This window comes from Trichococcus flocculiformis, from assembly GCF_963662535.1.
In the GTDB taxonomy this organism is placed as follows: domain Bacteria; phylum Bacillota; class Bacilli; order Lactobacillales; family Aerococcaceae; genus Trichococcus; species Trichococcus flocculiformis.
Genome location: NZ_OY759718.1, coordinates 2,845,390 through 2,903,060 on the forward strand (window position 1 = coordinate 2,845,390; position 57,671 = coordinate 2,903,060).

General features: G+C 50.3%; 53 protein-coding genes and 1 tRNA gene (1 of these 54 running past the window's edge). 18 read left to right on the forward strand and 36 right to left on the reverse strand.

Translation table 11 applies throughout. The features are described 5' to 3' along the window. Positions 1-1,740 carry the 3' portion of an ABC transporter ATP-binding protein gene (locus ACKPCD_RS13520; RefSeq protein WP_321433508.1) on the forward strand. The gene continues 147 nt to the left of window position 1, outside the view, so 1,740 of the gene's 1,887 nt are visible here — the last part of the coding sequence; its start codon lies off the left edge, out of view; it ends in the stop codon at positions 1,738-1,740. Positions 1,741-2,193: 453 nt separating this feature from the next. Further along, entirely contained in the window at positions 2,194-2,757 is a 564-nt protein-coding gene (locus tag ACKPCD_RS13525) for a DUF6512 family protein (protein WP_321433509.1), read from the forward strand. 118 nt (positions 2,758-2,875) lie between these two features. On the opposite strand, the gene ACKPCD_RS13530 is transcribed toward ACKPCD_RS13525, so the two are convergent. The 3 genes from ACKPCD_RS13530 to recQ form a co-directional block, all read right to left on the reverse strand. Beyond that, entirely contained in the window at positions 2,876-3,874 is a 999-nt protein-coding gene (locus tag ACKPCD_RS13530) for an asparaginase (protein WP_245734424.1), read from the reverse strand. 51 nt (positions 3,875-3,925) lie between these two features. Continuing rightward, positions 3,926-5,497 (reverse strand): L,D-transpeptidase family protein, encoded by a 1,572-nt coding sequence (locus ACKPCD_RS13535; protein WP_407702675.1) that lies wholly within the window; start codon positions 5,495-5,497, stop codon positions 3,926-3,928. Between the two features lie 274 nt (positions 5,498-5,771). After that, positions 5,772-7,958 (reverse strand): DNA helicase RecQ, encoded by a 2,187-nt coding sequence (gene recQ, locus ACKPCD_RS13540; RefSeq protein WP_321433511.1) that lies wholly within the window; start codon positions 7,956-7,958, stop codon positions 5,772-5,774. Positions 7,959-8,228: 270 nt separating this feature from the next. Between recQ and selD the strand changes: the two genes are divergently transcribed. From selD to ACKPCD_RS13560, 4 genes are read left to right on the forward strand one after another with little or no spacing between them, the layout of a single operon-like run. Then, a complete protein-coding gene (gene selD / locus ACKPCD_RS13545) occupies positions 8,229-9,260 on the forward strand; it encodes a selenide, water dikinase SelD (protein ID WP_321433512.1) in 1,032 nt (343 codons plus the stop codon). A gap of 43 nt (positions 9,261-9,303) precedes the next feature. Beyond that, positions 9,304-9,927 carry a sulfurtransferase-like selenium metabolism protein YedF gene (yedF, locus tag ACKPCD_RS13550; RefSeq protein ID WP_321433513.1) on the forward strand — a complete coding sequence of 208 codons (624 nt, stop codon included), beginning with the start codon at positions 9,304-9,306 and terminating at the stop codon, positions 9,925-9,927. Beyond that, positions 9,924-10,196, forward strand: a complete 273-nt coding sequence (locus ACKPCD_RS13555; protein WP_321433514.1) for a putative Se/S carrier protein — start codon at positions 9,924-9,926, stop codon at positions 10,194-10,196. Before yedF ends, ACKPCD_RS13555 begins: the two co-directional genes overlap by 4 nt. Then, positions 10,189-11,349 (forward strand): aminotransferase class V-fold PLP-dependent enzyme, encoded by a 1,161-nt coding sequence (locus ACKPCD_RS13560; RefSeq protein ID WP_321433515.1) that lies wholly within the window; start codon positions 10,189-10,191, stop codon positions 11,347-11,349. The genes ACKPCD_RS13555 and ACKPCD_RS13560 overlap by 8 nt, the downstream gene beginning before the upstream one ends. Positions 11,350-11,655: 306 nt before the next feature. On the opposite strand, the gene mnmH is transcribed toward ACKPCD_RS13560, so the two are convergent. From mnmH to ACKPCD_RS13575, 3 genes are all read right to left on the reverse strand, one after another. Then, on the reverse strand, positions 11,656-12,789 hold the full coding sequence (gene mnmH / locus ACKPCD_RS13565) for a tRNA 2-selenouridine(34) synthase MnmH (protein ID WP_321433516.1): 1,134 nt from the start codon (positions 12,787-12,789) through the stop codon (positions 11,656-11,658). Between the two features lie 61 nt (positions 12,790-12,850). Further along, positions 12,851-14,299 carry a DEAD/DEAH box helicase gene (locus tag ACKPCD_RS13570; RefSeq protein ID WP_321433517.1) on the reverse strand — a complete coding sequence of 483 codons (1,449 nt, stop codon included), beginning with the start codon at positions 14,297-14,299 and terminating at the stop codon, positions 12,851-12,853. A 166-nt stretch (positions 14,300-14,465) separates the two neighbouring features. Beyond that, entirely contained in the window at positions 14,466-14,942 is a 477-nt protein-coding gene (locus tag ACKPCD_RS13575; RefSeq protein ID WP_321433518.1) for an SRPBCC family protein, read from the reverse strand. A gap of 434 nt (positions 14,943-15,376) precedes the next feature. Between ACKPCD_RS13575 and ACKPCD_RS13580 the strand changes: the two genes are divergently transcribed. The 4 genes from ACKPCD_RS13580 to queC all read left to right on the forward strand — a co-directional run bounded on the left by ACKPCD_RS13580 (position 15,377) and on the right by queC (position 18,314). Continuing rightward, positions 15,377-16,474 (forward strand): RNA-guided endonuclease InsQ/TnpB family protein, encoded by a 1,098-nt coding sequence (locus tag ACKPCD_RS13580; RefSeq protein ID WP_321433519.1) that lies wholly within the window; start codon positions 15,377-15,379, stop codon positions 16,472-16,474. 154 nt (positions 16,475-16,628) lie between these two features. Beyond that, positions 16,629-17,126 (forward strand): QueT transporter family protein, encoded by a 498-nt coding sequence (locus ACKPCD_RS13585; protein ID WP_321433520.1) that lies wholly within the window; start codon positions 16,629-16,631, stop codon positions 17,124-17,126. Positions 17,127-17,144: 18 nt separating this feature from the next. Beyond that, complete coding sequence (gene queF, locus ACKPCD_RS13590) at positions 17,145-17,645, forward strand: preQ(1) synthase (RefSeq protein WP_321433521.1); 501 nt, start codon at positions 17,145-17,147, stop codon at positions 17,643-17,645. Positions 17,646-17,654: 9 nt separating this feature from the next. Next, positions 17,655-18,314 (forward strand): 7-cyano-7-deazaguanine synthase QueC, encoded by a 660-nt coding sequence (queC, locus tag ACKPCD_RS13595; protein WP_321433522.1) that lies wholly within the window; start codon positions 17,655-17,657, stop codon positions 18,312-18,314. A 133-nt stretch (positions 18,315-18,447) separates the two neighbouring features. On the opposite strand, the gene ACKPCD_RS13600 is transcribed toward queC, so the two are convergent. Then, complete coding sequence (locus ACKPCD_RS13600) at positions 18,448-19,455, reverse strand: methionine adenosyltransferase (protein WP_321433523.1); 1,008 nt, start codon at positions 19,453-19,455, stop codon at positions 18,448-18,450. A gap of 65 nt (positions 19,456-19,520) precedes the next feature. Further along, positions 19,521-20,009 (reverse strand): AmmeMemoRadiSam system protein B, encoded by a 489-nt coding sequence (gene amrB, locus ACKPCD_RS13605; protein ID WP_321433524.1) that lies wholly within the window; start codon positions 20,007-20,009, stop codon positions 19,521-19,523. Between the two features lie 169 nt (positions 20,010-20,178). On the opposite strand from amrB, the gene ACKPCD_RS13610 reads away from it, so the two are divergent. After that, on the forward strand, positions 20,179-20,748 hold the full coding sequence (locus ACKPCD_RS13610; protein ID WP_086989249.1) for a sugar O-acetyltransferase: 570 nt from the start codon (positions 20,179-20,181) through the stop codon (positions 20,746-20,748). A 72-nt stretch (positions 20,749-20,820) separates the two neighbouring features. Here the strand turns inward: ACKPCD_RS13610 and ACKPCD_RS13615 are convergent, their stop codons facing one another. Next, entirely contained in the window at positions 20,821-21,954 is a 1,134-nt protein-coding gene (locus ACKPCD_RS13615) for a Maf family nucleotide pyrophosphatase (RefSeq protein ID WP_321433525.1), read from the reverse strand. A 244-nt stretch (positions 21,955-22,198) separates the two neighbouring features. Here ACKPCD_RS13615 and ACKPCD_RS13620 point away from each other — a divergent pair, with 244 nt between their 5' ends. Next, complete coding sequence (locus tag ACKPCD_RS13620) at positions 22,199-23,437, forward strand: OFA family MFS transporter (protein ID WP_198143342.1); 1,239 nt, start codon at positions 22,199-22,201, stop codon at positions 23,435-23,437. Between the two features lie 57 nt (positions 23,438-23,494). Here ACKPCD_RS13620 and ACKPCD_RS13625 read toward each other — a convergent pair whose 3' ends face one another. The 16 genes from ACKPCD_RS13625 to ACKPCD_RS13700 form a co-directional block, all read right to left on the reverse strand. Beyond that, positions 23,495-25,876, reverse strand: coding sequence for a homocysteine S-methyltransferase family protein (locus tag ACKPCD_RS13625; protein WP_321433526.1), 2,382 nt, complete (start codon positions 25,874-25,876; stop codon positions 23,495-23,497). Between the two features lie 20 nt (positions 25,877-25,896). Then, positions 25,897-26,562: a vitamin B12 dependent-methionine synthase activation domain-containing protein gene (locus ACKPCD_RS13630; RefSeq protein WP_321433527.1), complete on the reverse strand. Its 666-nt coding sequence runs from the start codon at positions 26,560-26,562 to the stop codon at positions 25,897-25,899. Continuing rightward, positions 26,559-27,458 (reverse strand): methylenetetrahydrofolate reductase [NAD(P)H], encoded by a 900-nt coding sequence (gene metF / locus ACKPCD_RS13635; RefSeq protein WP_321433528.1) that lies wholly within the window; start codon positions 27,456-27,458, stop codon positions 26,559-26,561. Before metF ends, ACKPCD_RS13630 begins: the two co-directional genes overlap by 4 nt. Before the next feature lie 201 nt (positions 27,459-27,659). Continuing rightward, positions 27,660-28,571 carry a LysR family transcriptional regulator gene (locus ACKPCD_RS13640; protein WP_068561898.1) on the reverse strand — a complete coding sequence of 304 codons (912 nt, stop codon included), beginning with the start codon at positions 28,569-28,571 and terminating at the stop codon, positions 27,660-27,662. A 202-nt stretch (positions 28,572-28,773) separates the two neighbouring features. Next, positions 28,774-29,028, reverse strand: coding sequence for a DUF6718 family protein (locus ACKPCD_RS13645; RefSeq protein WP_068561902.1), 255 nt, complete (start codon positions 29,026-29,028; stop codon positions 28,774-28,776). A 100-nt stretch (positions 29,029-29,128) separates the two neighbouring features. Continuing rightward, a complete protein-coding gene (locus ACKPCD_RS13650) occupies positions 29,129-30,325 on the reverse strand; it encodes a bactofilin family protein (RefSeq protein WP_321433529.1) in 1,197 nt (398 codons plus the stop codon). Between the two features lie 41 nt (positions 30,326-30,366). Further along, complete coding sequence (locus ACKPCD_RS13655) at positions 30,367-31,251, reverse strand: VOC family protein (protein WP_321433530.1); 885 nt, start codon at positions 31,249-31,251, stop codon at positions 30,367-30,369. A 172-nt stretch (positions 31,252-31,423) separates the two neighbouring features. Next, positions 31,424-31,984, reverse strand: a complete 561-nt coding sequence (locus ACKPCD_RS13660; RefSeq protein ID WP_276645217.1) for an NUDIX hydrolase — start codon at positions 31,982-31,984, stop codon at positions 31,424-31,426. 30 nt (positions 31,985-32,014) lie between these two features. Continuing rightward, positions 32,015-32,479, reverse strand: a complete 465-nt coding sequence (locus ACKPCD_RS13665) for a hypothetical protein (RefSeq protein WP_276645215.1) — start codon at positions 32,477-32,479, stop codon at positions 32,015-32,017. Positions 32,480-32,525: 46 nt separating this feature from the next. After that, positions 32,526-33,389 carry a tRNA 2-thiocytidine biosynthesis TtcA family protein gene (locus tag ACKPCD_RS13670; protein WP_321433531.1) on the reverse strand — a complete coding sequence of 288 codons (864 nt, stop codon included), beginning with the start codon at positions 33,387-33,389 and terminating at the stop codon, positions 32,526-32,528. A 63-nt stretch (positions 33,390-33,452) separates the two neighbouring features. Next, positions 33,453-34,265, reverse strand: coding sequence for an aminotransferase class IV (locus ACKPCD_RS13675; protein WP_321433532.1), 813 nt, complete (start codon positions 34,263-34,265; stop codon positions 33,453-33,455). Between the two features lie 2 nt (positions 34,266-34,267). Then, complete coding sequence (pabB, locus tag ACKPCD_RS13680) at positions 34,268-35,641, reverse strand: aminodeoxychorismate synthase component I (protein WP_321433533.1); 1,374 nt, start codon at positions 35,639-35,641, stop codon at positions 34,268-34,270. Next, a complete protein-coding gene (locus tag ACKPCD_RS13685) occupies positions 35,622-36,233 on the reverse strand; it encodes an anthranilate synthase component II (protein ID WP_321433534.1) in 612 nt (203 codons plus the stop codon). Before ACKPCD_RS13685 ends, pabB begins: the two co-directional genes overlap by 20 nt. A gap of 219 nt (positions 36,234-36,452) precedes the next feature. Next, complete coding sequence (locus tag ACKPCD_RS13690; RefSeq protein WP_276645205.1) at positions 36,453-37,154, reverse strand: molybdopterin-dependent oxidoreductase; 702 nt, start codon at positions 37,152-37,154, stop codon at positions 36,453-36,455. 30 nt (positions 37,155-37,184) lie between these two features. Continuing rightward, complete coding sequence (locus tag ACKPCD_RS13695; RefSeq protein WP_218142783.1) at positions 37,185-37,856, reverse strand: DUF3159 domain-containing protein; 672 nt, start codon at positions 37,854-37,856, stop codon at positions 37,185-37,187. A gap of 662 nt (positions 37,857-38,518) precedes the next feature. Continuing rightward, a complete protein-coding gene (locus tag ACKPCD_RS13700) occupies positions 38,519-39,934 on the reverse strand; it encodes an aspartate ammonia-lyase (RefSeq protein ID WP_321433535.1) in 1,416 nt (471 codons plus the stop codon). 261 nt (positions 39,935-40,195) lie between these two features. On the opposite strand from ACKPCD_RS13700, the gene ACKPCD_RS13705 reads away from it, so the two are divergent. After that, positions 40,196-40,636, forward strand: coding sequence for an Lrp/AsnC family transcriptional regulator (locus ACKPCD_RS13705; RefSeq protein ID WP_086989234.1), 441 nt, complete (start codon positions 40,196-40,198; stop codon positions 40,634-40,636). 218 nt (positions 40,637-40,854) lie between these two features. On the opposite strand, the gene ACKPCD_RS13710 is transcribed toward ACKPCD_RS13705, so the two are convergent. From ACKPCD_RS13710 to ACKPCD_RS13735, 6 genes are all read right to left on the reverse strand, one after another. Then, on the reverse strand, positions 40,855-42,363 hold the full coding sequence (locus ACKPCD_RS13710; RefSeq protein WP_086989233.1) for a DUF1846 domain-containing protein: 1,509 nt from the start codon (positions 42,361-42,363) through the stop codon (positions 40,855-40,857). A gap of 153 nt (positions 42,364-42,516) precedes the next feature. Further along, the gene (locus tag ACKPCD_RS13715) at positions 42,517-43,278 is read right to left on the reverse strand and encodes a YibE/F family protein (protein WP_321433536.1); all 762 of its coding nucleotides are present in this window, start codon (positions 43,276-43,278) and stop codon (positions 42,517-42,519) included. After that, positions 43,275-44,396, reverse strand: coding sequence for a YibE/F family protein (locus tag ACKPCD_RS13720; protein WP_321433537.1), 1,122 nt, complete (start codon positions 44,394-44,396; stop codon positions 43,275-43,277). Before ACKPCD_RS13720 ends, ACKPCD_RS13715 begins: the two co-directional genes overlap by 4 nt. Before the next feature lie 40 nt (positions 44,397-44,436). Further along, the gene (locus tag ACKPCD_RS13725; protein ID WP_321433538.1) at positions 44,437-44,970 is read right to left on the reverse strand and encodes a GNAT family N-acetyltransferase; all 534 of its coding nucleotides are present in this window, start codon (positions 44,968-44,970) and stop codon (positions 44,437-44,439) included. Between the two features lie 102 nt (positions 44,971-45,072). After that, entirely contained in the window at positions 45,073-45,573 is a 501-nt protein-coding gene (locus ACKPCD_RS13730; protein WP_321433539.1) for a GNAT family N-acetyltransferase, read from the reverse strand. A gap of 104 nt (positions 45,574-45,677) precedes the next feature. Next, positions 45,678-46,178 carry a hypothetical protein gene (locus ACKPCD_RS13735; protein WP_068561933.1) on the reverse strand — a complete coding sequence of 167 codons (501 nt, stop codon included), beginning with the start codon at positions 46,176-46,178 and terminating at the stop codon, positions 45,678-45,680. 319 nt (positions 46,179-46,497) lie between these two features. Here ACKPCD_RS13735 and ACKPCD_RS13740 point away from each other — a divergent pair, with 319 nt between their 5' ends. After that, complete coding sequence (locus ACKPCD_RS13740) at positions 46,498-47,604, forward strand: YncE family protein (protein ID WP_321433540.1); 1,107 nt, start codon at positions 46,498-46,500, stop codon at positions 47,602-47,604. Positions 47,605-47,739: 135 nt separating this feature from the next. Here ACKPCD_RS13740 and ACKPCD_RS13745 read toward each other — a convergent pair whose 3' ends face one another. Continuing rightward, positions 47,740-48,672, reverse strand: a complete 933-nt coding sequence (locus ACKPCD_RS13745) for a LysR family transcriptional regulator (RefSeq protein WP_086989226.1) — start codon at positions 48,670-48,672, stop codon at positions 47,740-47,742. A 340-nt stretch (positions 48,673-49,012) separates the two neighbouring features. Continuing rightward, the gene (locus ACKPCD_RS13750; protein ID WP_321433541.1) at positions 49,013-51,466 is read right to left on the reverse strand and encodes an ATP-binding cassette domain-containing protein; all 2,454 of its coding nucleotides are present in this window, start codon (positions 51,464-51,466) and stop codon (positions 49,013-49,015) included. A 163-nt stretch (positions 51,467-51,629) separates the two neighbouring features. Here ACKPCD_RS13750 and ACKPCD_RS13755 point away from each other — a divergent pair, with 163 nt between their 5' ends. Beyond that, entirely contained in the window at positions 51,630-52,589 is a 960-nt protein-coding gene (locus ACKPCD_RS13755; protein ID WP_276642174.1) for an RluA family pseudouridine synthase, read from the forward strand. A 240-nt stretch (positions 52,590-52,829) separates the two neighbouring features. Here the strand turns inward: ACKPCD_RS13755 and ACKPCD_RS13760 are convergent, their stop codons facing one another. Then, the gene (locus ACKPCD_RS13760; RefSeq protein ID WP_086990262.1) at positions 52,830-53,354 is read right to left on the reverse strand and encodes a YehS family protein; all 525 of its coding nucleotides are present in this window, start codon (positions 53,352-53,354) and stop codon (positions 52,830-52,832) included. Between the two features lie 163 nt (positions 53,355-53,517). On the opposite strand from ACKPCD_RS13760, the gene ACKPCD_RS13765 reads away from it, so the two are divergent. Continuing rightward, positions 53,518-53,589: transfer RNA gene (locus ACKPCD_RS13765), tRNA-Val, on the forward strand. A gap of 88 nt (positions 53,590-53,677) precedes the next feature. Here ACKPCD_RS13765 and ACKPCD_RS13770 read toward each other — a convergent pair. Both ACKPCD_RS13770 and ACKPCD_RS13775 read right to left on the reverse strand, forming a co-directional pair. After that, entirely contained in the window at positions 53,678-54,889 is a 1,212-nt protein-coding gene (locus ACKPCD_RS13770) for a hypothetical protein (RefSeq protein ID WP_321433542.1), read from the reverse strand. 17 nt (positions 54,890-54,906) lie between these two features. Then, entirely contained in the window at positions 54,907-55,620 is a 714-nt protein-coding gene (locus ACKPCD_RS13775) for a TraX family protein (RefSeq protein WP_321433543.1), read from the reverse strand. A gap of 304 nt (positions 55,621-55,924) precedes the next feature. Between ACKPCD_RS13775 and ACKPCD_RS13780 the strand changes: the two genes are divergently transcribed. Together ACKPCD_RS13780 and ACKPCD_RS13785 are read left to right on the forward strand one after the other, a co-directional pair. Continuing rightward, the gene (locus ACKPCD_RS13780) at positions 55,925-57,076 is read left to right on the forward strand and encodes a pyridoxal-phosphate-dependent aminotransferase family protein (protein WP_321433544.1); all 1,152 of its coding nucleotides are present in this window, start codon (positions 55,925-55,927) and stop codon (positions 57,074-57,076) included. An 11-nt stretch (positions 57,077-57,087) separates the two neighbouring features. Beyond that, positions 57,088-57,624 (forward strand): ECF transporter S component, encoded by a 537-nt coding sequence (locus ACKPCD_RS13785; RefSeq protein ID WP_321433545.1) that lies wholly within the window; start codon positions 57,088-57,090, stop codon positions 57,622-57,624. The last annotated feature ends 47 nt before the right edge of the window (positions 57,625-57,671 follow it).

Consider the following 57,671-nt stretch of genomic DNA (forward strand, 5'->3'; position numbering starts at 1 on the left):
GGCTCGCTTTTCCTTGAGACGCTGATCGATGATTATATAACGCCATTATTGGGCGTATCCAATCCAGTCTTCACTAGTATGTACCGTTCAATCGCGCTGATGGCTGGAATATATCTGATTGGTGTTGTGGCAACCTATGTCTACAATATCTTGATGGTTTCCATTTCACAAGGTATCCAGAAAAAAATCCGCGATGAGCTCTTCGCGCACATGCAGACCTTGCCTATCAAATATTTTGATACGCATGCGCACGGGGATGTCATGAGCCGCTATACCAACGATATCGATACTTTACGCCAGATGCTTTCACAAAGTATCCCAATGGCCTTTTCTTCTCTGGTTACGATCGTCAGCGTATTCGCTGCGATGCTCGCAGTCAGTCTTCCGTTGACGCTCATCGTCATCGTGATGGTCGCCTTATCGATCACCGTCACGAAGACAATCGGCGGCAAAAGCTCCGTCAACTTCGTGAAGCAGCAACAGACACTCGGTAAAGTGAACGGCTATATCGAGGAAATGATGCATGGGCAAAAAGAAGTAAAAGTTTTTGGACGCGAAACGGAATCCAAGGAACGTTTCGATAACCTCAACGACGAGTTGCGCGAGAGTGCGACGAATGCAAATATCTATGCGAATATTCTGATGCCTATCCTGGGAAATCTAGGATACTTGCAATATGCTCTGATCGCCATGTTCGGAGGCGCCATGGCTGTCTCGGGCATCGGCGGCCTGACATTGGGTGCGATCGCTTCCTTCCTGCAGTTGAGCCGTTCCTTCACGATGCCGGTCAATCAGATTTCCCAACAAGTTTCATCCATCGTGATGGCATTGGCAGGGGCTGAGCGGATCTTTGAATTGATGGATGAAAAGCCTGAATTAGATGAAGGCACCGTAACCTTAGTAAATGTGACCATGGTCGGTAATGAACTGATGGAAGTCGAAAATCATACCGGACTTTGGGCATGGAAAGTGCCTGAGTCCGACGGGTCGGTCCGCTATACCCAGCTGACCGGGGATGTCCGATTCTTTGACGTCGACTTCTCCTACAATCCCGACAAGCAGATTCTGCACGACATCAGCCTTTATGCCCATCCCGGCGAGAAAGTCGCTTTTGTGGGATCGACGGGAGCCGGCAAAACGACCATCACGAACCTGATCAACCGTTTCTATGACATCCAGGACGGAAAAATTGTTTATGATGGCATCGACATCGCCGACATCAAGAAAAATGACCTGCGCCGTTCCCTTGGTATCGTGTTACAGGACACCAACCTCTTTACCGGAACGATTCTGGAAAATATCCGTTACGGCAATCTGCACGCATCCGATGAAGACGTTTATGCGGCAGCGCGTTTGGCGAATGCCGATGACTTCATCTCCCGTCTGCCGCTGGGATACCAGACCGTCATTTCCGGCGACGGCGAAGGCCTTTCTCAAGGCCAAAAGCAATTGCTTTCGATTGCTCGTGCAGCCGTTGCCGATCCTCCCGTCATGATACTGGATGAAGCAACCTCCAGCATCGACACACGAACAGAATCGATCGTGCAGCGCGGCATGGATGCGTTGATGCACGGACGCACCGTATTCGTCATCGCCCACCGTCTGTCCACTATCCAGAATGCAGATGTAATCATGCTGATGGAGCAAGGCCGGATCATTGAACGCGGTGATCATGAGAAATTGATCGGCGAACAAGGAAAATATTATCAGCTTTATACCGGAGCATTCGAGCTCGAATAAATCTTTTAAGAAAAGCGGAACGGGTTCGTTCAGCCCTGATTAAGGAAACACTGTGACCTAATCGGTCAAGTGTATCATGCCTCTAAGGGATGAATCCCTAAGAGTCCCATGCAACTGAGCATCGAAGAGCGCAATTGCTGAGAGACTTTCTGCGTCAGCAGATTAGTCAAACAGTATATCTTGGCTCGCAGAGACAAGAGGTTCCTTATTCTTTTTTCCGAAGGGCTAACCCGTGAAGCTAGCCATCATTTTTGGATGCATGGAACGCTTTACAAACATGTGAACACCTCACAGCATGGCAGTTCCAATCAGGAACAGCCATGCTGTGGGGTGTTTTTGGCATGCAGCTGAGTTAGATGAAGTCCGGGCCAACGCGTGGTAAAATGATCACGAAGGACGCTTCATCCACCTGCCATCTGCCGATTACTGATCCGAGAGAAAGAGGTCCTTGCGATGACCGAAAAGAGAGTTTTCCGATCCGATACATTCGTCAACCGTTCCTTTGTTGCCGGCATCCCGTTCATACTGATGTTCGGCGGCCTCACCCACTTCGCATTCGCATGGCTTGGGAAAACCAACTGGGCGGCCCCTTTCGTCCCCGTGAATGAGAGTGTCTGGGAACACCTGAAAATGAGTTACTGGACCACTTTCCTATGGTTTTTCTTCATTTTCCTCTTTTTCGGAAAGAGATACCGGCTTTCGTCATCCCGCTGGTTGCTGGCGGGGATCGTGTCCATGCTGTTCTGCCCGCTGTTCATCGTCACTGGATTCTACACGCTCAAAGGTGCTTTCGGTATCGAATCCCTTTTCACTGACGGGCCGCTGTTCATTTTCGGCATCATCAGCGGTCAACTGCTTGCTTCCCGGACCTATCGATATGTCGAACCTCACCGCATTCGGATCGGAATGGCAGTCGCGCTCTGGCTTATTCTCGCGCTTGCTTTTGTGCTGTTCAGTTTCCAGCCTCCCGTCCTGCCGCTCTTTCTGGATACTCCGACCGGAAGCTATGGGTTTTAGATTGCTTAAGGAGGGAGGTTATTCGGGGCAACTGCGTTCGGACCTTCCCAAAAAAAATAACGCCTAAAATACAGAAAAGAGCGGAAAAGCCCTCGCAGTGGATGGCTTTTCCGCTCTTTTAGTACAGGATATCGTTGCTGATCGTCGTATAGAACAGTTCCTTGATCCGGGCCGGATCTTGCGTCTGTCCCAAGATCCACATCAGCTTGCATACGACCGCTTCGGTGATCATGTCGTAGGCTTCCAAAATATTGACCCGCGATTTCAGTTCGTGGCCGACTTTGTATATTTCCATGTCGCTGCCCTCATTCGGGACTTGTGTCGTCATGACCACCGTCTTGCCTTTTCTGATCCAGTGGTTGATGACCTCGAAATATCCGTATTCCGGTGCTGAAGGAATGCCGCCCACCCCATAACTTTCGATGATGATGGCATCGTTCCGCTCAAGCATGTACGAAAGAATCTCCGAATCCACTCCCGGCGTCAGCTTGAACAACGCGACCTTCGCATCCAGAATGTCATAAAAACGGGGTGCTGGTGCTTTGTCCTTTGTGATGTAGGAAATCACGCGTCCATCCTGGATGATCGCCAAATAAGGATAATTGATGCTGGAAAAAGCCTGGAAGCTTTTGGAATGCGTCTTCCTTGCCCGTGTTCCGAGGATGACCTTCCCGTTGAAGACGATTTGGACACCGCTGGCGGAATCGGACGCTGCGTACAGGAAACTGTCGAAGAGATTCGTCTTCGAATCGGTGATTTCCACGTTGATCGGTTTTTGGGCACCGGTAATGATGATCGGTTTTGGGGAATCCTGGATCATGTAGGACAGCGCGGCAGCTGTATAGGCCATTGTATCGGTTCCATGGGTAACGACAAACCCGTCGTATTGTTCATACTTTTCCCTGATGGTGTCGGTCATCAGCACCCAGATGTCAGGCGCGATGTTGGTGCTGTCGATATTGCAGATCTGCAGCGTATCGACCTCGCATATTGCTGAGATACCGGGAATAAAAGCCAATATCTCTTCTGATGTCAGTTGAGGATCAAGTCCGTTCGGCGTTATTTTGGAGGCAATCGTACCGCCCGTTCCGATCATCAATATCTTTTTCTTCGTCACACCTTCACCTGCTTGTTCATTATTTTTTCCATGCTTTTCCGCGTCTGGTGGTTAATATACCACGACCGGCGTGCCGACGGAATAGGTATTGTAGAGCGTTTGGACCGCATAGTACGGGGTATTGACGCAGCCGTGCGATCCTAAATAAAGATAGAGGTCGCCGCCGAAGCCTTGGGTTTGCCAAGAGGCGTCATGCAAGCCGTAAGCATTCCCCAAAAATGGGATCCAATATTGGACAGGTGATTCGTAATCTTCACCAACCAGCACGCTAGGTGATTCCTTATACGGTTGGATTGCGAACAGCCCTCTTGGCGTCGGCATCGAAGGCCTTCCGGTTATGACCGGAGCATCGACAATCCGCTGGCTGCCGATGTAGGCCCAGACGCGCTGGTAGGCGATGCTGATGATGATGTAGCTGGAACCAACATAATAGTTGGTACCGGCGTTCGTCCGGAAGATACCATCCTGGACAGTCCAATCGGGTCCCGTCGGATAGGTCGGGACAGATGGTACAACCGGAACAGGCGGTGGTTTCGGTACGTATTTCATGAAAGCGACTGCCGTCTCCCCTGGTGCTGCAGCGTCTTTTTGGACCACTTGCATCTGGACGGCGCTGACGTCATAGTCATAGCCTTGTGTTCCTGCCGTCTCCCCGTTCTTGGCCCAATCCAGCCAACCTAATCCCGGTACATGGACTTGGTAATAGATATCATAATACGCAGCCAGTTCATCCGTCAGCTGCATTTCGATCCGCTCGATACGTTGGCCTGTTCCGGGCAGTCCGGCTTCCAAACCATCCTGCGTCCATTCAAACCAGCCGTTTTCACTTGTGGCAGCGCGGTAGGAAATCGATCCTGGATAGGGCTGGGAGTCCAATTTTGCTTGCAGGCCTTCGAGAGATTGCGAGGAATCCGGAGATCCGCTTTGCTCCGGATTGAGGACTGGCTCCTGCCAGCCCGAATCCGTCAGATAGCTGCTGTAGGACAAGACCGGTTCGACGCGTTTGATGAAGCTCTGCTCACGTTTACCTGAAAAAGCCTGTTCCTTGTTCATCAGAACGATTTCAACCCCTTCGACCGGATAGCGGAAACCCTCCGTTCCGGCTGTTTCACCGTTTCCGGCCCAATCGAGCCACCCGAAACGGCCCGTTTGCACTCGGTAATAAAGATCGTATTGAGCCGCCAAAGCACCCGTCAGCTTGAATTGAACGGCTTCGATCGCTTCACCTGCACCAGTCACTCCGGCTGCCTCGCCATTTTTGGCATAGCTCGACCAACCGCTGTCCTGACGATAAGTCCGATATGAAACGCTGCCTGCTTCAGCCAAATGGGTCAAGCGCACCCGGACAGCTTCGAGCGGCAAAGCCGCCCCACCGCTGATTGCGCCTTCCTGCACTTCGGGCTGCCAACCGCTGTCCTGTAAGTAAGTCGTATAAACTAATTCAGCGTTGCTGGCTGTTGCCGAGAATAGCGGGATTTTTTGCGCCCCCGAAAGGGCAGCCGCACTTCTTGTTTGTTGTGTGATATGATCCTTGCCGGTTTCGGCAAGCGTGTCATCCAGATTTATGTAGGCCAGCTGGTAAAGTTCCAGCAAACTTTTTTCGACAGCTGTACCGTTCTCCAACGAATATGCTGGAGCCGCGATGCGGACAGGGGCTAATCCGGCAAAAATGAACAACCCCAACAAAATAAACAAAATGTTCCTTCTCATAATAATCCCTCCCGGCAGGACCGTAAGCGACAGGAAATGGAGCGGCCGTTTGTAGCCGCTCTCTTTCCTCCATTATACCAAACAAAGCCCCGTTAAAAAAAACACAAGCAGACAAAAGACACGGATAACTGCAAAAAGTTCAGGATCGCTTCAAAATGAAGCGACCTTGAACTTATTCTAAGTCATTCTACTGTTCTCTTTTCCGGAAAGCCACCACCATCCCGATCTGGAAGTAGCTGTAATCGTCCCCCAGCTTTTCCTTGAGCGGTTTCAGGTGCTGATCGTCGGATTCCTCGATTGCTCTGGCGATGGCCTTCGCCTGCTCATCCGTGACGAAATCCTTCAAACGCATTTCGTATGCCGACAACTCAGCCAAATGCCGAAAATGGTTTTCGATCGTCATCCGTGCAAGGCCTCGGATGGCGATGATCTCTTCGACCGTCTTGCCTTCCTGGTACAGGCGATAAGTCTCCTCAAATGTGGTACCGGCGTAGTTTTTCTGTGCCGGTTTTGGGCGCTTTTCTGCGGTTTCCGGATTGCCTGCCAGCTCTTTCTGCTCCAATTGTTTTTGCTGCAGAACCGCTTGGGCATCAGGAAACTCCTTCAGATAATCGGAAATGACGCCCATGAACACTTCGCCGTAGCGCTCCAGCTTCGTTTCGCCGACTCCCGACAGGCGAAGGAAGGCGTGATCGTCAGTCGGAAAGTTGCGGGCCATCTCATGCAGCGTGCTGTCCGAAAAGACGATATAGGAAGGGATCCCATGCTCATTCGCCATTTCCGTACGGACACTGCGCAGTCGGTCGAACAGCTCGGTATCGTACAAGCCGCCTCCGCTCTGTTTGGCGGTGCCCCTGCCGGTCTCGACCGCATAGGACATCCCGATTTTTTTCCCTTCCTTCAGTACTTCCAGCGCTTTTGGAGTGACTTGGATCAAAGGATACTGATCGCCCGTCACCTGCAGGTATTCATCCGCAATCAAAACTCCGATCATTTCGCGGATTTCCCCATCATTATAGGCGCTCATGAGGCCGTACGTCTTCAGCTTATCCAGCCCGAAATCGGTGATGCCCTTCTGTTTGCTGCCCGTCAGGATGCCGATGATTTTCTGAACGCCGTAACGTCCGCGCACCCTCACGACGCAGGACAGGATTTTTTGGGCTTCTTCAGTGATGTCGATCTGCTCTGTGCGGCGCAGACAATTGGAGCAGTGTTGGCAATCAAGCTCCGCTGTCGTTTCGCCGAAATATTCCAGTATGTACCGGCGCAGGCATTGGTTCGTGTAACAGTAATTGATCATCTTGTTCAATTTGTTGGTCGCTTCGCTGTCGTTCGTCTTGCTGTTCAGCAACTGGTTGATGATGATGTCCTGCGTCGAAAACAGCAGGATGACACGCGCTTCCTCTCCGTCACGGCCCGCCCTTCCAGCTTCTTGGTAATAGCTTTCGATGTTTTTGGGCATGTTGTAGTGGTAAACGGTCCGCACATTGCTTTTGTCGATCCCCATCCCGAAAGCATTCGTTGCGACCATGATCGGTTTGCGGTCGAACAGGAAATCATCCTGGTTCCGCTGGCGCTCGTGTTCCGGCAGCCCGGCATGGTACAGCGTCACAGCAAAGCCTTTTTGTTCCAATTTCTTCTGGACCGATTCCACATTTTTTCTGGTCGAACAATAGATGATGCTCGCTTCCTTCGGGGTGAGGTCCTTCACGAGAAACTTGAACTTATCGGCGGGCTTTTCCACGCTGAAGGCCAAATTGCTGCGGTCAAATCCCGTCACCAAGCGGAACGGCTGTTGCAGGCGCAGTTGGATCATAATATCGTCCTGGACCGGTTCGGTGGCAGTTGCGGTGAAGGCTGCAACCCTTGGACGTCTGCCAAAAACATCGTACAGTCTGGCCACACCTTGGTAGGAAGGCCGGAAATCGCTACCCCACTGTGAGATACAGTGGGCCTCATCGACCACCAGTAACGGCACATTCACAAAGCGCAGAGCATTCATGAATGACTCATTGTCTATCCGTTCCGGCGCGATGTAGAGCAGCTTGAGCTGTCCGGAGCGCATGTCGTCCATCAATTGCAGAAACTCTTCTCTTGAAAGCGTGCTGTTCAGGTATGCCGCGGCAATCCCCATTTCCCGCAGGCTGTCCACCTGATCCTTCATCAAGGACACGAGCGGGGAAACGACGATCGTCATGCCGTCCAGAAGCAACGCCGGCAATTGATAGCAGAGCGACTTCCCTCCGCTCGTCGGCATGATCCCGAGCACGTCTTTCCCCTGCAGGGTGTTCGTGATCAGTTCCTCTTGGCCCTCCCTGAAGCTGTCGTAGCCGAAATATTTTTTCAGAGTTCCATACAGTAATTCTTTATCCACCACTTGCATCCATCCTTAATTGTTTATCTTTTCTTATTAACCGAATATTTCTGAACGGGCTTGCCTTCACTCAAGGAAGCAATGGCAAACCGTCAGAAATGACTTCTTCATCATATCACATCTGCGGCCTCTTTTTTCGCACAAAAAATAGTACGGCGCTCCCATGAGTGAAACCTCTACTTATAAAATATGCAGATTATCTGCCTTATGTTTTGACGTGTGGTATATAATTGTAAGGTGAACACGTCATGACCTACAGGAGTGAGAAATATGGAACAGGAATTATCAAATGAACTATTTATCTGCGGGGGGTGCAATGCGAAAATCGGCCCCGGCGTGCTGGGTGATCTTCTCAGCCAGTTTCCGAAACAGGAAAACCCGAATTTTTTGGTCGGTTTCGACTCGTCCGATGATGCGGCCGTGTTCCGGATAGACGCCGAGACGGCCATGATCCAGACGTTGGACTTCTTTCCCGCAATGGTCGCGGATGCCTCGCTTTTCGGGGAAATCGCTGCTGCCAATGCCTTGAGCGATGTCTTTGCGATGGGCGGCGAAGTGCTGACGGCTATGAACATCGTCTGCTGGCCCGAAACAAAAAGTACCGATACACTCGGGAAAATATTGGCGGGCGGCTTCAGGAAAGTCCAGGAGGCAGGCGGCGTGCTGGTCGGCGGACATTCGATCCACGATCCCCAGCCCAAATACGGTCTATCAGTATTGGGAAGAGTCCATCCCGATCGGATCTACCGGAATGATACTTGTCTGCCGGGCGATGTCCTGCTGCTGACGAAGCCATTGGGGACCGGCATCATCACGACGGCCTACAGCGCCGGGGAAATGGCCCAGGAATCCTTCGATCAGGCGGTCGTCTCGATGACCACGCTGAACCGTTATGCGGCGGAAGTCCTGAAAAATTACACAGTCCACAGCTGCACCGATATCACCGGCTTCGGCCTGTTGGGGCATCTGTCGGAAATGGTCAGCGACCGCTGTTCAGCGACGGTCTATGCTGACAGTGTGCCTTGCCTGAGTGGAGCCTATCAGGGAGCCAAGGAATTCCTGATCACAGCCGGCGGGCAGCGTAACCGGAATCACTTGGAAGACGATGTTGACTTCCAGATCGATGACTATGCCTTGGAGGAAATCCTTTTCGATCCGCAGACATCCGGCGGCTTGCTGGTGAGCGTCCCTGTCGAAGAAGCGGCCGCTCTGCTTGCTGAAATTGAAGCATTGGGCCTGCCCTGCGGCATCATCGGCGAAGTGACCGAAAAAGGCGCCAAGAAGATTACGGTTGTCCATTGAGAAAAGCATGACAAAAATATGACTTAACCAGGAGGAAACGAGCATGAAAAAAATAGATGCAGTCGGACAAGCTTGTCCGATGCCGGTCATTCTGACCAAACGGGCTTTGAAGGAGAGCAACGGGGAGGCCATACTCATCAGCGTGGACAATGAGATTGCGACGCAGAACCTTGCCAAGATGGCGGAGCAACTGAAGCTTTCAGTCCAAGTCGAAAAAATCAACGATTCCCTTTATGAAGTCCAGCTTTCGGATCCGAATGCCAGTAACGAAGCACACGCCGCCGAACACACCGCGCTTCCGGAGCAAACCACCGACACAGTCGCACCATCCGGAGCAAGTTATGTCGTCGTATTGAACAGCGACTCCATCGGCAACGGCAGCGAGGAATTGGGTCGAACGCTGATGAAAAGCTTCCTCTTTTCCCTGACGGAGCAGGACGTTCTGCCTGACAAAGTGCTCTGCTACAATGCCGGCGCGTTGCTGACGACGGAAGGTTCAGCCGTGTTGGACGACCTCAAAGCGCTGGAGGAAGACGGCGTCGAGGTGCTGACGTGCGGCATTTGCGGAGAATTTTACGGCGTGAAGGACAAATTGGCTGTGGGTACTTTTACGAACATGTACCGCATCGTTGAAATCCTGCGCACCGCCAAGACCGTATCGCCATGATCGACCGCAAACATTACGGCATCGTCGCGTTTCCGACGTCTCAGGCCGCGGCAGCCGCTGAAGCTATTATCCTGGATGCCGATCGGGAATGCCGGCTGATTCCCATGCCGGAACAGATTTCGGCCGGATGCGGATTGGTGCTGCAGACGCATCTCGACGAACTAAACGCTGTCCGCTTGTTGTTGTCGGAGCAGGCCATTTCCAACGATGGCTGCTACGAAGTGCATTTTGAGAACCGGATAAAAACTGTGGAGGAATGGCATGACTGAACTTTATTATTTCGACAACAGTGCAACCACGCTGAAGAAACCGGCCGCGGTGGCTGAAGCTGTCTATCATGCCATCGCCGACGTTCAGCTGGGCAACCCGGCACGCGGCAGCCATACCGCTTCTCTTAACGCTTTGCGGTTGACGGAAAGGCTGCGCCAGAAAACGGCAGCCCTGTTCAGTGTGCCGGATGCGGCAAACGTCGCTTTCACGGCAAACGCTACCGCATCGCTGAACCTGGTCCTGAAGGGCTTGCTGACGCCAGCGGACCATGTCATCACGACAGTGACAGAGCACAACGCCGTCCTGCGTCCGCTTTACCAACTGGAAGAACAGGGCACTGCCCTATCTTTTGTCGGAGTTGATGAGTTTGGGACGCTCCTTTATTCTGATTTCGAACACCTGTTGCGACCCGATACCCGGGCAGTCGTGGTCAACCATGCCTCGAATGTTACCGGCAACGTGGCGGATCTGGAACGGATCGGCAGCTTCTGCCGGGAGCACGATCTGCTGTTCATCGTCGATGCTTCCCAGAGCGCAGGCGTCCTCGATATTGACATGGTGAAACTGCACATCGACGTTCTCTGCTTCACCGGACACAAAGGACTCTACGGCCCGCAAGGAACGGGGGGCATCTGCCTCGGCGCCAGGCCCTTGGAATTCGTGCCGGTGTTCACCGGCGGCAGCGGCTTCCATTCTTTCGATAAGCAATACCCGACAGAGATGCCGACCCTTTTCGAGGCCGGCACCCAGAATGTCCATGGCTTGGCGGGCCTTTCCGCCGGTTTGGATTACATCAGCCAGAAAGGGCTGGCAGCGATCACTAGCCACCTGCAGGAACTGACTTTCCGCTTCCATGACCAGATCAAGAATATCCCGGGAATCACTCTCTATGGTAGCTTCGCTGAAAACATGGAGCGCGCGCCGGTCGTTTCGCTGAATTTGGAGGGCTGGTCCTCCGGCGACCTCAGCGATGCGCTCTTCATGGATTACGCAATCGCTGTGCGCCCCGGCGCCCATTGCGCACCGCTCATCCATCAAGCTTTCGGAACAGAAAAAAACGGTATGGTCCGCTTCAGCTTCTCCAGCTTCAACACGGTGGAGGAAATCGACTACGCAGCCAAAGCGTTGAGGAGCTTGGCGGAAGAAGGGTAACAATCAAAAGTTGTCCGATAACCGGAAAGAATCGGACAACCGGACTGCGAATGCTCTGCCCGTTGTCCGATAACCTTAAACAATCGGACATCCAAGGCATATATGCTCTGCGCGTTGTCCGATAACCTTGAAGAATCGGACATCCAAGGCATATATGGTCTTCGCATTGTCCGATAACCTTGAAGAATCGGACATCCACAGCATGAGCGGCTTAATATAGCGAGTATCTTCTTGCAAAATATCCAAAAAAACAGAGCAGCCACCCCAACCATCAAGGGCAGCTGCTCTGTTTTATTTTCTCTCTAGTCAATCGTTCCTCTGCTTCATCCATTCCATAATGGCTTCGGCCGTTGCTGCGGCGTCTTCGTTGCGGAAAACGGCGGAAAATTCCTTTTTGTTGAAGTTGTAGCGGGGATCATAGTATTTCACCAATAGATCTGCGATGACAGCTTCGAAATCGTGCTGGCGCACTTGTTCCTTGTAGCCCTCGACACGCGCCTCATTCAGATAAGATTTCAAGCGGTCCAGGGCCGCGAGAAGTTCTGTTTCATTGCTGTGGAGATAATCCTTTTTGATCTGTCCGATCCGGTAATCCAATGAAGCCTCGATGTTCAGGTTTATGCCTTTTTGCATCGCATCAATCAACGCAGGCGGCAGTACGGCCTGTCCGATCCGCTTGCTTTCGCCTTCGGTAAAGACAATCAGCGGTTCCTTCCAGCCAGCGGCGCTCTCGACCAACAGACTTTCAAACATTTTTTGGTTATGCGGCTGCGGATTCTTGAGGCCGACGCCTCCGAAGACGGACCCTCTGTTGTTGGCGCAGGCCTCCAAATCAAGCACATTGGCTCCACGTTTCTTCAGTTGCTCCAGGATGGCTGTTTTCCCGGTCCCAGTGTTGCCATAGAGGGTCACAAACTGGATCTTTTCGAACAATACGGGAATCAGATTATTGATCGTGCTGCGGTAGTTTTTGTAGCCGCCTTCCATCCGGTGGACATTCATCCCCAAAGATTTAAGCAAGGAAAAAATCGAATTGCTGCGGAATCCTCCCCTGCTGCAGAAGATGACGACTTGGTCGTAGGCCTTCGTGTATTCCTGGAAGAGGCTGAACATCTCCGGCAATCTTGGGGAAATGACTTGGATGCCGTGACTTTTCGCTTCGTCGATTCGGCCGGCAACATAAAGCGTCCCGACCACTTTCCGGTCCTCATCATCCAGGACTGGCACATTTACGGCGCCTGGTATGGTTGACTTCGCATATTCGGAAGGACTCCTGACATCCACATACAAAATCGATTTGTCTCCGCGTTGCTGTTCTATTTCTTCATACGTTGCGACTGGTTTCAATTGGTTCACCACTTTCTGATTCTTAGTATAGCCTCTGTCGGTCAGGAATTCCACCCAAAATCTTGAGGCAAGCGCATGAAAACGACCCGACAAGCTCCTTATTTAACGGAGACATGCGGGTCGTTTCGCATTCAATCGTTCAATTTTGCTGCATCTATTTCTTTGCTTTATGCACTTTCAACGCTTTGCCTTTTACGGTGCGGTTCTGCATCTCAGAAATCACATGCGGCCCTTTTCCGTTCAGGATTTCGATGTAGGTCACGTTTTCCTGGATTGTGATGATGCCGATGTCATCCGCATCGATACCGGGAATGTTGGTCAGCGTACCTACGAAATCAATGGCGCGCAGTTTTTTCTTCTTGCCGCCGTTGAAATAGACTTTGGTGATGTCCTTGTTCAATTCCCGGTTGCGCGCGCGTTTGATGACAGGCCGTTCCTGCAGTTTCTTTTCGAAAGCCGCTTTATGATGCTGCACGAAGCGGGCGCTCGGCGGATCAATTTCGGTGATTTCCTGCTGCGCGAAGTCTTTCACTCCCTGCCAGCTTCTTTCCTCACTAGGCGTAACCAAGGTCAAGGCTACCCCCGTTTTGCCGGCGCGGCCGGTTCTGCCGGTACGATGGATGAAACTTTCTTTCTCCTCGGGAACATCGTAATTGACGACATGGGTCACGTTATCGACATCAATCCCGCGCGCAGCCACATCCGTAGCCACCAAATAACGCAGCCTGCCTTTGCGGAAATCTTCCATAACGGCAGTGCGGTCATCCTGCACCATCCCGCCATGCATCTTATCAATCGGCAAACCGGCTTTACTTAAGAATGTGTACAGTCCGTTTACGGCTTCCTGCGTATTGCAAAAGATGATGCAACTGTCCGGATTCTCAACGGTCAGCAGATCCAATAGTTGCTTGGCTTTGCCCGATTCTTGGACACGGATGAAGGATTGCAGAATCTTCGGCTTGGATGCCTCATCGCTTTCCATTTTCACCGATACGCGGTCGTTTTTCATGTAGAAGCTTGCCAAACGCACCACTTCACTCGGCATGGTCGCGGAGAACAACAACGTTTGTCTTTGTTTCGGCAGGAAATCAATGATGGCTTCCACTTGCTCAATGAAGCCCATATTCAGCATTTCATCCGCTTCATCAAGTACCAAGTAGCGTATCTTGTCAAATTTCATTGTCCCTTTTTGCAGATGATCCAATACCCTGCCCGGAGTGCCGACTGCGATATGGCTTTTCTGTCTCAATTCCGATTTTTGCGTATCGAAGGAAGTTTTGCCGAAGACAGCAGTAGCCTTAATCCGCTTCAACCGTCCGATGTTGGTGATGTCCTCTTTCACCTGCAGAGCCAGCTCCCTTGTCGGAACCAAAATCAGCGCTTGCGGACGGTTTTCCTCCCAGCTCACACTTTCGCACAACGGTACGCCGAAACTGACGGTCTTGCCGCTGCCGGTCTGCGATTCGACAATGATATCTTTGCCCTTTAAGGTCAGCGGGATGACCTCCTGTTGTACTTGCGTCGGTTTGAAATAACGCAATGCCTTTAGTGCCGTAACGATTTCTTCGCTGATCGCGAAGTCTTCAAATGTTGTATAATTCATCTTGTCCTACCTTCACTTTTGATTTGTCGTCTCAGTATAACAGGAAAACATCAATAAATCCGCGTTTTTGTGAAAACAGGGTGCAGCATGGGATTAAAAAATGGAACCGGGTTTGAATCCCTCAAAGGGTTCCGCTTCCAGTTCCACTATCGCCGCATGCGCCAGTTCACTCTTCGCAGAACAGCCTGATCCGCTCGATCGCTTGTTGCGCCATTTCATCGCGTTTTTCCAGATAAGCTTCCTTGTCGAATGTTTTGTTCTTATCTACATAAGGAATATTCTGGATGCTTTCCGAGTATAAGGTCGTTCCGCCTTCCTCCGCTTTGGCCGTGTAATTTTGCCGCACGAAAGAATCCTCGGCCGGATCGACCGTGTCCACCCGGATGGCTGCGCGCATGATGAATTCATCGGGGAACAGTTCCGATTGCTGCACTTCGATGTTCACCGGCACCATTTTCCCGAACATGTCGTATTCCGCTTTGTAGACACTGGACAGGCCGCCGTCCCCGCTGATCTGCTTGACGATTTTCAGGCCCTCATGAATGTCTTGCCAATTCCCCACATTGGCGGCGTATTGCCATACTTTGCTCAGCGGCGCTTCGATAAAAATACTTTTCTTGATGTGGCTTTTGATGTAGTCCATTTCATTCATCCTTCCTGCTGATTGAACCTACTGCCCCCATACGCGACTGTGATAGCGTTATCTTTAGCTTCATTATAATCAAATAAATCCCCTTAGACAAACTTGGCTCGCTAAACTTCGGAACCCGCACTTGGCAACTCCGCCGATATTTGTTAAACTGTTCGGGACAGTTCGTAACCATCCTGTCGTTAAATAAAACTAGGGTAATAGAATCATGCAATCAAAACGCAGGAATGTTTTTTGAGATGGCTTGTTATCCTTAGATACAACCTTCTCGGCATCCGTGCGTCTTTTTTTGTCTATTCTTGTAAGGCGTTGAATAAAGTATTATGAGGCTTTTAAACAGTCTACAAAAATCTCCTCAAATGCATTCAATTCTTTTATTTTTGATTTCATTTCCTCTATACTTTGTGTATAGAAAGGGATGATCCGAGATGATGCTGACTAAGAAGGTCCGTTTGATTGTTACAGACGAAACTTCCAAACTCTACCAAGCAGCAGGCGTTGCTCGTTGGGCTTACAACTACACGATTCGAATGCAGGAAATGAACCATCGCTTCGGTGGGACGTTCATCAGCGATAATGGTCTGCGCAGACACATCACCAAGATGAAGAAACGTAAGAAATACGAATGGTTGAATGACGTGTCCAACAACGTTGTCAAACAAGCGGTCAAGGATGCCTGCAGAGCCTACAAAGCCTTTTTCAATGGGCAAGCTCAGCATCCCAGATTTAAGACCAGACGCCGCTCCAAACCGAGTTTCTACAATGACTGTGTCAAGCTGAAAGTGAAAGGCAACCACGTTCTGTTGGAAAAAATCGGTTGGGTGAAAACCAACGAACCTTTGCCCGTGGACTGCAAATACTACAACCCGCGCATCAAATTCGACGGCAAATACTGGTATCTGACGGTTGGCATCGAGGTGAATCCGGTAAAAGTTAAATTGGATGGTCGGAATGTCGGGGTGGATATCGGCATCAAGGAGTTAGCTGTCACCTCCGATGGTGTTTTTTACAACAACATCAACAAGACAGCCTCCGTGAGGAAAGCGGAGAGACGCCTCAAGAGATTGCAGCGGCGTGCAAGCAAAAAATACAAAAAAGGAACGCCTAAATCTAAACATCTCCTAAATCTAGAAAGTGAAATCCGAAGGCAGCACAGACGCTTAGCCAACATCCGAACCAATCATGTCCATCAAACAACCGCGGAGATCGTGAAATCCAAACCCTCCCGCATTGTGATGGAAACGCTGAACATCCGCGGCATGATGAAAGACAAGCATTTGGCTAAGGCGGTCGCAAATCAGAAACTCTATTTCTTCAAACAATGCCTGCAATACAAATGCGAACTAAATGGCATTGAATTTGTGGAAGCAGACCAGTGGTTTCCGAGCTCCAAGTTGTGCAACAACTGTGGATCGCTCAAAAAGGACCTGAAACGCAGTGACAGGGTCTACCACTGCACATGCGGCCACCATTGCGATAGGGATCTGAACGCAAGCTATAATCTGAGGGATTACCAAGCAGTCTAACGGTAGCTCGGATATGTACGATTCGTTGCATCGGAATTTACGCCCTCGGAGTGCTGCATCAAACGAAAGTAGTCCGTCAGGACCAAATCGGGCACGAAGAACAGGGAAGCAAACATAAACTAGATTTAGTTAGATTTATGGCAACGGTGGACTGATGCAAAAAACATTCACAAAAACACAAAAATTGACTTTCTCAGCGATGTATATCGCTATGTACATCGTCATCATGGCTCTGACGCAATCTTTCGCTTTTGGACAATATCAAATCCGCATCGCCACAACTCTTTACGCCCTAGCTTATTTTAACCCGTTTCTGATCATCCCGGCTGGTCTCGCCAATCTTATGTCGAACCTGTTCTTCGGCGGACTTGGGATCATTGACATGCTTGGAGGAACCCTCGTCGGTATCTTCACGGCTTCGCTCGTTTACGCTGTCCGCAAATACAACCTGCCGAAGTGGTGTCTGATTTTGCCGATCATCTTCATCCCTGGAATCGTTGTGCCGATCTACCTGTCGCAACTGTTGGCCATCCCGTTCCTGCCACTTGTCGTCAGCCTCTGCATCGGCCAATCGGTACCGGCATTCGTCGGCTACTTTTTGGTGCAGGCACTGGAAAAACGATTCTACAAAAGTGCACTATTAAAACCCTAAGCGCAAGGAGGAACCACAATGACAGCAGGCAGAAATGAAGCCGATCTGAACGGCCTCACCCAATTGGGCAACCAACAGACTAAATATCCGCAGGACTACGATCCGAAAGTCCTCGAGACTTTTCCGAACAAGCATCCTGACAATGATTACTTTGTGAAATTCAACTGCCCCGAATTCACAAGCCTGTGCCCGATGACGGGACAGCCCGATTTTGCGACCATCTACATTTCCTACGTCCCGGGAGAGATCATGGTCGAAAGCAAATCGTTGAAACTCTACCTTTTCAGTTTCCGCAACCACGGCGACTTCCACGAGGATTGCATGAACATCATCATGAAGGATCTGATTGCATTGATGGCGCCGAAATACATCGAGGTGTGGGGCAAATTCACACCGAGAGGCGGCATCTCGATCGATCCTTACTGCAACTACGGCAAACCTGACACAAGATGGGCAGACGTGGCTTGGCAACGATTGGCGCAGCACGATCTTTATCCTGAGAAAGTCGATAACCGCTAGATGGAACAGGTGAATGGGACAACGCAAAAACAAGCTTTGGTCATCTTTTCAGGCGGGCAGGATTCCACAACTTGCCTGATCCAATCCATCCAAAAGTACGGCGCGGCAAACACCGTAGCCCTTTCCTTCAGCTACGGCCAACGCCATGGCATCGAACTGGAACGTGCGGCATGGATCGCCAAAGATCTTGGGGTCGAACACCACATTCTGGACGCGCAGGTCATGGGTAAAGTCACGACGAACGCCTTGATGGACGAGTCGCAGACAATCAAGGAAGCAGATGCCGAAGACTACCCGAATACCTTCGTCGACGGTCGGAATGCTCTGTTCCTGTTGCTGGCCGGCATCTTTGCCAAGTCCAAAGACATCCGCAACATCATCATAGGCGTGTGCGAAACAGACTTCAGCGGTTATCCGGACTGCCGCGATGTGTTCGTCAAATCGATGAACGTAACCCTGAACCTGGCCATGGATTACAATTTCAACGTCGAAACGCCGTTGATGTACCTGACAAAGGCCCAGACATGGGAGCTGGCGGATCAGTTGGGTTGCCTCGCCTACATCGAGGAACATACCCATACTTGTTATATGGGTGTCCCCGGTGGTTGCGGCGAATGCCCTTCCTGCAAACTCCGCAACGCCGGACTGGCAGAATATTTGAATAAATAAGAAAAAATAGCCCTCTGGCTGTTCCGCTGCTGTGGATCATCCGGAGGGCTATTTGTTTTCACCAAAGGCAACTGTCCAGTCTCTGGGTCACCATACATACAGAAGCAAACGTTTGCTTGCCTGCCTATCCAGCTTACTGTCCTTGTCCAGCATTCCCTTCCTGATTTTCCATATCATTATTCAAAGCTTTCATTTCATCAGCCAGCAAATCGGCCTTATCGGTACGCTCCCAAGGAAGATCCAATTCGGGCCTGCCGAAATGACCATAACAAGCAAGCTTTCTGTAGATTGGCTTCCGCAGATCGAAATCGCGGATGATTGCGGCTGTGCGCAGGTCGAAGTGCTTATTGATCAGTTCTTCGATTAATTCTTCGGAGAGGCTAGCCGTCCCGAACGTTTCAACACGGACGGAAACGGGCCTCGCCACTCCGATGGCATTGACGAAATATTTCGTCTGATCATCCAACAGCTCCGCCGGGATAACGGCCGGAATCACCATTCGAAGCATGTCCTCCCTGATCCGTTCCTGATCGACCGATTCGTCATGCTGACAGGCGATCACGACCGCTTCGATCCTTTTGACATGGCCGTCCGCATATTCCACGGTCACCTGCGTTTTTCCGTCCGGCCTCAGATAGGGCAGTTCCCCTGATTTCCGCAGCTCAGCAACCTTTTTGGCCAGCCTATGAGCCAACATGATCGGCAGCGGCATCAACTCCGGCGTTTCCTTGCAGGCATAGCCGAACATCAATCCCTGATCACCTGCTCCCAATTGGTCCGCTTCATCGTCCGATCCGAGCCGCTTTTCCAAAGAGGAGCCGACCCCTGCAGCGATATCCGCTGATTGCCTGTCCAAACCGATCAGGACGGAACAAGCCTTCCCATCGATACCAAAGTCGCTGTCCGTGTAGCCGACAGCCTGAATGATGGACCGCACGATGGCCGGAATATCCACCGTGCTGACAGTCGTGATCTGGCCGAAAACCGTGATCAAACCAGTACTGGCGGAAACATCGCAAGCCACCCGCGCGAACGGATCCTCCTTCAGAATGGCATCCAATATCCCGTCGGCTATCTGATCGCAGAGCTTATCCGGATGCCCCTCCATGACCGATTCCGAGGTGAAAAATGTTCTCTTCATACTTTATCGCCTCTTTTTATTAAAAAATGAATGACACAACCTTCCAAAAACTTGTTTTACAAACTTCACGCAACCTTCATGCCTTCGGACTCCGAAGGCATGAAGGTTGCGACAAGGTAACCGACCCCGAAAGGACCTTCGTAGGAGAGCACTTCCGCTTCATATGCCCTGCCTTCGAACGCTCCCATCAGGAACAGGATGGAGCGCAACCCGCACTCCGCCGCCCTTTCAAGGAACCCGGCATCCAACCGCAACAGCTGTCCGGCATCCTTTTCCTTAATGGCTTTGACCACTAATTTATCAAACAAAGGCCCCGCCGAATGGTAGCCGTAAGGCCCCTCCGGCTTCAGCACGTGCGACAGATCGGAAGAAGCGATGATGGCAGTGCGCAGATCCGATCGGTCGTAAGCTTCCCCATAACGTTTTCCCCATTCATAGTAGTGCTCGTAGGAAGGCACCGTCACCAAAATCTTTTCCGTTTCCAGGTTGGGCGGCAGTTGTCTGTCGAGATAATGCATGGGCACTTCAAAACCGTGGCCTTCATGCGGTTTCACAATACAAAAATTTAACAGGCAGATTTCCGAAAAATCCACCATGCCTTGATACTGGCATAAATTTTTTTGTAAACGAAAAAGTAAAATAGCCTCTGATTCATTTTATTGATCAAGTTGGTGAATATTGGGCTATAATTAGTAAAAATACTATATGTCAGGAGCGTATAAAATGAAATCAGAAAAAGAAAAAATGATCGCCGGAGAACCCTATTTGGCCGGTGATGCGGAGCTCGTCGCCTTAAGGCAGAACGCACGTGAAAACATGCGCGCATTCAACGACGAAATAGACCCCCGCAAGCGCAGCGAGCTGTTGAAAAACTGGTTCGGGAAGACCGGCCAAAAAATCTACATGGAGCCGTCGCTTTCATTGGACTACGGTTCCAATATCTTTGTCGGCGAGAATTTCTATGCGAACTTCAATTGCACGATACTGGACACCTGCCCGGTCACATTCGGGAACAACGTGATGATCGCACCGAACGTCAGCTTTTATACGGCCACCCATCCGATTGATCCGGTCGAACGGAACAGTGGAACGGAGTACGGCAAACCGATCACGATCGGTGACAACGTCTGGATCGGCGGCTCTTCCGTGATCGGTCCGGGGGTCACGCTGGGGGACAATGTTGTCGTCGGTATGGGCAGTGTCGTGACTAAATCTTTTCCTGACAATGTCGTGATTGCAGGGAACCCGGCGCGCGTCATCCGCCAAATCGAACTTTCCGAAGCCAAGTCCTAAATACACGAGTAAAAAAAAACGATCGCGTAAGCTGCATCCAACTGAGCGCGATCGTTTCTTTGCTTTCAACAACTACTTCTCTGTCTGTGCTTCCGTCAGCAACCGATGGATGGCTTTATCGACCAAGGCGACTGGAAACCCGACAATCGTATTGTAGTCCCCTTCGATCCCGGAAACCCAAAGCGCAGCTTCCTCTTGGATGCCGTATGCTCCGGCTTTGTCCATCGGCTTGCCCGATGCCACATATGCCTTCACTTCCGCCTCCATGCGATCATCCCACTCAAAGAAGCTGACTTTCGTCTCAGAAGCAAAGGTCTCTTCCTTTTCGCCCCATAAAATGCTGACGCCGGTCAGGACCGAGTGGGTCTTACCAGCCAGTGCGCGCAACATCGCATAGGCATCGGCCTCATCAACCGGTTTGCCGAGGATTTTTTCGTCCAACATGACCACAGTGTCGGAGCCGATGACCATCGCTTCGCTGTTCTCACGGTGGATAACAGCCGCTTTTTCCCGCGCCAACGTTTCCACCAGCTCAGTGGCCGTTTCAACGAACGGATCCTGTCCCGCTTCGGCGAGGATGCGTTCTTCTATCGCTTTTTCGTCGATATCCGCAGCCTGGACCGCGAAATTCTTTATGCACAAGGACAGCAACTCGCTGCGTCTTGGCGATTGGCTCGCCAATATGATTTTCGGATTCATTTGTTCTACCCTTTCTTCTTCAAAGTGCAAAATCATGTCATACCAAACAGCATTCCCATGCGTTGAACTTGATTTGCCGCTGTTCACCAACCCGAATTTCTCATAATAAGGGATCTTTTCTTCTTTGCAGCAAAGCGTCAAGCCTTTTCTGGCCGCTTTCCTGCTGGCATCTATCAGTGCCATAAGCAACTTTTCCGCAATTCCCTGCCTTCTGAAAGCCGGATCCACATCCAAACCGAATACGCTTTGATAAGCACCCTCCGGATTATGCAGGCCAGCATCATGGTAGTGGGCATCGCGGATGATCGGTTCATCGATGACTGCCCCGTTCACGAACCCCACCAATTCGCCCTCGACTTCGGCAACAAGGAAGCTTTCAGGGAACAGTTTCATCCGCTCGCTGAGTGATGCTAGCGTCGCTGCCTCGGCTTCCGGAAAACACGCATCCTCAATTATTTTCAATGCAACCAAATCCTGAAGATCCGCTTTCCTGATCTCAACTTTCATCCGCTGATTCCTCCCTTTCTGTACATAGTTCATATTACCGACAAATTTTCGATTTTTCCAGAGAATTCCATCTGGGCGGCCTCCTAGGGAAAAAACATTGTCCGGATTAGACAAACCGCCCTCTCTCACTGTTCAGGAAAGCGATTGCATCCCCTGCGGATCGAGAGTATGATTACGATAGCTTGATAAAATATTCACGCAATCCATATTATGATTGCCTAAGGGGGGCTTCAAAATGAACAATATCGAAAATAAATGGATGCGAGCCGCTATCCCGGCACTGCTGATCCATTGCAGCATCGGCACAGTCTACTGTTGGTCTTTGCTGAAAGGAGGAATCGCCGAATATATCGGAAGGCCGAAAAGCGAGGTCGAATGGGCCTTCAGTCTGGCAATTTTCTGTCTCGGGATGTCGGCAGCTTTCGCCGGTAAAATCGTCGAAAGGGATATCCATAAGGCTTCCTTGATTGCAGCTGTGTGCTTCGCAGCAGGAATGGCTGGTACCGGCTTTTTCATCCAGCAAAAGTCGCTGATCGGGATTTTCCTGAGCTATGGCGTTTTGATGGGCATCGGGTGCGGTATCGGATATCTTTCGCCGGTAAAGACCTTGATGCTTTGGTTCAAGAATAACAAAGGCCTCGCCACTGGAATAGCGGTTGCAGGGTTCGGGTTGGCCAAAGTAATCGCCAGCCCAATCATCGAGATGTTGCTGGGTGCAACAAACTCAGACGGTACACTCGCTGATCCTTCTCGTCTCTACAAGCTATTCTACATCCTGGCTGTTGTCTACTTCATCATGATGTTCGCGGGTCATCTTCTTTTGAAGAAGCCGGCGGATTGGGTCGAAGTGAGCGCACAGGCAAAAGGCACCCATACGCTTGATATCTTCAAGAATAAGACATTCATCGGCATCTGGCTGATGTTTTATCTCAACATCACTTGCGGACTGGCACTCATCTCCCAGGAAAAGGATCTGCTTCATTCCATTGGTTTTGGCGCAATTGCCACGATCAGTTCCTTGACTGCGATTTTCAATGCCGGCGGAAGGCTCGGATTTTCGGCGTTCGCCGATAGGCTAAAGGACCGGAATACCATTTATATTTGGATTTTCGGGCTATCGATTGGAGCTACGACGATTACGCTTTTAGCGAACGGAGTGGACAATGCCATCGCGCCGCTGATCATTTTGTTGCTATGTGTCATCAACGCCGGTTACGGCGGTGGTTTTTCAAGTCTTCCACCGCTATTGGCGGACCGCTTCGGAATGGAGACCATCAGTACTGTCCATGGACTGACTTTATCGGCTTGGGCTTTTGCCGGTTTGTCCGGTAACCAGCTGAGCGCCCTCATCATCGCGAAGACCGGCTCGTATAACAATGTCTTGTATGCCATCTTGGCGATGTATGCTGTCGCTTTCTTCATCAGCGCTTTCCTGTTACGGGCAAAATCGGACCAAAAAAAGAGACATCCCGTCCACCACTGACACAACAAATAAAAATCCGGCGACAAGTCATCACGTATGACTCGTCGCCGGATTTTTTTAAGCTTGTCCGAAAACTGTTTCGGCTACTGTGACACCGGCTCGGGCATCTTTGCAGTAGTAATCCGCGCCGATGGCTTTGGCGTACTTTTCTGTCAGTACGGCTCCTCCGACGAAGACCTTCACAGACAAATCCGCCTCGCGCAGGGCCGTGATTGTGTCCTCCATCGCAGTGACGGTCGTCGTCATCAACGCGGACAGCCCGACCAATTTGACTTGATGTTGCTTGGCGACCGCCACAACCTCTTTGATCGGAACATCTTTGCCCAGGTCGATGACGTCGTATCCATAGTTTTCAAGCAGAACTTTCGCCAGATTCTTTCCGATATCGTGGATATCCCCTCTTACGGTAGCCATCACGATGGTTCCCTTCGATTCCAGCTTCTCATTGCCTCCAGCAAGTTTTGCACGGATCGTCTCGAAGGCTTTACCGGCCGTTTCGGCGGCGCGGATCAGCTGAGGCAGGAAGATGTTTTTCTGCTCATAGAGTTTGCCGACTTCATCCAATGCCGGCACGATGTGATCGTCCACGACAGCCAATGGCGTATTGTCTTTAAGCAGCGCGTTGGTTGCCTTCATGATCCTAGCTTCATCGCCCTCCAACAGCATTTCCCGGTAGGAACGGACGACGTTTTCCTGCTTGGGACCATCGGATTTGACCACAGCCTTTTTGTTGTTGTAGTCGATATAGTCGATGGCACCTTCGTCTTGCCCTGAAAGAACATTGAAGGCGCGCATCGTGTCGACGATTCCGTCGGCCCCTGGGTTGATGATGACCGTATCCAATCCCGAAGTCAGGGCCATCGCAAAATAGGTTCGGTTGATCAAGGCTCGGAAAGGCAGTCCATAGGAAACGTTGCTCAACCCCAAAGTAGTCAACGCCTTCGTGTTTTCCTTGACCCAACGCAATGCCTTCAACGTCTCCATGACCGCTTTCTGCTGGGCTGCCGCAGTGAGCACAAGGCAATCCACCAACAAGCGCTCTGCACCGATGCCATACGCTTCCGCTCGCTCGATCAATTTCTGGGCGACCTTGGTCCGGCCGTCAGCGTCATCCGGGATGCCCGCTTCATCCAGACACAAGGCAACCACAAAGGCGCCGTATTTCTGGACGATCGGATAGATTTCGGCCATCGAGGATTCTTTCCCGTTGACCGAATTGACGATTGCGACACCACTGTAGCGCCTCAAAGCTGCTTCAAGCACTTCCGGTTTGGTCGAATCGAACTGGAGCGGCGCTTCCACTAGACCGCTCATGCCATCGATGATTTTTGTCATATAGTCCGTTTCGTCGATCATCGGCAAAGAGGTGTTGACGTCCAAAACATCCGCACCTTTTTGGACCTGCTCAAAAGCGACTTTGATGGCCGCCAAGGGATTGCCTGCCACGAATTGTTCCTTCAAACCCTTGTTGCCTGACGGGTTGATCCGCTCCCCGATGAGGGTGATCTGGCCGTCCAGGCAAACTTTTTTCTGCGCCGAGCAGATGTACCGCTTCAATTTATTGGCTTCTCTTTTCACAAAAGACGCCTTGGCCTGCTGCAGATCACGGATGTATTCCGGAGTCGTGCCGCAGCACCCGCCGATCACGGAGACCCCCAAACCGGCCAATTCCTTGGCCACCTCAAGGTAATCCTTGGAAACGACGTTATATTTGGCGACCCCAGCTTCCGTCACAGGGATACCGGCATTGGCCTGCACCATCACCGGCGTATTCGTGAAGGCCAAAATCCTTTTGATGATGGGAATCAATTCCTTTGGCCCCAATGAGCAGTTTACGCCCAGCACATCTACACCCAATGCATCCACGGAGAGCGCCATGATTTCCGGCTCGGTTCCGGTCAAAGTGTTGCCGTCCTCCGTAAAGGTCATCGTCGCAAAGATCGGCAGGTCGCTGTTTTCTTTCGCCGCTAACACGGCCGCGCGCATTTCCGCCAGATCCGACATCGTTTCGATGAGGATCAGATCCGCTCCGGCCGCAGCCCCGATCATCACTTGTTCGCGGAAGTAATCGTAAGCCTGGTCGAAATCAAGCAATCCGATCGGTTTCATCATCTTTCCGACCGGTCCGATATCGAGCGCCACTTTCGCCTCGGTCCCTGCCGTTGCCGTTTTGGCGATGTCAACAGCAGCAGTGATCACTTCCGTAACGGAGTAACCGGTCTCCTCCAGTTTGTAGGCATTCGCACCAAAAGTATTTGTCGTGATGAACTGCGCACCGGCTTCGACGTACTCCCGATGAATCCGGCCCAGCAGCTCGGGATCTTCCAGATTCAACGCTTCCGGATTTTGGCCTGCTTTCATCCCGTATGCCTGGAGCATCGTACCCATCGCTCCATCGAAGAGAAGCAGTTCTTCGCCGATTTGTTTTCTGATATCCATTATTTTTTGTCCCCCCTAGCTTAACTTCTGGCCGTGCAGCTGTCGTTCAGATCGCATTCGCTGCAACTTGTGTTTCCGCAGCGATGATTCTTGCCTTTGGAGATGCCTTCCTCCAGAACGCCTAAAATCGCCACGATTGATTTTCTTGGCGTCATCAGCATCGAATCCGTCAGATGGACCCCGATCCGCTTGTCCGACTGCAATTCCCCTAGCAGCGTTTTGTTGGTGGCCAAAGGCAGATCCCCGTATCCGGGCGCGTAACGGAAAGTCAATGCGAATCCCGCTGGCAGCTGGCTTTCGATTTCCTGCTGGCAACTGTCCGCAATTGTCTCGACGAATGCGGACGCACAGGCATCAGCGATCATGCCCAAGGTCGGCGACATCATTTTGTTGCGCTCGATGAGGAGGTCTCCCTGCACGCCTAATGTACAGACCATGATGTAGACCTCTTTACATCGCTTGAGCGTGCGGGTGATGCTTTTCCCTTCCAGCACAACTGCGGTCCCCTCCAGCGTGATCAGTCCCTCAACGGAGTGGTCCAGAAGATACTGCCCATAAGTCCACTTCCCAGTGATCGCCTGCTCAAACTGAGCGGCGATCCTCTCCATATCGTGCTTTGTCCGTTCGTCCGGTTGTTTGTTGCCGAAGCCCAAATACTTTGCGACCAGCTTCAGATCCGTCTTCATCTTTGCGGCTCTTTTCTGCAGACCGCCTTGCGTACACAGGAGATGTTCTCCATGATTCTTCTTGTCGCGTCGGGCTTGTTCATCGTGTAGATGTGCACACCATCCACACCTGAAGATAGCAGGTCGATGATCTGATCGACTGCATAAGCAATACCGGCTTCCTGCAGTGATGCCGGATCGTGCGCATATCTATCAAGTATGCGCAGAAATTTCGGCGGCAGGTTGCAGCCGGAAATTTCCTGGATCCGTTTCACCTGTTTGATGTTCAGCACCGGCAGTATCCCGGCGATGACCGGCTGTTCGATGCCGACAAGATCCAGTTTCTCCTTGAACTGATAGAAAAGATCATTGTCGTAGAAAAGCTGCGTGATCATGAAGTCAGCGCCATGGTCCATTTTCCTTTTCAGATTTTTCAGGTCATCCACTTTGTTGATGGAATCGACATGTCCTTCCGGATAGCAGGCAGCTCCGATCGAAAAATCGCCTGCTGCTTTGATGTCGTCGATGAGCTCGGAAGCATAACGGTATTCCGGATTCCAATTTTTGTCCGTCAATTTTTCCTGCGGGATATCCCCACGCAAAGCCAGGATGTTTTCGATTCCGCTATCCTTGATCGATGCCAGTGTCCGTTTCATGCCCTCTTTTGTCGAGGTGCAGCCGGTCAAATGGGCGATCGATTCGATGCCGAAATCCTTTTTGATACGCGATGCAATTTCGACCGTGTTGCTTTGGGCTGTCCCGCCAGCGCCGTAGGTCACGGAAATAAAATCGGGATGCAGGTCCTTCAATTCAGTTAAGGTGTCGAATACCGTCTCAAGGGCATAGCTGCTTTTCGGCGGAAAAATTTCAAATGAAACGGTCGGTTCCCCTTTGCTGATCATCTCTCTAATCTTCATAACCATGTCCTCCCTCAATTTGTTCAAAGTGGCAATTTTTCAAGCGCACTTACTTTGTGTATGATTGATCATGTCAGTTGATGACTTCCCGAAAGAAGTCATTTATTTCCAATAGTATGCCATGGAATGAGGATATAGAGTAACACCAAAAAAATATATTTAGTTATAGCAAAAGACTATACCCAAAATAGACCGGACCTTTTAATTCCCATAGGTCCGGATCACTGCCTTCAGCTCTTTGATGTAGGCGGCCGCCTGCCGGCTGATCCCGGCTTTCTTGTTGGCGATCCAACCGATCACCATCCGGTCCTCTACATCCAAAGGTACGGAAACGATATCTGTTCCGTTCAGCTCTTCACTAAGTACACCGGTGGAGATAGTGTAGCCGTCAAGGCCGATCACTAAGTTGAACAAAGTTGCGCGGTCGCTGACCAGGATACTTTTTTTATGGAAAACGGTGCTGAGGATCTCTTCCGAAAAATAGAAGGAATTATGCTCGCCCTGTTCGAACGACAGGTAGGGGTAATCCTCGAGATCCGCCAAGGTAACGCTTTGTTTGGCCGCCAATGGATTGCGGACGCTCACAAAGATATGCGGTTCTGCTTCGAACAAAGGATGGAACTCCAATTGATTCTCCCGCAAAATTTTTTGGAGTGCATTGCGGTTGAACGAATCCAGATAGAGGATGCCGATTTCACTCTGGAAACTCTTGACGTCTTCGATGATTTCATGGGTGCGTGTCTCACGCAGCGTGAACTTGTATTCATCCGCTCCACTCTTTTTGATCATGTTCACGAATGCGCTGACAGCGAACGCGTAATGTTGGGTCGAAATGGAACACAACTGTTTGGCCGGTTTTTTGTCGAGATAACGCTGTTCCAGCAATTCGGCTTGCTCGATCACCTGTTGGGCATACTTCAAAAATTCGCTGCCTTCCGCTGTCAGTGTGATGCCTTTGGCGGTCCGGATGAACAGTTCCAGGCCGATTTCTTCCTCCAGGTCCTTGATGGCATTCGAGAGGCTCGGTTGTGAAATGAAGCATTTTTTGGCGGCCTCGTTGATCGATTTGTATTGGGCGACTGCTAGCATGTATCTTAATTGTTTTAAGGTCATGTTTCTTGCCTCTCCTCTCGTTGCTTTGGCATGCTTTTTTGATTCTGCTCCGATTATACCAGATGGGTTCCCGCACGGCCAAGGACGGGCTGATGCGCATCGAAAAAACGGTGCCTGCTCCGGTGAAGATAGCGTTCACCGGAGTAAAATCGAAAAAAACCGGCTTGGGAGCATTTCCATGTGCTGCCAAGCCGATCCGATGCTATTTTTTCCGGTTGACTTTTTCTTCTATCATGCGTTCGAAGCTTTCTTTGTCTTCTGTCACCGCAATCGGTGCGTACTCCGGCCACGCCTCTTCCAAGGCTTCCGCGGAGTCCCCGCTCAGGAGGAGCACCTCGATTTTCCGGCCGAATCGTTGCTCCAATTCCTCCGAATAGCCAAAAATGGATGGCACTGCATCGATTGCGATTGCCGCACTGCCGTTCTTTTTGAATGTCCTTGCCACTACGAATCTCATGAATTCACCTCAAAGTCCATTATAGCAAACAGACCGCATTCTTGGTAAAAGAAAATGATGCGTTCGCATTCCCATTCCTGTTCCCATCCTGCTGATCCGGCTACAGATCCAACTCGGTCTGCACGCTTGCCGTTTCAGGTGCAACCCGATGATGGGCCATCACCAGCGATCCCAACCCTGCCATCACGATCAGCAAGGAACTCAGGAAGCCGATGTAAGGCGGCATCCGCAAAGCACCGAGGATGATCAATCCCAACAATACCAACCAGACGCCTTTATGCAGCTCGGGCCATTTGAAGCGTTTCGCCAACCACTGCCCGATGAATACCGCCACAATGATCCGCGACAGATATAAAGCAATCGGATAGACGGTACCAAGGATAATCGCAATCGGAATGCCGATGACGGTGACCATCGCCAAGATGATCAGCGGCGGCACCACCAACAATGTCAGCAGACCGACTCCCAACGTCTTCAGCGGCCGTTCAGTCAATGGCCGGGCTGTATTTTGCCAGAAAGCGGGGCGCCAGATCCGGATAAGGAACCAAATCAGCAAAGCGCTCGCCAAACTCCAGAGGAACCAGACAACTGTCATGAACGGCCTGCGCGTTTCCCGCATGACAGTTGTTCCCCTATCCATCGTTTCGGCAAATTCCCAATCCGTGTCTCCTGCGATCGTTGCACCAGCCCCGATGTCAGCTTCGTTTCCGCCCTTGTAGTTGAGGTTGCCGGCTATGTTCGCGCCGTCCTGAAGTTTCAGACTATCCGTTTGCAGATTGACATCCCCGCCAATTTGGCCGCTGAGCACAATCTCGGCTCCACCCCCGAAGAGGTTGCGTTGGATAACCCCTTCCTGCAGGATGGTTGCGCCTGCAACGAAGATATCCCTGCCTACAGATGCATCCTGACCGATGGCGATATTCTGACCGGCAAAGAAAACATCGCTTTCCGACTGCCCATCAAAGGTGAGCGCTTGCCCCGCTCCATAAATATTGCCGATCACCGTCCCGTTGATGGTAATCGATTGGGCAGCCACGAACAGATCGCCGTTGATGTTGCCGTTGATCCGGACATCCTGCCCGGACACAAACGTAGTCCCTTCAACATTTCCGTCCACCTTCACCACATTGCCCGCAAAGAAACCAGGCCCTTCAATCGTTTCACCTGCAGCTAAAGTATCCAAATTTTCCGCATTCATGGTAGTGGCCGAAGCAACACCTGAAAATCCCAACAAAATCGCCAAAAATAACAAGTTGATGCTCCAGAAGAACCCTTTCCACCAAACCTTCTTATTCATCTTGCTTCCTTCTTTCAAATAAAGCGCAAGTGACCAATTGACTATCCTTCGTAAACTCTTCTCAGTTCCCCAAGGTCTAATTTTTTCATTTTCAGAGTCGCCTCTGTGACGCGTGCCAATTTTTCAAGATCCGCGGTCTGCATCATCTCGTTCATGTCCGTTGGAACGATTTGCCAAGATACCCCGTATTTATCCTTCAGCCATCCGCAGTTTTCCGCTTCCGGGACATAAGAAAGAGCTTCCCAATAGTAATCGATTTCTTCCTGATTTTCGCAATTGACGATGAAAGAGAAGGCTTCATTGAATTCAAAATCATGGGCCTGAGCACTGTCCATGGCTGCGAACGCTTGGTCTTCCAACTTGAAAGAAGCGAACTTTACCGTCCCTGGCGCATCCGGCTCCTCACCCACTCCGTAGTAATCCATTGCATCGATTGAAGTATCTGAAAATACAGCCTCATAGAAAAGGATGGCCTCCTCTGCTTTGCCGCATTGTTTTTTTGTGAACATCAAGGTTGGTGTCAATTTCTGTTCTATCTCCCGTTCGCCGACATGCATGACCTGCCAGGACAGGCCGTAGCGGTCTTCTGTCCAACCATACCTTTTGCTGAAGGAATAAGCGTCCAACGGCATGAGCACCGTTCCGCCATCGGAAAGCTTTTCCCAAAGGAAATCGACTTCCTTCATCGATGCGCAATCGATTCGGATGGAAATGGATGGATTGAAGCGGAAATACGGACCTGCCGCAATCGCCATGAAATCCTGACCAGCCAACGTCATCGAGACAATATCGGCCGTTCCATATGGTGGTGGATTTTGGATTTGGCTGATGTTTGTGATTTTGGAATTATCGAACAGCGAGGTATAGAATTCGGCTGCTTCTGTAGCCTGCGTATCAAACCAAAAATGCGGAACAATTTTATTCATATATAAAATCCTCCTTGATCTTTTTCATACCGATCCCGACAGTGCAAATGGACAAAAAAATAGCGGCTGCACCGACCCGCCGAAGAAGTTCTTCGGCGAAGTCGATGCTCTCCACTGCCATTATGCCACTTTTCGTTGGCGATGGAAAATGAGAACCATCGGCGCTGAGCGGCTATTGTATTCTGTTCAATTTATCATTCAGCTTGGCGTAAATGATCCTCATGTAAGGCTCGCTGCACTTGGTGAGCGCCTCTTCCAACCCCATCCAGGCGACGCCGCTGTTTTCGTCCGGTTTGACGCTCGTCTGTTGCGTTTCGTCCGCCTCCAGCAAGTAAGTCAGGTTCAGATGCACATGCGTCCCTACCTGTTTGCCGTTTTTGACGTGCCCGTCCACACTCAATATTTCGAGCGAAAAGAGCTCTTGCGATATCGGCGTTACCTGCTCGATACCGGTCTCTTCCTTCGTTTCCCGGATGGCTGTCGCCAGAAAATCGGTTTCGCCATCCATGTGACCACCCATCCAAGCCCAAGACTGGTAGATGTTATGGTAAACCATCAGCACCTTGGTACGATCGCGATTGACGACCCAACTCGAAGCGGTGAAGTGGGCTAACTGATTCTCGCGCTTGAACAAATTATCGAATTGATCTAGATACCGAAGCATCAGCTCACGATCTTTTTCTTCCTGCTCATTAAAGGGAGAATAGTCCGCAAGCAATTGTCTGATTTCCATGACGGCCCTCCTTTCACATGCTTTTAGCGGTTAATTGGTTCGCGAGAAACCTTCATCATTCAGATAACCGACAGCCGCATCACGTGTCTTGAAGATTCCTTCCATTTGACCGTTCTTCAACGCAACCGACCACATCGGATTATCGTAGATCAGCAACAGAACATCTCCGGACCGGTCCACCCATTTTTCCGAGTAACCTTCCACATAGCCGTCTGCGGTTTTTTTCAGGAAGGAAATCGCCTTTTCCAAAAGGAAACGGATCGTTCCTTCGTCGCTTTCCAATACGGAAATATAGCCCTTATCCGTCTCTTCTTTCGGCAGATAGCCTGCATAAATGAAGGCATTGCCGTTTGGATGCAGGAAGCGGACAACTATCTTGTGGTCCACCGCACTCGCATTGAAATGATAATTGATCCGGTTCATCGAAACCGGTACAGCCGTCAATTCCTCGTAATCATCAAATATCGCTTTTTTTTCTTCGAATGACAGGGTCATTTTATTCACTCCTCGTTAATGTTCTCCGATTTTGCGGAGGCTCGGTTCATTCTACCATATCCGGCTGCGGGCGTTCAGCCCCATCAGCGTATTTTTCAAGAAAATGATGCCTTCCTTCCCCATCGCGGCAGGAAATGATCTTTTCGAGGTTCACGCTCTGCACACTCTGAAAAATGTTCGCATCGATAAGCGGACTCGTTTCGCGCAGTTGCCCGATCAATGCCTTCACCTCTTTGCGCTTAAAACCTCCCAGATCGCTCGGTTGATTTTCGTACATTTCCGTGAAACGGCAAGCGCACTGTAGGAAGGTCAGTTGATGATAGTCTTTCCAAGCGATGATATCTGCTTCCTTCACATGATAAAGTGGCCGGATCAGCTCCATCCCTTCAAAGTTCCGGCTGTGCAGTTTCGGCATCATCGTCTCGATCGTTCCGCCGTAAAACATATTCATCAGAATCGTCTCGATGACGTCATCGAAATGATGGCCCAAAGCGATCTTGTTGCAGCCGATTTCCTGGGCTTTTTGGTACAGGTTGCCCCTGCGTATGCGCGCGCAAAGATAGCAAGGGGACGAATCCACATTCTCCACGACATCGAAAATAGCGGACTCAAAAACAGTCAGCGGGATGTCCATCAATGCGGCATTGTCCAAAATCTGTTGCTGATTCTGTTCGCTGTAGCCCGGATTCATCGCCAAAAAGACCAACTCGAACCGGAGCGGACCATGCCGTTGCAGTTCCTGCATCAGTTTGGCCAGCAGCATCGAATCTTTTCCGCCGGAGATGCAGACGGCTATCTTATCACCGTTCTGGATCAGGTCATATTCCTGGATCGCTTTGATGAAGGGCCGCCATAAGGGTTTCCGGTATTTTTTGATGAGGCTTCTTTCGATTTGATCGCATTTTTCCATTTGATAAGGGTTTCCTTTCTTGCAGGTTATCCGGTTGATTTTAATGTGTATCATTTGCTCCGGTTAGCGCCCGTTTCCCTGGAGCTGGGGCACCACTTGATATGCCCCGAGGTCCAAATGACGCTCCTCAAGAAGACTCACCGGCATGATGTCCATCAGGGCATTTGTGACGAATACTTCATCCGCACTCAAAAGTTTTTCCAGACCGTACGCTCCTTCCTGGAACGGAATCTGTAATGCAGCGCATTTCTTGATTATCCGCGCTCTAGCCGTTCCTTCCAGGATACCGCAATGCAGCGACGGAGTGTATACGATTCCGTTCTTCACCCAAAAAACATTCGAAACGCACCCCTCGGAAACATGGTCATGCGTGTTCAAAAAGATGGCTTCATCAAAGCCTTTCTGAACGGCCGCTTCCTTTTCCAGAATGTTGTCCGCATAGTTCATACTTTTGATGCCGACAATTTTCGAGAATTCGTTCCTTCTCGCATCAGCCAGACATACTTTCAAGCCTTTCGCATATTCCTCTTTGTAAGTTTTCGTTCCTGTCAGGATCAGGATATCCGCTTTCTGTTGTGTCTGTTTTTTAGTGGTCGGTTTGCTGCAGACGACCTTTACGAAGCCTTCGGAAACGCCATTCAGCTCCAGTAATTTTTCGACGATCGGCTGGAGCTCATTTTCCTCATAAGGGCAAACCATCCCCAGAACCGACAGCGCCTGGACCATGCGTGTGTAGTGCTGGTCCAGAAACAACACTTGTTTACCGGAGACACGGATCGTCTCAAAAACCCCGTATCCGTACATGAAACCCGGGGACAGTGGGCTGATCAATGCTGCATCTTCCTCAAGATAGGCATTATTCAAAAATACTTGCATTGTCATTCTCCTTCCGGTAATTCCGCCTGCAGCGCTTCGATGAGTGCCTTCGCCTTCACAAGCGTCTCTTCGTATTCCATTTCCGCATCCGAATCCCAGACGATACCGCCGCCGACCTGAAAATAGGCAGTATCTCCCTTTTGGAGGATCGTCCGGATGACAATGTTCAGATCGGCATCGCCGTTGAACCCGACATAGCCGATCGATCCGGTATAGATGTTGCGTTGCGTCGGTTCGATTTCATCGATGACTTCCATCGCCCTGATTTTCGGCGCACCCGTTATCGATCCGCCCGGGAAGGCGGCTTTGATGCAATCGAGCGCGTGGAGGCCTTCCTCCAACTCCCCTTCGACTGTCGAAACAAGCTGAAAAACGGTGCTGTAGTCTTCGATATGATACATTTCCGTTACCTTGACGCTGCCGGTTTTACAGACTCGACCCAAATCATTGCGCATAAGATCGACGATCATCAGCAATTCGGCACGGTCCTTCTCGCTTTCCAGCAATTCTTGGCGATTGGCGCTATCCTCCTGCTCGGTAGCGCCGCGTGGCCGGGTACCTTTGATCGGCCGCGTCTGTACCTTGCCGTTGCGGATTTGCAGGAACCGTTCAGGCGAACTGCTCAATAGCTGACCCATGCCGAAGTCGATGTAGGCGGCAAATGGAGCCGGGTTGATGTCGCGCAAACGCGTGTACAGCTCGTAGGGCGATGCTTCCGTCCGGCACTGGAAGCGTTGGGTCATGTTGACCTGATAGATGTCGCCGGACCGGATATATTCCTTGATACGCGCGATTGCATCCAAATAATAGTCTTTTGTCATGTTCGCGGTGAGCTTTGGTCTGGCTTCACTGGCCAACTCCAAGGCACGGAGAGGGAATCTCATCCCCTCCGCAGCCACGATGGTTTTTTCCACCTCAGCCACCCACTTTTCCGGATTACCGAAGAACCCCGGCGAGGCAAGATGGACTTTTCCAAAAAGGTGGTCCACCACAATCGCCCCGTCATAAATGCCGAAGAATCTGTCAGGGATCTGGACGTCATCGTGCGCTTCCTTCGGCAACCGTTCCACTTGATGGCGCAGTTCATAGCCGAAGTAGCCGACAGCTCCGCCGATGAAAGGGAGTTCCCCCGTATAGTCCAGCTGATAGTCTTCCAGCAATGCTTTCAATTCTTCGAACGAATCTACGCCCGCTTTGGCAGTCAGCGTCCGTTCGGGATCGAATCCGATGAAGGAATAGCGTCCCAATTTCCCCGGATCCATGCCGCTGTCCAGGAAAAAACAATGCTTGCGGTCGCGGAACAAAGAAAAGAGTTCGAAGCTCGAAAGCCCGGTGACGATTTCCTTGATCACGATATCAGTCGCTCTTTTTTTCATCGAAAATCACCCCTTCCCGCTTTTTTTGGGCGCGCCCATAAAAGTTGCGCAACATATCCAAACCGTGCTCCGTCAGAATCGCCTCGGGATGGAACTGAACCCCCTCGATCAGCTCTTCCCGGTGAAGAAAGCCCATGATTTCGCCAGCTTCTGTCCAGGCAGTGACTTCCAGCGCTTCCGGTAAGCTCCCATTTGCCACGATCAGGGAATGGTATCTTGTGACATTCAGCGGGTTTTTCAAGCCTTGAAAGACGCCTTTGTCTGTGTGTTGGATGGCATGCACTTTGCCATGGACAGGCTCTTTCGCCTTCACGATTTCCGCGCCGAACAGCTCTGCAATCGTTTGGTGACCCAAGCAGATACCCAGAATCGGGATCGTTCCTGCGAAATGTCTGACGACAGCCAGACTGATGCCCGCTTCATTTGGTGTCTTCGGACCCGGAGAAATCAGGATCATCAGCGGATTCAGTGCCGCTATCTCTTCGATTGTTATTTTATCGTTCCGTTTCACCACAACAGTCTTATCCAATTGCCTCAGATATTGGACGAGATTGTAGGTGAAGGAATCATAATTATCTATTACAAGTATCATACGGTCCCTCATCATCATTGTTATTTTTTCTATCGTTCTTTCTGTCAAATCTCCTAAAATGATAGGTCCATCATACCAAATGCCGAGACTCCAGCCTATAGTTTTGGGAAAACTGACTTCTGACGAAAAAATGACCAGGACAACTGCCCCAGCCATTCTGTCTTTCCCGAAATCGGCAGCATACGCGGTTACAACCTGCCCTCACTGTCGTCACTCTTTTTACGGGTTGACATCCGCCTCATTGTCAAAGCCGCGCTGTTCCCAATACCCTTTATAGTTCGCGTCATCGGACAGTTCGATGCGGGTGATCCATTTGATCCATTTGTATCCCAGTTTATCCTCCGCCACCAGTTGGAACGGAAAGCCTCTTTCCGGCGGCAGGACAACACCGTTCATCTTGTAGGCGATCATCAGTTGCCTGTCCATGATCGTCTGCAACGGCAAGGCTGTACTGTAGCCATCCTCTGAATGAAAAATGACCGTATCGGCGCTTTCTTGAATGTCCACTGCTTCGAATAGATCCGCAAGCAGGATCCCTTCCCAAAGGATATCCACGCTCCATCCTTCCACGCAATGCAAGGTCACAACCTTCGTGTACTTCTGATTATCCAGCACTTCGTCGTAGGTCAGGGAATTTGGCTGCTCGACCAAACCATCGATCGTCAGCGTGTAGACATCGGTGTTTATATATTGCGGGCCCTTGATGGAGTTTTCCCGAAAATCGGTCAAGGAAGATAAATCTTTCCCCTCGTATTCGGTCACCTCTATTTTGGTCAGTTCTTGAAGATCAGTTTGGCTTGAAGTGTCATCATTCGATGTTCCACAACCAAAAAATAACAGACTAAGCAACAGAACTAGGCATTTATTGAGAATTCGATTATTATAGTGGCACTTTGCTCCGACTTTTTTCACTTTTTTCATCAAAATGCCTTCTTTCCGAAACCCTTCCGACTAAAAACCACGTGTCTGCCCTTCCCACGGCTGCTGCTTGCCTTCCCGGTGTTCTTCCACGCTGGGCCCTTTCAGGTTGCGGAGACGCCAAATGCCGTAAAGATAGCTAAGGATCAATCCAGCAAGCGTGAACGGAAGTCCCAGGAGCGTATTTGTCCAAGCCAACTCGGCAACATCACCGCGTCGGAAAAGAATGACCTGCAAAGCCAATCGCATCAGAAAAAACAGTAACCAAATGATTGTCACTTCTTGATAGGCCGGCTTCACGTCCTTACGCCAATACCATTCCAGATCCCACCCGCGCGTCAGATGGCTCGTCAAAGCGGCCATCGGTTTCCCCATGATGAGGCTCACCAACGCCGCCAACACGAACATGGCGCTGGACATTATTTTGGGCAGGTAATAATTAGCGGCATTATTGGAAAAATAAGCGATTGCGGAGGCAAACATAACCCCGACCAAACCACCCATGGCATAGCGCAACGGTTGCTTCCGTGCCAACCGGATGATGGCCAACAGCAAAGCCAAAGCAATAGCCATAATACTGGCGACAGTCAACTGATAACGGCTGTTGACCACGGCAAACAGTAAGGGCGGCAATACAGCATCGACCGTCTTCCCTGAGATGACTAATTTCAATTCTTCCGAAATTTCCTTGACTCTGGTTTTCAAATCATCATCCCCTCCCCATTTTCTGTAAATCTGAAAATCAGCCTTTCTATGTGCCCCAATTATACTATTTCCAAGCAAGGAAAGCATTTATCAGAAACCGGTGTTATCCGGAAACTTGGCACCTGATCCAATTCAATAAGGAAAGCTGAACGGGTTCGTTCAGCCCTGATTAAGGAAACACTGTGACCTAATCGGTCAAGTACTCTGATGTCACAGTGCGACATCAGAGGGCCTCACTACGAAATCAGTTGGATGGCCTGATGACAGGATTAAGCGATTGAAATCGCAAGAGTCATGACAATTTAGGAAATCTGTCCACGCAACGTTCCCTACGGTCACCTTGTACTGGGGCTCTAAGGGATGAATCCCTAAGAGTCCCATGCAACTGAGCATCGCAGAGCGCAATTGCTGAGAGACTTCCTGCGTCAGCAGGTTAGTCGAACAGTATGTCTTGGCTCGCAGAGACAAGAGGTTCCTATATCCTTTTTCCGAAGGGCTAACCCGTGAAGCTGGACATCATTTTAGATGCATGAATCATGTTGCAAACTTGTGAAACACCTACGGTGATGCACTTTTGAGTTGAAAAAATTTTATAAATTCCTATATGTCCAACAAAAAAACAAGTCCAGGATCATCTCCCGGGCTTGCTTTTCATTTGTCGCTCAGATGACTTTATCCCTCAGCAACATCGCAGCTGGGATGCCGGCCATGTGCTTTAGATCGAGGATGCTGTCCGTTTCCGCAATTGTTAACAAGCCTTTTTCAAGCACCAATTCCCTGACTGTTTTCCCTGTCTCCAGTGATTCTTTGGCGATTGCGCTGGCTTTTTGGTACCCGATTGTCGGGCAAAGGGCGGTCGCAATACCGGCGCTCTCCTCCACCTGTTTGTAGCAGATCATCTCATTCGCTTGGATCCCTGTGATGCAATTGGCGGTCAGAGTGGCGACTGCATGCGTCAAGCAGTCGATTGATTCAAACAGCGAATGGAAAATGATCGGTTCGAAGGCATTCAGCTCCAGCTGACCCGATTCGGCGGCCATCGTGATGGTCAAATCGTTTCCGATTACGCGGAAAGCGACTTGCGAAACGACTTCGGGTATCACCGGATTTACTTTTCCCGGCATGATCGAAGAGCCGTTTTGCTTGGCAGGCAAATTGATTTCACCGATGCCCGCCTTCGGTCCGCTCGACAACAAGCGCAGATCATTGCTCATCTTCGACAAGTTCACCGCCGCCGTCTTGATTGCCGCCGAGACCCTGACAAAGCCATCCACGTTCTGGGTCGCATCGAAAAAGTCATCCGCCTGCGTGAAAGCAATCCCCACTTCCTCGCTCACAAAAGCTGTGATGTTTTCCAGGTATTCCGGCGTCGCATTGATGGTATTACCGATTGCGGTCCCGCCGAGATTAAGGATCTTCATCTCTTCCGCGGCATTCATGAGGTGGCGGATATCCCTCTTGACGAAGGATTGATAAGCCCGGAACGTCCGCCCCAACGTAGTCGGGACCGCATCCTGCATTTGCGTACGCCCCATCTTGATGACCCCGGAAAATGCTTCGGCCTTTTCACCCAATGCGCTCTCCAACTTTTCCAGTTCGGCAATCAGCTCAGGCAGAATTTGCAGCACGGTCATTTTACCCGCTGTCGGGAAGACATCGTTGGTGGACTGGCAAAGATTCACATCATCATTTGGATGAACGATGCGGTAGTCGCCTTTTCTCCCACCCAATATTTCGATGGCGCGATTGGCGATGACTTCGTTGGCGTTCATATTGGCTGAAGTACCGGCACCGCCTTGGATGGCATCCACGATGAAGGCTTCATGAAAATATCCCGCCATAATTTCGTCGCAGGCTTGGACAATCGCATCCTTTTTAACGGCTGTCAGGTTCCCGGATTGAGCGTTCACGACAGCTGCGGCTTTCTTGATCCGTGCCAAGCTTTTGACCAATTCCGGATGCAGATTCGTGCCCGTGATGGCAAAATTTTCCTTTGCACGCGATGATTGCACACCATAATACGCTTCTGTGGGTACTGCCAACGTTCCGATCGAGTCCGCTTCAATTCTCATATTCATCTCTGTTTGCCCCCTGAAATTTTTCTGTACTTCTCTGTACTTCATAGAGGAAACAATACCACCTTGACAAACTGATTAAAACAACTCACAAGAAGTTGCGAACAAAACCTGCATATTCGACCTTTTCACAGAAGAATCCCATGCTGTTTCCGATATAACTTTATTTTCTTAAGACATGTCAGTATTGGTTTGCTTCCCATGATAGGTATGATATAAAATCTTAAGAATACAAAGCAAACAAGAAAAAGGAAGGAACCTCCAATGGATAAAATCGATAAACAAATTTTGAACATTCTGCAGACGAATGCGCGGGCTTCGCTGAAGGAAATCGGTGAGGCCACTTTTTTGTCTTCGCCGGCGATTTCCGCAAGGATCGCCCAGCTGGAGCGGAACGGCATCATCACTGATTACGGCGCTCACGTGAACCTTCAGGCGCTGGGTTACAACATCAAAGCTTTCATCAATCTGGAGGTCGATCCCAAGCAAAAGCCGGTATTTTATCCATTCGTGGAAGGCATCCCGAATGTGTTGGAATGCAACTGCGTGACCGGAGAATTTTCGATGCTCCTGAAGGTCGCCTTTCCGACGACGAAGGAATTGGATACTTTCATCGGCGAACTGCAGCAGTTCGGCAAGACCTACACGCAGATCGTCTTCTCAACCTCGGTCGGTCCCAGGGGCATCCATTTTGAGGACCAATGACAATAACGATCCGCATCAGCCCCGAAAAAAAGCTATCCGCTCCCGAAAATGATAGGGAGCGGATAGCCTTTGAAATTGGATTCTGACGATTTATCGCAAACGTGTTCTGATTCGCAGACACCACTACCGTTTCGAAACCAGCTGTCGTCCACAAAAGAGGTGAACGGCAGCTGGTTTCTTCAACGTACGGGTGTCTAAACGCGATTCATCACACTCTATTATACGTAGTAAAGATTCTCGGATGGGTAAACCGGATCGCAGGTGATGTCGAGGCCAAGATTCCGGAGGATCTGATCATCATCTTTGTTAAGGATGACCGTCGAATGGGCTTGCACATCCTTCAGCTCGGAAAGTTTATCGTAAGCCAACTGGGCTGTCGGATTCGTGACCGCTGATATGGATAGCGCGATCAGGATCTCGTTCGCAGTCAATGTCGGGATGCGCTTGTGCAAGCCATCGCTCTTCAGCTTTTTGATTGGCTCGAGAATGACCGGAGACAACAACAGGATGTCGTCGGAAATGTTCGCCAAGGCTTTGATAGCGTTCAAGATGGCTGAGGAACAAGCATCCATCAGATCGGAAGTCCTGCCGGTGATGATTCTTCCGTCGTTCAATTCGAAAGCGATGACCGCAGGAATTTCGTTGTCAACCGTACGTTTCATCAAGCGTTCCGCGTATGCGCGGGCAGGTTTTACTGGTGCGCGGTCTTCCTGCTTCAGCTCAAGTTCTTCCATGATCAGACGCATATGATCGCGCGTCTCTTCATCACTCAAACCTTTCTTATAGTCGCATTCCGTGTCGAAGCTGCGGCGGATGATTTCCTGCTTCGACGCTTCACGGATCGCTTCATCATCGGTGATGCCGAAGCCTACTCGGTTCACGCCCATGTCAGTCGGTGATTGGTAGACGGATTCCTTGCCGGTGATGCGCTCGATGATCCGTTTGATGACCGGGAAAGTCTCCAGATCACGGTTGTAGTTGACTGCCACTTCGTTGTAAGTCTCAAAATGATAGTTGTCCATCATGTTGACATCCTTCAGATCGACTGTTGCGGCTTCATAGGCAATGTTCAGCGGGTGCTTCAAAGGAACATTCCAGACCGGGAAAGTCTCGAATTTAGAATAGCCGGCCACGCGCCCTTGACGGCGTTCGTGGTACAGTTGGTTCAAGCAGGTAGCCAACTTGCCGCTGCCGGGACCCGGAGCGGTAACGACGACAATCGGCTTGGTCGTCGGAATATAAGTGTTCTGGCCGAACCCCTCTTCGCTGACGATCTTTTCGATATTGGAAGGATAACCTTCGATGGCGCCATGGGTATAGACTTTGATGTCGCGTTTTTCGAGTTTGTTGATGAACACTTTAGTGGCCGGTTGTCCGTTATAGCGCGTGATGACGACACTGTTGACGGATAATCCATAATCCCTCAGCTCGTCGATCAAGCGGAAGACATCCATATCATAAGTGATGCCGTAGTCGCCGCGGATTTTATTGCGTTCGATATCCCCCGCATATACACAAATCAAAATTTCCGCTTGGTCTTTTAGTTTCTGCAGCAATTTGATTTTTGCGTCTTCATCGAAACCAGGCAATACGCGTTTCGCATGCTTGTCGCCGATCAGTTTCCCTCCGAATTCAAGATACAATTTATCGTAATTGTTGACCCGTTCGAGAATATATTTCGATTGCTCTTCAATGTACTTCTGTGGATCAAAGCCGATTTTTTTCATCTGTTTTCCTCCGATTGTCTGAATGGTGTATCTGTATACTTACTATTATGCGTCTCTTCCCGGATGCGAAACTGTATGATCTGCCTCATCCAAAAAGCTTTGTTTTCAACTCTAACTATTATAGAGCAATTTCTTTGATTGGCAATAAGCATTTTAATCCCGCGATGATTCGTTCAACAACATGTGAGCCGTAACCCACGCGGTGAGTGGGATAATGCCGGTCACTCCGATGCCGATGACGAACATGGAAAGGACTTCCGAAACGAGCACTTTTGCGTTCAGCGCCTCCCCGAAAGGATAAGACAGGTCCCTGAACCAGAGAAAAAGTGCGAGATAACTGCCGACGAAAGAAAAATAGAGCGTATTCGTCGTTGTTCCGATGATGTCCTTTCCGATTGTCATCCCCGAACGGAATAATTCTTTTTCCCCCAACTGCGGATTGCAGTTATAGACCTCATACAATGAAGATGAAATGGAGATAGCCGTGTCCGTAATGGCAGCTATCGTTCCGGTTATCATGGTACAAATTCCGATTTGGACAAAATCAACATTCACAAAAAAGGAAAGCGTGGTGTACTCCTCCACTTCCTCGGGACCGAAGCCCTGGATCATCGCAAACCGATGCACAACAATAGTCAGTAACAACAAAAAAAAAGTCGTAACGATCGTCGCAATAAAGGCCGCCTTCGTTTTAACATTCACGCCGTTTATGTAGAATAAATTGATGTAGCTGACCACCGCACAAGCCAGCAGGGTAACAACAAGTGCAGGAAAGCCATTTATCAACAGCAACACCAATACATAGAGGACAGCAAAGTTGAAAAACAACGACAGGAACGAAGAAATACCACGTCTGCCGCCCACTACAACCATCAGCAGCAAAAGCAACAGCGCCAATACCAGTTGCACGCTCATCGCCGATCACCCGCTTTCTTGGGAATCAGACGGACAGCTGTGAGCATTGCCAACGGAACCGTCAAAACGATACCCAAACTGCCCGCCAAAGCTCGGGTGATTTCCAAAGATAATTGCATCGAAAAGGTATGGAACACATCGGAGCCGTTCTCCAGATAAAAAACGAGCGTCGGAATCGCTCCGCTAACATAGGCAAAAAGCAACACATTTGCCATCGTTCCCATGATGTCCTTGCCGATTTCGCGTCCCGACTGGAATAAAGCTTTGCCGGATATTGCGGGGTCTTTTTCGTACAGTTCCTGAATGGCCGCGGTCATCGTAATGGCGACATCCATCACCGCACCCAACGATCCGATCAATATGCTGGATAGGAAGATTCGTCGCGGGTAATGCGTCACAAACTGCATTTCCTCATAGCGCAGGCCTTGCCCGTTCGTCCCGGCAATGACCCCATAAGCGATGATCAAAGTCAGGAATGTTCCGATCAAAGTAGAAAGGATAGCCGCGTAAGTCTTTCTGTTTCGGCCGCTGACCAAGAGCAGTGTCAGGACGGTCCATCCGATCACTGCAGCACTGCTTATCCATAATAGCTGTGCGTTATCTGCAATTTCATAGCTGTCCAAAGCGATATTGAACAGCAATATGTTCCCTGCAATACTGACGAGGGAAAGCAGACCTTTTTTCCCCGCTACCGCCACCAATACGAAAAGAAATAAGGATCCAAAAAGGACAACATATTTATCCCGCTTTATTCCGGAAATTTTACCTGTCAGGGTACCCGAAGCACGCTCGCTTAAGGAAAGGAACACTTCATCCCCTGAACGGTACATCTGGCTATAGGCAAGTGAGTCGGAATAGTTGTTTTCTATCACGACTTGCGTCCCTTTCGACTCCCCGTTCATCAGTACAGCCGTCAGTTTTTGGTTGTATATGGGATAGTTTTCCTGACCTGCACCAACCGTTTCATCGGTTCCAACAGCTTCCGCTGCGGTTATTTTGGCGATCGGTTCTTCGTACCATGCGTAGTTATGATAGCTGAATAGTGTCAGCAGCCCCAACAACGCCGCAAAGAAGGTCAGTAATATTCGTTTAGATCTAACCAGCACTCCTTTTTTCATCCGTTGTTTTTCCTCCCTCCAATAGATTGCCGCATGGATTTTATCCTAGATTGTGACAGAGAATCTTTTCCATTCGGATGTCGTCGCGCCATTGGCCTTGTGAATAGGTGAAGTGAGGAATGACGCCTATTTGTGTGAAGCCGGATCTTTCATACAATCTGATTGCGCCGGCATTGTGGGAAAACACCCCCAGTTCGATGCGCCGATAGCCGAGACTCCGGCATTCCTCTTCATACAGAGCCATGACCGTTTTGCCGATGCCTTTGTTGCGCCAATCCGGTTCGCCGATATAGATTCCCAGCCAAGCTGTTTTCCCGTCATTCTTCAACAGGGCAGGAAAGTCACGGATGATCGATGCAATCCCGATCGGCTTGTCATCCACGCAGATGAAATAATTGCGTTTGTCCGGATTGGACAGGCTCTCGCGGACATCGCTTTCCGTCACCAACGGCAGCTCACTTGTTTCAAGATAGTGCGGCGTGATGAACGGTGAAATAGCCGGGTCATTTTCCCAACGGCGCACTGCCTGGATCAGTTCCTCGTTCAATGGTAAATTTTTTAGTTGCACGTTCATTTCATTATCTCCTCATCGTTTCCGCTGGTCGACCATTCCATGCGAAAAGGATTGCGCCTCTTGGTCAGGCGCAATCCTTCTTGAAAATCTGCAGAGTTCTTTTTACAGTAGCTTTTCGTACCCCCAACGCATATCGCCGATGCTCGTCAGGATGTGGCCGCAGTAGGTGTAGCCGGCTTTCTGCAGGGCCCGCTGCATGCTTTTGTTGTCGGGATGCGTATCGATGCGCATACTCGTATAGCCTCTTTTACGCGATTCATCCCCAGCCCATGCGACGATTTCCCCAAGAACACCCTGACCACGGAATGTACCTTTGATCGTGATGCGATGGATGACCGTGTAAGGATTATCCGTCAGCCATTGGCCTTCGGTGATGACTTCATAGGTAGGATCCTCGCCGTAAAAAAATGCAAAAGTTGCCGCTGGGATACCGTCCCGCAAGTAGATATAGCTGTACCCTCCGGCCATATCCTGAAGAATGACCGCTTCGTTCGGGTACCCTTTTTGCCATTGATCGATGCCGGATGCCTTCAGTGTGACTTTCGCCTCATTGATGATTTCCATGATTGCAGGCAGATCCGCTGGCATTGCTTTTCTGATCATTGCTCCACCGCCTTCCATTTTTCCATTTAAATAAGATTATACCGGAAATTTTATTGTTTTCAGTATTTTTTGCTGTCTTTCTTCATTTTTGGTGATTCCGTTCTTTATAGGTTGAACATCTTTCGGTACTGCTGGATATAGGATTGCTTTTGTTTTTTCAGCATGTAGAGCGCGTTTTTGATTTGATCCGGCTCATCCGCCATGTCCAAATCTTCCTTTTGTTTTTCGATGCCCTCCACCACAGGCTCACAGTAGGCCGCTTCTTTGATTTCATCCAAAATGGCGATGATTTCCTTGCGCATCCTTTCAACACGAGGGCCTTCACCGGCTTTTATTTCATCCAGGCTTTCGACGAGTTCCCGGAATGGAAGGTTCCTTCTGACTTTTCCGTCCTTGATGCGGATATATTCTTTTTTGAACTCCGTGACACCGGGCACCGCTCCATTCAGCTGGTACCAGCCATCGTAGAGGATCCATCCGCCTTCCGGTTCGGCCGGGATGAAGTCTCTTTTTAAAATGTATACTTCGTCCGCTCCGGTAATTTCCGCCACCCAACATTTGCTTTCGCTGTCTGCCGGGCTGAGCTGCAAACCTAACTTCGACATGGTAAAATCCTCTTTCTGTTCAATATTGGTAGTGTTGATACCTTCCTCAGGCCGATTGCGCTGCGCCTGATTGCGTCCTTCTATTATACGTTATCTACATTATTATGGATAGGTACTCGATTTCAGACTGGATAACATTCCCAACTATTATCAATACTTCAATAGTTTTATTTTACTGCATCAAAAAATGCTTTTGTAAGGACAGATATTCCTCACTTGCCTTTGCACCAGAGGCTTTTCGTTGGTTACTGATAAACTCCTATAGTAAACTATATACAATAACAAATTTGTCGAAATATATAGTTTAGGAAGTGATCATATGGCAAGGAAAATGGGAAAATTGAAGTTCGCCCTCATCGGCATCGTGATTGCAGGCATTCTTACACTCGTTCTCTTCACAAAGAACGGAAAAATCGAACGGTTGACTTTTGCCGAAGAAACGAACACGGAAGCCAGCCTCGGTTCACTGGATGAACTAAAGGAGGGATTGTCCGACTATCCCGAACTGTACCGAGCGGCTTTTGAAGAGGATGGCATCGATCCGGAAGACAACATTTTCATCATCCCGGGAATGGATGCCACTTTGACGCTCCATCATGAACACGAAGAAGCGGACATCTGCACCACCATGACGCCGCAAGGTTTGGCCGTCAACAAAGATTACCTGTTCATATCGGCTTATTGCCAAACCAAAGAACACAATTCCGTCATCTATGTGCTTGAAAAAAAGAGCGGTTCCTTCATCAAGGAAATCGTCTTGGACGGCATTCCGCATGCAGGCGGCCTCGCCTACGACAACAACCATGAGCTGCTCTGGGTCACCTCGGAAAAAGGCGACACTGCGCAGGTCATCACTCTGTCTTTGAAGGATATTGAAGCCTATGACTTCGCGGATTCCGCTGAACCGATTACCTATACGGACAGCATCGAACTGCCTGACATCAAACGCGCTTCAACGATCACGGTCCACGGCGATGACCTCTACGTGGCGCATTTCGATGAAGAAGAGACAAGTGTCATGCACCGCTACCTCATTTCCACAACAGAAGACGAGGACGGAAAGGAAGTCCATGCGCTCGATACAGGAAAAAGCACAGAAGAGGCTTATCCCGACGATGTCGACAAGATCGGCAAAGAGATCCAAGGTCTGGCTTTTTATCGCGAAAAGCTGATGCTGTCGCGCTCTGCCGGCAGAAAGAAGGACTCGACGCTACTTTCTTTCGATCGCTTGAAGGAAACCGAAAATTTCACCGACAAGAACGCCAGCACCGAAATCACGATGCCGTCCTATCTGGAACAGATTGCCGTGGACGGGAAGCAGCTCTACATTCTCTTCGAATCAGGTGCTTACCCTTACCGCACCCATGGCAACCCAAGCATCGACCGGGTACTGCGAGTGGAAATCGATTCGCTGTTCGCAGAATGAACAAACAGGAGGTTATCCCGCTTGCGGGACTGCCTCCTGTTTGTTTGGGGTTGGCTGCTATATTTTTGCGGCTTAGAATTTGTGATTCTTTGTCCGATATCCGCATAGAGTCGGACAACCGGTAATATGGATGTTTCAGTCTACATGATCCGTCAGTTCGATGCGTTGATCTCCCTCCAACAGTTCCCTTACGATTTCCATGTAGCGCTTGGAGATTTTGCTGAGCGGACGCACTTTCGAATAAATGAAGCCGATGGTATTTTTTTGATCGACATCCATCGGCACCACGACGATATGGTCCTGCGTGTTTGATTTCAGGAGACCGGATCCGACCAAGTAACCATTCGTCACGGACAGCAGATTCAATACGGTTGCGCGGTCACTGGCACTGATCCGCTGAGCATTTTGATCGACTTGGATCGATTCTTCCATCAACTGCAAGGTGCTATTTTTGCTTTGATCGAAGGAAATGACAGGGTACGGATGGAGTTCCTCCTGCGTTATTCTCTCCTTCTTCGCCAACGGATGGAATTCGCTGAGGAACACATGCGGTTGGAACGCGATCAACGGATCGAATTTCAGGTCGAAGGCTTCGAGATACTGCTTGATGACCTTCCCGTTGAAATCATTCAGATAGATGAAGCCGACTTCGCTGACGGCATCCCGCACGTCTTCCATCACTTTCGAGGTGCTCGTCTCCAGGAAACGGAAATTCAATGATTCTTCCTTCTTTTCCGAAACCAGTCGGGCAAAGCCTTCCGAAGCAAAATCATAGTGCTGGCTGGAGACGGAAAAAAGTCTCCTGTTTTCGGTCGCAGACAGATAGCGGTAATCCAATTGGTCCGCTTGGGCTACGATCTGATCGGCGAATTCCAAAAGCATAGCCCCTTCTTTGGTTATTTCGATCCCTTTTTTGGAACGCTCGAAGATCTGGATGCCATATTCTTCCTCCAGATCTTTGATGCTTGACGACAGACTGGACTGCGCCATATATAATTGCCTTGCGGCCTCCCGAAAAGTGCCGTATTTCGCTACTGTGATGACATAACGCAATTGTTGCAGGTTCATATTTTTGCCTCCTTGGCTCTATTTTCCGATGGGGTCCCATCGTTTCCACAAAAAAAGTGCATGCGCGTCAACAAAACACACATGCACGAGTATTCATCATCATTTCAGCGCTTCACTTGGATGCGGATGCACAATCTGCCCCATAATCCCCTTTACAAAGCCGGCAAAAACACCCGGTTGTGGAGACCAAAAGATGATAAGAATATTCCTGCATGTTTCTTACATCCGCACATACAACACATCATCTTCTGCATGGTTCTGCCTCCCCTTCTGTCCTCATCGCTTTCTAATAAGATAGCGATTTTCCCGGCATCTGTCAATCATTTTCACTTTTTCGGCCTTAAATGAATTTTCCCGTCACCGAATTTTTGTCTCTCCGGATATCAGATGGGGTCCCTTCCGCAATGACTTTCCCGCCGGCAGTTCCGCCACCCGGACCAAGGTCGATGATCCAATCCGCAGCCGCGATGATCTGTTGATTGTGTTCCACAACGATCACTGTGCTGCCGGAACCGACCATCCGATCCAACAATCTCAGGAATTTTTCGACATCGAGCGGGTGCAGACCAGTAGTCGGTTCATCGATCAAATAAAGATTCTTTTTCCCCCGATTTGCCAGGAGTTCCACTGCCAGCTTGAGCCGTTGCGCTTCCCCGCCTGACAAAGTCGTTGTCGTTTGGCCGAGCTCGAGGTATCCGAGGCCGACCTCCTGGAGCAGTTTCAGGATGGCACTGATTTTGGGCGAATCCGCAAACAGTTCCGCACCTTCCTCAACCGACAACCCCAGCACCGCAGTGATTGAATGGCCACGATAGGTCACGGACAAGACTTCATCCTTGAAGCGTTTACCCAAACAGACGGGACAAGGGACTTGCTGGTCTTCAAAAAACAACAGGTTGTTAGTGACGACCCCCAAGCCTTCGCAATGATCGCAGCGCCCCCCTTTCACATTGAAGGAAAAGTGATTGGCTGTCATTCCCTTATCAATGGCAGTCTGCTGTTGGCCGAAAATTTTCCGGATTTCCGTGTAGGCATCCGAATAGGTCGCGACATTCGAACGTTTCATCCGGGTGAGCGGGGCCTGTTCCACGACGACAATCCGGTCGAATGAGCCGGTCCCGCTCACCTGATCCGCTTCCTCCGAAGGGCCAGTGTCCCCTTTCGCCAGCACATCGAACACGAGTGTCGATTTCCCGGACCCTGATACGCCAGTGACACAAACCAGACAACCGATAGGGAAACGGACTGTCAGGTTCCGCAGGCTATGCTTGTTCGCTTGGCTCACCTCGATGAAATCACCGGAACCTTTGCGGAAAAGGTCGCGCGCTTCAGGCTTGCTGTTGAGATAGGCGCCGGTGACGGATGTCGCTTGATCTTTGATTTGCTTCAGCGTTCCCGATCCGATGACTTCGCCCCCATATTTCCCGGCTCCCGGACCGATATCAATCAGGTAATCCGCTGCCGCCATGACAGCTGTATCATGTTCGATGACGAGGACCGTATTGCCTTTATCCCTCAGCGAGCGCAGGACAGTCAGGAGCCCTTCCGTATCTTTTGGATGCAGACTGATTGTCGGTTCATCCAGGATATAGACGACACCCGTCAGATCCGAATCGAGTACAGCCGCCAGCCTTAGCCGTTGTGCTTCCCCTCCTGAAAGTGTCATGGTTTGCCTGTCGAGCGACAGATAGCCCAATCCCAACTTGAGGATCCGTTTCAGCTTAGTCTTCAGATCCGCCACATAGACGCCCGCCAATAGTTGTTCCGAATGCGTCAGATTTGCATCAAGTTCGCGGATCCAATCCACGAGACCGGTCAATGATGACGCGGACAATCCAGGCAAGCGCATCCTCTTCACGGTCACGTTCCTGCTTAGCTCGTTCAGTCGTTCGCCGTGGCATTCCGGGCAGATAGCAGATTCAAAGTAGGCTTCCCGGAGTTTGGAAGTCCCTTTTTGATCTGCCATTCTGCGCCAAAGGTTCGGCAACACACTTTCAAAGCGGCCTTCGGCAATCGTCCGGGGCACCGGCACATCCGGGAATAACCGACGCACCGTTTCACTTTCAGCACCTTGCAGCAACAGCACGCGCTGTGCAGGCGTAAAATATCGAACAGGGGTATTTAGTTTCAGCGGCATGCCGTAATGGTCACACGCGGCAACCAGCGCCTGCACCTGGTAATCCCGGTAGCGTTTTTCCCAAAATATGACCGCACCCTCTTCAAGCGACAGCTCTTCATGCAGCACTTTCCCTTCAGCAACTGTCATTACCTCCCCCAAACCTTGGCAGGTGGCGCAGGCCCCTTCACGGGTGTTGTAGGAAAAATGGGTGCGGGTCAGCTTTTCCATCCGCTGAGCGCAATGCGGACAATACTGGAACACCTTGAAGTCATCAGCGGTCTTTTCGGTTTCCTCACGGCAATCCGCCGAACTGAATTCCTTCCCGCAAGCCGGGCAGTCCCTTGTGCTCAACTTCTCGTACAGCATCCGCAGATCGGTATAGATGTCAGTGACCGTTCCCACAGTCGAACGCGGATTTTTATTGTAGGCTTGCTGCTGGATTTGGATAGCGGGGGACACATTTCGGATCGCATCGATATCCGGCTTGCGTATACCTTGGTAGCCGATTGCTTCCAGATATTGACGTTGGCACTCCTGATAAAGCACATCCATCGCCAAAGTCGTTTTCCCGGAACCGGATACCCCTGTGAGGACGATCCATTTGTTCCGCGGCAAGTCCACGCTGATGTTCTTCAGATTGCCTTCCTTGGCACCGCTGATGCTTATGTATTCCATGACTGCTCCCTCGCTTCCTTTTGATATCCTTTTGTTTCAATTATATGCCACTTGCTGCATTTTTGTCCTGATTAGGCGGGATGGATGCTCAGTTTTCTGTTATACTTCAGAAGAGAGACGACCGCGATACTCAGGCGGCGAACAGAGTCAGGAGCGAAATCAGATGAAAAAAACAAACCAAAAGAATACAAATAACAATAAACGCAATCGTCAGGTCAAGGCGACAGAACCCCAAAAAAGCCCGTCCACCAAAGGGGTCACCCAATACCCTGTGACCGAACCGAGCGAATTGTTGCCCTTCTTGCTGCAGATCCTCAGCAAGCAAAGCCGCAACTCAGTCAAATCAATCCTTACCCGCGGACAAGTGACTGTAGACGGGAAGACCATCACCAAGCACAACCATCCCTTGGAACCCGGGCAGACTGTCGGCATTTTGGCGAACAAGGAAGCCCTCAAAAAAACGTCCCTGTCAGGCCTCAAGATCCTGTTTGAGGATGAAGCCATCATTGTGATCAATAAGGATGCCGGCCTGTTATCGATGGCAACCGACGATCCTAAAGAACCAACCGCTTACCGCCAATTAAGCCAATACGTCAAAGAAGACAACAAAGCAAACCGGATATTCGTCGTGCATCGCCTGGACCGGGATACATCCGGCGTCATGCTGTTCGCAAAATCCGAAGAGCTGAAAGAAAAGCTGCAAAATAATTGGAAAGAAATCGTCAAAGAACGCATCTATACCGCTCTGGTCGAGGGCGAAATCAAGAAGGATGCAGGCACGATTTCCTCGTGGCTGACCGAGAGCAAAGCCATGAAGGTTCATTCCAGTCCGAAAGACAACGGCGGCCAGCATGCCGTGACCCATTACCGCAAGATCCGCGCAAACAAGGAATATTCGCTCTTGGAAGTGGAGCTGGAGACCGGACGCAAGAATCAGATCCGCGTCCACATGGAATCCTTGGGCCATCCGGTTGCCGGAGATAAGAAATACGGTGCCCGTACCAATCCGATGAAGCGTTTGGGGCTGCACGCTACCACACTCGCTTTCATCCATCCTGCGACCGGTGAGCTCGTCCGCTTCAGCGCACCGGTGCCGAAAGCCTTTCTGCTGTATTCGAAATAAGAAGAAAGAGAGTGGGTCAATAGGCGTTTAAGCCCGGATCACTGGAGCGAAGAAGCGCAGGATGGTCGCAGACCATCTGAGCATTCTCCGCCAAAATGGCTTTGACAGGGAATCTAGCGTTGTCCGCGGACGTTTTTGCCCGCCAAAGTGGCTTTGGCGGGTTTTCAGACTGTGGTTTGAACTAAAATAAACCGCCAAAACCATTTTGGCGGTTTATTTCAACATAAATTCAATTCCAGCCTATCCGCGGTAACGCAACGCCAGCCCTTTCAGGAAATTACGCGCATAACGATCGCCGCAAGGCTTGTAGTTGCGGTGCCCTTCTTTGCGCAAGACCGCGCTCAGTTCGCTTTTCGAAACGGTGACGCCTGCCGATTCCAGAATTTCCAGCATGTCTTCGTTTGTCAAAGTCAGCGCGATTTTGACTTTCTTCAGCAGCAGATTGTTGACGTTTCCGTTGTTCAGCAGAAATTCCGGCTTTGGTTCCGGTTCGCCGGGCTTCGCTTGCGGTTTACCGCGTTGAGAAGTGATGAGTCCGTTCAAGAACGATTCCAGTGTCGCATTATCGCAAGCCAGTTGATCATCGCCTGACGGTGCAGCTGCGCCCGCAGCGTCAGTTGCTTCATCTTTCTTTGGATTCTTGAGCATCTTTTGCACGGCTTCCTTCGTCACTTCGAGTCCACCCAAACGGAACACTTCCACCATATCCGCGTCCTTGATGTCCAGCGCATAGCGCAAGCGGATCAGTATATCATTGTTGTCCATATTAAACCTCCAAATTTTCCTGTAAAATTATCCTTTTCCAGTATACCTTGTTGTCATGTGGAATGCATGCCTTATTCGCTCCACATTTTTTTAATTTACCTCTTCACTTCTCGCGCAAATATGTTATAATCAGATATACGAGCAGGTGATTCATCTGTTTAACGGTTCCTTAGCTCAGCGGGAGAGCACTACCTTGACATGGTAGGGGTCGCTGGTTCAATCCCAGTAGGGACCATCAAGCTTCAGTACAAAATAGGAAAGAGGCACGATCGAGAAATTCGATTGTGCCTCTTTTTATGTCCATTTTGAGCCTTGTTTATTCCTCATTCGGCCGCTTCCGGAGCCTCGCTCATCGTTGCATCCAATAAGTACTCGCCTTTGCTGCTGTTGTCTTCGGTAGCGAAGCGCGCGTCCAGATCATTGAAATGCCACCATTCCGAAGCCAAAGGGGTCAGTCCGGCATCGGTGCAATAGCGCTGCAGGAGAATCGCCGCCTCATTCATCGTATCAGCCAAGTTGGCTTGGAGCCACGCTGTCGGCGAGCTGGATTTGACCGGTCCGGTGAACGTAGCCGAAGCCATGCTCAATTCATGGATGGTTGTCGGCATGGTATATTCCGTATAGCCCGTTACGGCGGTCGCCGTATAGTCGCCGATGACGAATTCCTGCTGTTCCGTAATTTTCGCCAAAGTGACATCGATGGCATAGCCCATCTGATGATTCGAAATGCTTGTCGCGATAAACCAGTTGGTATCCCAAGGATGGGTATTGATGCCCGCCATCACTTCCGGATCGGCCGCAGCCAAGGTTGTCAAAGCATCCACTGTCAGCTTTTGGGCAAAAAATGGACGGTACCCCTCATAGATGACCAAAGTATTCCCCTCTTCCAAAGCTGCTTGCTGCGCCAAATGGATTTTCTTTGACATGCTGTATAGCACCGGCACGATATCGGACACTTTGCCCAGACGCACATTGTATGCTTTCCCATCGTACAGCGACTGACCCGTGATGCCGGGAATCGTTTTTCCGGAAGAAACGAACTTGGATGCATATGTGTTGGTGTTGTCATAGATGATGGAAGGGATCACGTCCGGAAGGTTGATGAAACAATAAAGATGTTGCACCCAGCCGGACTCTGTTTCGGTCTGGACATACCACCAATCACCCACTTCCTCCACCACCTCAAAAGCGGTCCCCGCTTCCAAGGCCGCAAGCGTCTCGGCTCCAGCATCAACAGTCGCCTTCAGATCCACCCGGACCGAAGCATAGCCAGTCGCCCCGTTGACCGGAAGTTCCAGATCCCCTTCATACACCATCGCTTCCGGATCTTCTGGCTGGATCACCGCTGTTTCCTCTTCATTCGAGGTTTCACTCGAGGCCGCCTCTTCTGAGGTCACCGCTTCTACAGCCGAACTTGTCGAAGCGCTCTCCGATTCCTCCGTTTCCGTCTGTTCATCCGATCCTGAGCAAGCGGACAGCACCACAACCGTCAGGATGCCGATGAAAGCGCGGCGCCAACATCTTTTTATTTTCATTTATATTCAGTCCTCCATTACGCGGATACAATCATTTTCACGAGTTCCAACAGCAACAGATGGAACGGATAAAAAACATAGAAGCCCCATTTCATCACATTGGATTTCTTGCCTTGACGGCCTTTGTAGAACAGCAGCAGCGGCACCGCCAGAAAAATTCCGATCTGATAAGATTGCGTCCAACCGATTTCTTTGATTGAAGGGATGATGTGGAACAGAATCCCTATGATTGCAAAACTCAGCAGCTGCCTTTCGATTTGTCTCCTGAACAATCCGAAAAACAGGATCCACAAGACCGCTACATAATTCCAATCAGCCGGGACCGCCAATAGACAGCAGATTAAAGCGATGAAGACTTTCAGCGGATGGGACCAGTCCTCCCGTTTGGCCGCCGCCAATGCCACCAATCCCAACGCCAAACCCCAGATGACACTCGTTGCCTGCCACCACGGGAGACCGAAATACCAGACATACGGAAAATGCGAAACGGCGGCGAACAGCGCTAACCGCACGATATATTTCTTCAGATTGGATGTGTAATGATAGCCTTCCGCAATCATATAGCACATGATCGGGGCGGCAATCCGCCCTAATATGCGCAGCGCAACACCTTCAAGGCTGTCCTGCGGCATAAATACCGCAAAAATATGATCGAAGAACATCGCAAATATCGCAAGGTTCTTCAATGTATAGGATGATAGATCTTTTTGAATCTCGCTGATGCCTTGCATCGGTGTGCTCCTCACTGTACTTGGTTTCGCAGCGTTTGCTGTAAGCTTATCGACAGGCCAGTTTGCCTGCCCTTTGCCACAGTATAAGCTTCCTGACGTCCGCCAATCCCCGAAAAAAAGGAAGAGATTTGCGGAAAAACTTACGCAATCCGAAATTGGATACGTTAACATTTGCAAAACGCATGCGAGAAGCCATTTTTGGGCAAATTGGACCGTTCACTTTCTCTCGGATTGGACGGTCCCATAGTCCTTTGCATTTGCTAAAATTATCAGCAATATACGAAACGAGAAGGAGGACTTCCTGATGAGATACAAACCGAATTACGCCCCGGGTCCGACTGAGGTACGCGAAAATGTACGTTTGGCCCGCGCAAAAAGAACCAACAACAGCGACTTTGACAAAACATTCGTCCGCTATTACCGTGAGGTCAGCCAAAAAATGGGCAAAGTCATGGGCACCACAAATGAGGTCCTGTTACTTGCTGGTGAAGGGATCCTGGCTCTTGAGGCCGCTTGCGCAAGCCTGACGGAACCTGGCGACCGCGTGCTCGTACTGGACAACGGCATCTACGGCGAAGGCTTCAAGGATTTCGTCAGCATCTATGGCGGCGTACCGGTCGTCCTGAGTTTCGACCATCGCAGCGGCATCCCTGCTGAAGCGGTACGCGCCTATCTGGAGAAGGATTCCGACTTCAAATATGCTACCCTGGTCCATTGCGACACGCCGACATCGGTACTGAACAACGTCGCCGAGCTTTGTCCATTGTTGAAGAAATACGGCATCCTGACGGTGGTCGATTCCGTCGCCGGCATGGTTGGCGAGCCGATTAACGTCGACGAAAATAAAATCGATATCTGTTGCGGCGGGACCCAAAAAGCCATTTCGGCCCCGGTCGGACTGGCGATTGTCTCAGTCAGCGCAGACGCGCAAAAAGCGATGAACAACCGCAAAACGCCTATCGCTTCCTTTTATGCCAATCTACAGGTCTTCAAAGGCTACGCGGAAAAAGAATACTTGCCCTACACGACTTCTGCTGGCGATGTCGCAGCGCTTGATGCCGCTTTGGACAACATCCTGGAGGAAGGCATCGAGACCGTTTTTGCACGCCATGACAGGATTGCTTCCGCAGTACGCGGATCCGCCCAAGCGTATGGATTGGAGTTGTTCCTGGATTCCGACCGTTCCAATACAGTCACTGCCATCAGGATACCGGAAGAAATCGGCGCCTTGCGCCTGCAGGACCACCTCAGCGAAAACTACAATCTGTTGGTCGCAACTTCATTGGCACAATACGCAGATGTAATCTTGCGCATCGGACATATGGGCGAAAATGCCTTCATCGACAAACTTATCTATGTTTTGTCCATCATCGACAACGGTCTGCGCGATCTCGGCTTCGCCGGAAACGGGGATTTGGCCCAACTTTTCATCGACATTTACAAAGAAAATAATTAGGAGGCTTCACTATGCAAAAAGCACAAGGTTATTCAAACACTCGCACGTATGATTTGGTTTTGACGGCAATCCTGATTGCGCTCGTATTCGTAGCGACGGTCTTCCTGAACATCAAATTGCCTATCACGGCAAACGGCGGACTGATCCACCTCGGCACTGCGATGCTCTTCCTCGCATCCATCCTGTTCGGGCCGAAAAAAGGCGCTATCGCCGGAGCGGTCGGCATGGCCATCTTCGACCTTATGGCCGGATGGGTTCTGTGGGCTCCCTTCACATTAGTAACCCGCGGCTTGCAGGGCTATCTGGTCGGTAAATTGGCCTGGTCGAAAGATCGTCAAGGGAACAGCTTTGCTGTGAATCTTTTAGCCACGCTGCTTTCGGTTCCCATCATGCTGGTCGGTTATTATCTGTGCGAATGGATCCTGTACGGCAATGCCCTTACCCCGTTCGCTTCTATTCCCGGTAACCTCGTCCAGAACGCGGTCGGAATCGCCATTTCCTTGCCACTGTCGGCAATTTTGAAAAAGATGAATATCGCTGGAAGATAATGAATTGAAAAGGAAGGCTCTGTCTCGTGATGAGACAGAGCCTTCCT

Excerpts from the sequence above, each read along its gene's own strand:
- ACKPCD_RS13525 (WP_321433509.1), top strand. The coding sequence starts at position 2,194 with ATGACCGAAAAGAGAGTTTTCCGATCCGATACATTCGTCAACCGTTCC.
- selD (WP_321433512.1), top strand. The coding sequence starts at position 8,229 with ATGGAACAGGAATTATCAAATGAACTATTTATCTGCGGGGGGTGCAAT.
- yedF (WP_321433513.1), top strand. The coding sequence starts at position 9,304 with ATGAAAAAAATAGATGCAGTCGGACAAGCTTGTCCGATGCCGGTCATT.
- ACKPCD_RS13555 (WP_321433514.1), top strand. The coding sequence starts at position 9,924 with ATGATCGACCGCAAACATTACGGCATCGTCGCGTTTCCGACGTCTCAG.
- ACKPCD_RS13560 (WP_321433515.1), top strand. The coding sequence starts at position 10,189 with ATGACTGAACTTTATTATTTCGACAACAGTGCAACCACGCTGAAGAAA.
- ACKPCD_RS13570 (WP_321433517.1), bottom strand. The coding sequence starts at position 14,299 with ATGAATTATACAACATTTGAAGACTTCGCGATCAGCGAAGAAATCGTT.
- ACKPCD_RS13575 (WP_321433518.1), bottom strand. The coding sequence starts at position 14,942 with ATGGACTACATCAAAAGCCACATCAAGAAAAGTATTTTTATCGAAGCG.
- ACKPCD_RS13580 (WP_321433519.1), top strand. The coding sequence starts at position 15,377 with ATGATGCTGACTAAGAAGGTCCGTTTGATTGTTACAGACGAAACTTCC.
- ACKPCD_RS13585 (WP_321433520.1), top strand. The coding sequence starts at position 16,629 with ATGCAAAAAACATTCACAAAAACACAAAAATTGACTTTCTCAGCGATG.
- queF (WP_321433521.1), top strand. The coding sequence starts at position 17,145 with ATGACAGCAGGCAGAAATGAAGCCGATCTGAACGGCCTCACCCAATTG.
- ACKPCD_RS13600 (WP_321433523.1), bottom strand. The coding sequence starts at position 19,455 with ATGAAGAGAACATTTTTCACCTCGGAATCGGTCATGGAGGGGCATCCG.
- ACKPCD_RS13610 (WP_086989249.1), top strand. The coding sequence starts at position 20,179 with ATGAAATCAGAAAAAGAAAAAATGATCGCCGGAGAACCCTATTTGGCC.
- ACKPCD_RS13615 (WP_321433525.1), bottom strand. The coding sequence starts at position 21,954 with ATGAAAGTTGAGATCAGGAAAGCGGATCTTCAGGATTTGGTTGCATTG.
- ACKPCD_RS13625 (WP_321433526.1), bottom strand. The coding sequence starts at position 25,876 with ATGGATATCAGAAAACAAATCGGCGAAGAACTGCTTCTCTTCGATGGA.
- ACKPCD_RS13630 (WP_321433527.1), bottom strand. The coding sequence starts at position 26,562 with ATGAAGACGGATCTGAAGCTGGTCGCAAAGTATTTGGGCTTCGGCAAC.
- metF (WP_321433528.1), bottom strand. The coding sequence starts at position 27,458 with ATGAAGATTAGAGAGATGATCAGCAAAGGGGAACCGACCGTTTCATTT.
- ACKPCD_RS13640 (WP_068561898.1), bottom strand. The coding sequence starts at position 28,571 with ATGACCTTAAAACAATTAAGATACATGCTAGCAGTCGCCCAATACAAA.
- ACKPCD_RS13645 (WP_068561902.1), bottom strand. The coding sequence starts at position 29,028 with ATGAGATTCGTAGTGGCAAGGACATTCAAAAAGAACGGCAGTGCGGCA.
- ACKPCD_RS13650 (WP_321433529.1), bottom strand. The coding sequence starts at position 30,325 with ATGAATAAGAAGGTTTGGTGGAAAGGGTTCTTCTGGAGCATCAACTTG.
- ACKPCD_RS13655 (WP_321433530.1), bottom strand. The coding sequence starts at position 31,251 with ATGAATAAAATTGTTCCGCATTTTTGGTTTGATACGCAGGCTACAGAA.
- ACKPCD_RS13660 (WP_276645217.1), bottom strand. The coding sequence starts at position 31,984 with ATGGAAATCAGACAATTGCTTGCGGACTATTCTCCCTTTAATGAGCAG.
- ACKPCD_RS13665 (WP_276645215.1), bottom strand. The coding sequence starts at position 32,479 with ATGACCCTGTCATTCGAAGAAAAAAAAGCGATATTTGATGATTACGAG.
- ACKPCD_RS13670 (WP_321433531.1), bottom strand. The coding sequence starts at position 33,389 with ATGGAAAAATGCGATCAAATCGAAAGAAGCCTCATCAAAAAATACCGG.
- ACKPCD_RS13675 (WP_321433532.1), bottom strand. The coding sequence starts at position 34,265 with ATGCAAGTATTTTTGAATAATGCCTATCTTGAGGAAGATGCAGCATTG.
- pabB (WP_321433533.1), bottom strand. The coding sequence starts at position 35,641 with ATGAAAAAAAGAGCGACTGATATCGTGATCAAGGAAATCGTCACCGGG.
- ACKPCD_RS13685 (WP_321433534.1), bottom strand. The coding sequence starts at position 36,233 with ATGATACTTGTAATAGATAATTATGATTCCTTCACCTACAATCTCGTC.
- ACKPCD_RS13690 (WP_276645205.1), bottom strand. The coding sequence starts at position 37,154 with ATGAAAAAAGTGAAAAAAGTCGGAGCAAAGTGCCACTATAATAATCGA.
- ACKPCD_RS13700 (WP_321433535.1), bottom strand. The coding sequence starts at position 39,934 with ATGAATATGAGAATTGAAGCGGACTCGATCGGAACGTTGGCAGTACCC.
- ACKPCD_RS13705 (WP_086989234.1), top strand. The coding sequence starts at position 40,196 with ATGGATAAAATCGATAAACAAATTTTGAACATTCTGCAGACGAATGCG.
- ACKPCD_RS13710 (WP_086989233.1), bottom strand. The coding sequence starts at position 42,363 with ATGAAAAAAATCGGCTTTGATCCACAGAAGTACATTGAAGAGCAATCG.
- ACKPCD_RS13715 (WP_321433536.1), bottom strand. The coding sequence starts at position 43,278 with ATGAGCGTGCAACTGGTATTGGCGCTGTTGCTTTTGCTGCTGATGGTT.
- ACKPCD_RS13720 (WP_321433537.1), bottom strand. The coding sequence starts at position 44,396 with ATGAAAAAAGGAGTGCTGGTTAGATCTAAACGAATATTACTGACCTTC.
- ACKPCD_RS13725 (WP_321433538.1), bottom strand. The coding sequence starts at position 44,970 with ATGAACGTGCAACTAAAAAATTTACCATTGAACGAGGAACTGATCCAG.
- ACKPCD_RS13730 (WP_321433539.1), bottom strand. The coding sequence starts at position 45,573 with ATGATCAGAAAAGCAATGCCAGCGGATCTGCCTGCAATCATGGAAATC.
- ACKPCD_RS13735 (WP_068561933.1), bottom strand. The coding sequence starts at position 46,178 with ATGTCGAAGTTAGGTTTGCAGCTCAGCCCGGCAGACAGCGAAAGCAAA.
- ACKPCD_RS13740 (WP_321433540.1), top strand. The coding sequence starts at position 46,498 with ATGGCAAGGAAAATGGGAAAATTGAAGTTCGCCCTCATCGGCATCGTG.
- ACKPCD_RS13745 (WP_086989226.1), bottom strand. The coding sequence starts at position 48,672 with ATGAACCTGCAACAATTGCGTTATGTCATCACAGTAGCGAAATACGGC.
- ACKPCD_RS13750 (WP_321433541.1), bottom strand. The coding sequence starts at position 51,466 with ATGGAATACATAAGCATCAGCGGTGCCAAGGAAGGCAATCTGAAGAAC.
- ACKPCD_RS13755 (WP_276642174.1), top strand. The coding sequence starts at position 51,630 with ATGAAAAAAACAAACCAAAAGAATACAAATAACAATAAACGCAATCGT.
- ACKPCD_RS13760 (WP_086990262.1), bottom strand. The coding sequence starts at position 53,354 with ATGGACAACAATGATATACTGATCCGCTTGCGCTATGCGCTGGACATC.
- ACKPCD_RS13770 (WP_321433542.1), bottom strand. The coding sequence starts at position 54,889 with ATGAAAATAAAAAGATGTTGGCGCCGCGCTTTCATCGGCATCCTGACG.
- ACKPCD_RS13775 (WP_321433543.1), bottom strand. The coding sequence starts at position 55,620 with ATGCAAGGCATCAGCGAGATTCAAAAAGATCTATCATCCTATACATTG.
- ACKPCD_RS13780 (WP_321433544.1), top strand. The coding sequence starts at position 55,925 with ATGAGATACAAACCGAATTACGCCCCGGGTCCGACTGAGGTACGCGAA.
- ACKPCD_RS13785 (WP_321433545.1), top strand. The coding sequence starts at position 57,088 with ATGCAAAAAGCACAAGGTTATTCAAACACTCGCACGTATGATTTGGTT.